At 70.7% G+C, this 56509-nt stretch carries 51 protein-coding genes and 5 pseudogenes (2 of these 56 only partly in view); 36 read left to right on the top strand and 20 right to left on the bottom strand.

What is annotated here, in order from left to right:
- On the top strand, positions 1-563 hold the 3' portion of the coding sequence (locus tag AB0E24_RS11730) for an ABC transporter (protein WP_250853886.1). Its footprint begins 106 nt before the window's first position; the window shows 563 of its 669 coding nt (coding positions 107-669); its start codon lies beyond the left edge, outside the window; its stop codon occupies positions 561-563.
- A 10-nt stretch (positions 564-573) separates the two neighbouring features.
- Positions 574-726 (top strand): hypothetical protein, encoded by a 153-nt coding sequence (locus tag AB0E24_RS11725; protein WP_167459947.1) that lies wholly within the window; start codon positions 574-576, stop codon positions 724-726.
- Positions 727-833: 107 nt separating this feature from the next.
- Here the strand turns inward: AB0E24_RS11725 and AB0E24_RS11720 are convergent, their stop codons facing one another.
- Complete coding sequence (locus AB0E24_RS11720) at positions 834-2237, bottom strand: alkaline phosphatase PhoX (RefSeq protein WP_069867161.1); 1404 nt, start codon at positions 2235-2237, stop codon at positions 834-836.
- A 103-nt stretch (positions 2238-2340) separates the two neighbouring features.
- Positions 2341-3462 carry a cell division protein ZapE gene (gene zapE / locus AB0E24_RS11715; protein WP_359151024.1) on the bottom strand — a complete coding sequence of 374 codons (1122 nt, stop codon included), beginning with the start codon at positions 3460-3462 and terminating at the stop codon, positions 2341-2343.
- A 106-nt stretch (positions 3463-3568) separates the two neighbouring features.
- Between zapE and AB0E24_RS11710 the strand changes: the two genes are divergently transcribed.
- The 4 genes from AB0E24_RS11710 to msrB all read left to right on the top strand — a co-directional run bounded on the left by AB0E24_RS11710 (position 3569) and on the right by msrB (position 7044).
- Positions 3569-4390 carry a pyrimidine reductase family protein gene (locus tag AB0E24_RS11710; protein WP_232637345.1) on the top strand — a complete coding sequence of 274 codons (822 nt, stop codon included), beginning with the start codon at positions 3569-3571 and terminating at the stop codon, positions 4388-4390.
- Between the two features lie 75 nt (positions 4391-4465).
- Entirely contained in the window at positions 4466-4942 is a 477-nt protein-coding gene (locus AB0E24_RS11705) for an indole-3-glycerol phosphate synthase (RefSeq protein WP_069867159.1), read from the top strand.
- Between the two features lie 258 nt (positions 4943-5200).
- Complete coding sequence (gene murC, locus AB0E24_RS11700) at positions 5201-6622, top strand: UDP-N-acetylmuramate--L-alanine ligase (RefSeq protein ID WP_347234105.1); 1422 nt, start codon at positions 5201-5203, stop codon at positions 6620-6622.
- A 14-nt stretch (positions 6623-6636) separates the two neighbouring features.
- A complete protein-coding gene (gene msrB / locus AB0E24_RS11695; RefSeq protein WP_069867157.1) occupies positions 6637-7044 on the top strand; it encodes a peptide-methionine (R)-S-oxide reductase MsrB in 408 nt (135 codons plus the stop codon).
- A gap of 65 nt (positions 7045-7109) precedes the next feature.
- Here the strand turns inward: msrB and treZ are convergent, their stop codons facing one another.
- The 5 genes from treZ to glgX all read right to left on the bottom strand — a co-directional run bounded on the left by treZ (position 7110) and on the right by glgX (position 16697).
- Positions 7110-8870, bottom strand: a complete 1761-nt coding sequence (gene treZ / locus AB0E24_RS11690; RefSeq protein WP_099015244.1) for a malto-oligosyltrehalose trehalohydrolase — start codon at positions 8868-8870, stop codon at positions 7110-7112.
- An 83-nt stretch (positions 8871-8953) separates the two neighbouring features.
- Positions 8954-9862, bottom strand: coding sequence for a GNAT family N-acetyltransferase (locus tag AB0E24_RS11685; protein ID WP_069867155.1), 909 nt, complete (start codon positions 9860-9862; stop codon positions 8954-8956).
- Between the two features lie 306 nt (positions 9863-10168).
- Positions 10169-11284 carry a lytic polysaccharide monooxygenase auxiliary activity family 9 protein gene (locus AB0E24_RS11680; RefSeq protein WP_102937047.1) on the bottom strand — a complete coding sequence of 372 codons (1116 nt, stop codon included), beginning with the start codon at positions 11282-11284 and terminating at the stop codon, positions 10169-10171.
- 191 nt (positions 11285-11475) lie between these two features.
- Positions 11476-14247, bottom strand: a complete 2772-nt coding sequence (gene treY / locus AB0E24_RS11675; protein ID WP_359376294.1) for a malto-oligosyltrehalose synthase — start codon at positions 14245-14247, stop codon at positions 11476-11478.
- Positions 14248-14549: 302 nt separating this feature from the next.
- Entirely contained in the window at positions 14550-16697 is a 2148-nt protein-coding gene (gene glgX, locus AB0E24_RS11670; RefSeq protein WP_069867152.1) for a glycogen debranching protein GlgX, read from the bottom strand.
- A gap of 242 nt (positions 16698-16939) precedes the next feature.
- Between glgX and AB0E24_RS11665 the strand changes: the two genes are divergently transcribed.
- The 3 genes from AB0E24_RS11665 to AB0E24_RS11655 all read left to right on the top strand — a co-directional run bounded on the left by AB0E24_RS11665 (position 16940) and on the right by AB0E24_RS11655 (position 20459).
- Positions 16940-17743 carry a Tat pathway signal sequence domain protein gene (locus AB0E24_RS11665; RefSeq protein WP_232637390.1) on the top strand — a complete coding sequence of 268 codons (804 nt, stop codon included), beginning with the start codon at positions 16940-16942 and terminating at the stop codon, positions 17741-17743.
- A 56-nt stretch (positions 17744-17799) separates the two neighbouring features.
- Positions 17800-19128 carry a copper amine oxidase gene (locus AB0E24_RS11660; protein ID WP_359376292.1) on the top strand — a complete coding sequence of 443 codons (1329 nt, stop codon included), beginning with the start codon at positions 17800-17802 and terminating at the stop codon, positions 19126-19128.
- A gap of 89 nt (positions 19129-19217) precedes the next feature.
- Positions 19218-20459 (top strand): DUF5919 domain-containing protein, encoded by a 1242-nt coding sequence (locus tag AB0E24_RS11655; RefSeq protein ID WP_069867149.1) that lies wholly within the window; start codon positions 19218-19220, stop codon positions 20457-20459.
- A gap of 81 nt (positions 20460-20540) precedes the next feature.
- Here the strand turns inward: AB0E24_RS11655 and AB0E24_RS11650 are convergent.
- Positions 20541-20843 (bottom strand): annotated as a pseudogene (locus AB0E24_RS11650) (Scr1 family TA system antitoxin-like transcriptional regulator); the annotation flags it as partial.
- Between AB0E24_RS11650 and AB0E24_RS11645 the strand changes: the two are divergent.
- The 5 genes and pseudogenes from AB0E24_RS11645 to AB0E24_RS11625 all read left to right on the top strand — a co-directional run.
- Positions 20823-21363 (top strand): annotated as a pseudogene (locus AB0E24_RS11645) (transposase); the annotation flags it as partial. The pseudogenes AB0E24_RS11650 and AB0E24_RS11645 sit on opposite strands and share 21 nt — an antisense overlap.
- A gap of 136 nt (positions 21364-21499) precedes the next feature.
- Complete coding sequence (locus AB0E24_RS11640; protein WP_232637391.1) at positions 21500-22870, top strand: MFS transporter; 1371 nt, start codon at positions 21500-21502, stop codon at positions 22868-22870.
- Positions 22871-23765: 895 nt separating this feature from the next.
- Positions 23766-24839, top strand: coding sequence for a MerR family transcriptional regulator (locus AB0E24_RS11635; protein WP_359376366.1), 1074 nt, complete (start codon positions 23766-23768; stop codon positions 24837-24839).
- A gap of 20 nt (positions 24840-24859) precedes the next feature.
- Complete coding sequence (locus tag AB0E24_RS11630; RefSeq protein WP_359376290.1) at positions 24860-25369, top strand: hypothetical protein; 510 nt, start codon at positions 24860-24862, stop codon at positions 25367-25369.
- Positions 25366-26363, top strand: a pseudogene (locus AB0E24_RS11625) (IS481 family transposase). Before AB0E24_RS11630 ends, AB0E24_RS11625 begins: the two are co-directional and overlap by 4 nt.
- Before the next feature lie 8 nt (positions 26364-26371).
- Here the strand turns inward: AB0E24_RS11625 and AB0E24_RS11620 are convergent.
- A complete protein-coding gene (locus AB0E24_RS11620; protein ID WP_309145696.1) occupies positions 26372-26725 on the bottom strand; it encodes a hypothetical protein in 354 nt (117 codons plus the stop codon).
- Positions 26726-26948: 223 nt separating this feature from the next.
- A pseudogene (locus AB0E24_RS11615) lies at positions 26949-27515 on the bottom strand (DUF5753 domain-containing protein); the annotation flags it as partial.
- Positions 27516-27689: 174 nt separating this feature from the next.
- Between AB0E24_RS11615 and AB0E24_RS11610 the strand changes: the two are divergent.
- The 12 genes from AB0E24_RS11610 (at position 27690) to AB0E24_RS11555 (ending at position 34463) form a co-directional block, all read left to right on the top strand.
- On the top strand, positions 27690-27950 hold the full coding sequence (locus tag AB0E24_RS11610; protein WP_093706166.1) for a hypothetical protein: 261 nt from the start codon (positions 27690-27692) through the stop codon (positions 27948-27950).
- Positions 27934-28431: a DUF6879 family protein gene (locus AB0E24_RS11605; protein WP_359376287.1), complete on the top strand. Its 498-nt coding sequence runs from the start codon at positions 27934-27936 to the stop codon at positions 28429-28431. The genes AB0E24_RS11610 and AB0E24_RS11605 overlap by 17 nt, the downstream gene beginning before the upstream one ends.
- Before the next feature lie 11 nt (positions 28432-28442).
- Positions 28443-29294 carry a helix-turn-helix domain-containing protein gene (locus AB0E24_RS11600; RefSeq protein ID WP_099015251.1) on the top strand — a complete coding sequence of 284 codons (852 nt, stop codon included), beginning with the start codon at positions 28443-28445 and terminating at the stop codon, positions 29292-29294.
- Between the two features lie 123 nt (positions 29295-29417).
- Entirely contained in the window at positions 29418-30023 is a 606-nt protein-coding gene (locus AB0E24_RS11595) for a hypothetical protein (RefSeq protein WP_359376284.1), read from the top strand.
- Positions 30020-30211: a hypothetical protein gene (locus tag AB0E24_RS11590; protein WP_100805880.1), complete on the top strand. Its 192-nt coding sequence runs from the start codon at positions 30020-30022 to the stop codon at positions 30209-30211. The genes AB0E24_RS11595 and AB0E24_RS11590 overlap by 4 nt, the downstream gene beginning before the upstream one ends.
- Positions 30208-30351, top strand: coding sequence for a hypothetical protein (locus tag AB0E24_RS11585; protein ID WP_359376281.1), 144 nt, complete (start codon positions 30208-30210; stop codon positions 30349-30351). Before AB0E24_RS11590 ends, AB0E24_RS11585 begins: the two co-directional genes overlap by 4 nt.
- Before the next feature lie 268 nt (positions 30352-30619).
- Positions 30620-30748 (top strand): hypothetical protein, encoded by a 129-nt coding sequence (locus AB0E24_RS11580; RefSeq protein WP_257635540.1) that lies wholly within the window; start codon positions 30620-30622, stop codon positions 30746-30748.
- A 158-nt stretch (positions 30749-30906) separates the two neighbouring features.
- Positions 30907-31326 (top strand): hypothetical protein, encoded by a 420-nt coding sequence (locus tag AB0E24_RS11575; protein WP_250850913.1) that lies wholly within the window; start codon positions 30907-30909, stop codon positions 31324-31326.
- A gap of 198 nt (positions 31327-31524) precedes the next feature.
- Positions 31525-32736, top strand: a complete 1212-nt coding sequence (locus tag AB0E24_RS11570) for a helix-turn-helix domain-containing protein (RefSeq protein ID WP_147966580.1) — start codon at positions 31525-31527, stop codon at positions 32734-32736.
- Between the two features lie 113 nt (positions 32737-32849).
- Entirely contained in the window at positions 32850-33347 is a 498-nt protein-coding gene (locus tag AB0E24_RS11565) for a hypothetical protein (protein WP_359376277.1), read from the top strand.
- On the top strand, positions 33344-33772 hold the full coding sequence (locus AB0E24_RS11560; protein ID WP_206333543.1) for an ATP-binding protein: 429 nt from the start codon (positions 33344-33346) through the stop codon (positions 33770-33772). The genes AB0E24_RS11565 and AB0E24_RS11560 overlap by 4 nt, the downstream gene beginning before the upstream one ends.
- Before the next feature lie 157 nt (positions 33773-33929).
- Positions 33930-34463, top strand: a complete 534-nt coding sequence (locus AB0E24_RS11555; protein WP_359376273.1) for a hypothetical protein — start codon at positions 33930-33932, stop codon at positions 34461-34463.
- 13 nt (positions 34464-34476) lie between these two features.
- Here AB0E24_RS11555 and AB0E24_RS11550 read toward each other — a convergent pair whose 3' ends face one another.
- On the bottom strand, positions 34477-35301 hold the full coding sequence (locus AB0E24_RS11550; protein WP_147966578.1) for an ATP-binding cassette domain-containing protein: 825 nt from the start codon (positions 35299-35301) through the stop codon (positions 34477-34479).
- Between the two features lie 227 nt (positions 35302-35528).
- On the opposite strand from AB0E24_RS11550, the gene AB0E24_RS11545 reads away from it, so the two are divergent.
- Together AB0E24_RS11545 and AB0E24_RS11540 are read left to right on the top strand one after the other, a co-directional pair.
- A complete protein-coding gene (locus AB0E24_RS11545; RefSeq protein ID WP_099015258.1) occupies positions 35529-36251 on the top strand; it encodes a 3'-5' exonuclease in 723 nt (240 codons plus the stop codon).
- A gap of 407 nt (positions 36252-36658) precedes the next feature.
- Entirely contained in the window at positions 36659-37261 is a 603-nt protein-coding gene (locus AB0E24_RS11540) for a TIGR03086 family metal-binding protein (RefSeq protein ID WP_359376269.1), read from the top strand.
- A 111-nt stretch (positions 37262-37372) separates the two neighbouring features.
- Here AB0E24_RS11540 and AB0E24_RS11535 read toward each other — a convergent pair whose 3' ends face one another.
- A complete protein-coding gene (locus AB0E24_RS11535; protein WP_359376363.1) occupies positions 37373-38272 on the bottom strand; it encodes a phosphotransferase enzyme family protein in 900 nt (299 codons plus the stop codon).
- A 264-nt stretch (positions 38273-38536) separates the two neighbouring features.
- On the opposite strand from AB0E24_RS11535, the gene AB0E24_RS11530 reads away from it, so the two are divergent.
- The 4 genes from AB0E24_RS11530 to AB0E24_RS11515 all read left to right on the top strand — a co-directional run bounded on the left by AB0E24_RS11530 (position 38537) and on the right by AB0E24_RS11515 (position 42917).
- On the top strand, positions 38537-39484 hold the full coding sequence (locus AB0E24_RS11530; protein ID WP_100805872.1) for a carbohydrate ABC transporter permease: 948 nt from the start codon (positions 38537-38539) through the stop codon (positions 39482-39484).
- Entirely contained in the window at positions 39481-40365 is an 885-nt protein-coding gene (locus tag AB0E24_RS11525) for a carbohydrate ABC transporter permease (RefSeq protein ID WP_359376266.1), read from the top strand. Before AB0E24_RS11530 ends, AB0E24_RS11525 begins: the two co-directional genes overlap by 4 nt.
- Positions 40366-40391: 26 nt before the next feature.
- On the top strand, positions 40392-41678 hold the full coding sequence (locus AB0E24_RS11520; RefSeq protein ID WP_359376264.1) for an ABC transporter substrate-binding protein: 1287 nt from the start codon (positions 40392-40394) through the stop codon (positions 41676-41678).
- 171 nt (positions 41679-41849) lie between these two features.
- On the top strand, positions 41850-42917 hold the full coding sequence (locus AB0E24_RS11515) for a CDP-alcohol phosphatidyltransferase family protein (RefSeq protein ID WP_359376262.1): 1068 nt from the start codon (positions 41850-41852) through the stop codon (positions 42915-42917).
- Here the strand turns inward: AB0E24_RS11515 and erm are convergent.
- On the bottom strand, positions 42821-43819 hold the full coding sequence (erm, locus tag AB0E24_RS11510; RefSeq protein ID WP_359376261.1) for an ErmE/ErmH/ErmO/ErmR family 23S rRNA (adenine(2058)-N(6))-methyltransferase: 999 nt from the start codon (positions 43817-43819) through the stop codon (positions 42821-42823). The two genes, AB0E24_RS11515 and erm, sit on opposite strands and share 97 nt — an antisense overlap.
- A gap of 599 nt (positions 43820-44418) precedes the next feature.
- On the bottom strand, positions 44419-46698 hold the full coding sequence (locus AB0E24_RS11505; RefSeq protein ID WP_359376259.1) for an MMPL family transporter: 2280 nt from the start codon (positions 46696-46698) through the stop codon (positions 44419-44421).
- Positions 46699-47070: 372 nt separating this feature from the next.
- On the opposite strand from AB0E24_RS11505, the gene AB0E24_RS11500 reads away from it, so the two are divergent.
- Positions 47071-48291: a S8 family peptidase gene (locus AB0E24_RS11500; RefSeq protein ID WP_079259333.1), complete on the top strand. Its 1221-nt coding sequence runs from the start codon at positions 47071-47073 to the stop codon at positions 48289-48291.
- Between the two features lie 120 nt (positions 48292-48411).
- Here the strand turns inward: AB0E24_RS11500 and AB0E24_RS11495 are convergent, their stop codons facing one another.
- The 3 genes and pseudogenes from AB0E24_RS11495 to AB0E24_RS11485 form a co-directional block, all read right to left on the bottom strand.
- Entirely contained in the window at positions 48412-48999 is a 588-nt protein-coding gene (locus AB0E24_RS11495) for a Uma2 family endonuclease (protein WP_359376257.1), read from the bottom strand.
- Between the two features lie 167 nt (positions 49000-49166).
- A complete protein-coding gene (locus tag AB0E24_RS11490) occupies positions 49167-50720 on the bottom strand; it encodes a phosphodiester glycosidase family protein (protein WP_359376255.1) in 1554 nt (517 codons plus the stop codon).
- A 322-nt stretch (positions 50721-51042) separates the two neighbouring features.
- A pseudogene (locus AB0E24_RS11485) lies at positions 51043-51501 on the bottom strand (DUF5753 domain-containing protein); the annotation flags it as partial.
- A 260-nt stretch (positions 51502-51761) separates the two neighbouring features.
- On the opposite strand from AB0E24_RS11485, the gene AB0E24_RS11480 reads away from it, so the two are divergent.
- Both AB0E24_RS11480 and AB0E24_RS11475 read left to right on the top strand, forming a co-directional pair.
- Positions 51762-53123, top strand: coding sequence for an AAA family ATPase (locus AB0E24_RS11480; protein ID WP_099015267.1), 1362 nt, complete (start codon positions 51762-51764; stop codon positions 53121-53123).
- 182 nt (positions 53124-53305) lie between these two features.
- Positions 53306-53923 carry an HNH endonuclease family protein gene (locus tag AB0E24_RS11475; RefSeq protein WP_359376252.1) on the top strand — a complete coding sequence of 206 codons (618 nt, stop codon included), beginning with the start codon at positions 53306-53308 and terminating at the stop codon, positions 53921-53923.
- 150 nt (positions 53924-54073) lie between these two features.
- Here AB0E24_RS11475 and AB0E24_RS11470 read toward each other — a convergent pair whose 3' ends face one another.
- The gene (locus AB0E24_RS11470) at positions 54074-54499 is read right to left on the bottom strand and encodes an SbtR family transcriptional regulator (protein ID WP_359376249.1); all 426 of its coding nucleotides are present in this window, start codon (positions 54497-54499) and stop codon (positions 54074-54076) included.
- Here AB0E24_RS11470 and AB0E24_RS11465 point away from each other — a divergent pair.
- Positions 54488-54895, top strand: a complete 408-nt coding sequence (locus AB0E24_RS11465; RefSeq protein WP_347234084.1) for a nuclear transport factor 2 family protein — start codon at positions 54488-54490, stop codon at positions 54893-54895. The two genes, AB0E24_RS11470 and AB0E24_RS11465, sit on opposite strands and share 12 nt — an antisense overlap.
- 40 nt (positions 54896-54935) lie before the next feature.
- Here the strand turns inward: AB0E24_RS11465 and AB0E24_RS11460 are convergent, their stop codons facing one another.
- Complete coding sequence (locus tag AB0E24_RS11460; protein ID WP_093700192.1) at positions 54936-55688, bottom strand: sirohydrochlorin chelatase; 753 nt, start codon at positions 55686-55688, stop codon at positions 54936-54938.
- Between the two features lie 155 nt (positions 55689-55843).
- On the bottom strand, positions 55844-56509 hold the 3' portion of the coding sequence (locus tag AB0E24_RS11455) for an ABC transporter permease (RefSeq protein ID WP_202543365.1). The gene runs 303 nt beyond the window's last position; 666 of the gene's 969 nt are visible here — the last part of the coding sequence; the start codon falls outside the window, past its right edge — the gene reads right to left on this strand; the stop codon is at positions 55844-55846.

The raw sequence follows: 56509 nt of genomic DNA, 5'->3' as shown, positions 1-56509 counted from the left end.
GGCAGCCGATCCTCGACTCGCTCGGCTATGCCGCCGCCGCGCTGCTGCCCGTCGCCGCCTGGCTGGTGCGGGTGGGCGTCACCCAGGAGCCCGCCGCGGCCCGCGACTGCGCCGCCGCGGCGGTGGGGCCCGGCCGGGTGCACCTCGCCTCCGTACTGACCGGGCTGGGCGCGGCGCTGGTGCTCGGCACCGCCGGGACGCTGTTCGTCGCGGCGGTCAGCGATCCGCACACCGCGGACCACCGGCAGGAGGTCCCGGTGCCGGAGGCGACCGTCGCCGGGCTGCTCGCCGCCGTCGCGTGCGCCCTGCTCGGCACGGCCGTCGGCGCCCTGTGCAACCGGCCGCTGCTGCGGCGCCCCGGCTGGGCGATCCCGTCCACCATGCTTGCCGCGCTGCTGGTGTCGGTGGCCGGTGCCTCGCCCGCGAACGCCGCCGTGTCCGGGCTGGTCGACGGCTCGCACAGCGGCGCCGTGCCGATGCCCCTGCTGCCCCTGGCCCTGACCGGCGCGGCCGCCGCCGGGGCGACCGCGCTGGCCTGCGTGCTCAGCTCCCGCCGGTCGTAGGGTTCGGGGCATGGACGACCGTACGGAACTTCCCGAGGGCCCGCCGCACGCCGACTGCGTGCTGTGCGGCGAGCCCACCGAGTACCCCGCCTCGCGCCCCGGGGCCACGCTGTGCCCCGTCTGCGAATGGCAGGAGGGCCAGCGCACCGCCTGCTCGGGCTGACGCTCCGCTGGAGTGCCCTGACCTGCGGAAGTGCCCCGATCTGCCGTCGATCGTCCGCGGCGCCTTCGTGGCTGGTCGCGCAGTTCCCCGCGCCCCTTCGGGAGCCCTCAGTGGCGCCAGGGACCCGTCACGGCGAATGTCGTGCCCGGGGTGTAGCAGTTGACATACATCGTGCGGCGGTCCGGTGCGAAGGTGACGCCCGCGAACTCACCCCACTCCGGCTCCTCCGGGGTACCGAGGTTTTGCTGTCCCCGGGCCATCGCATAGACCTCGCCGCGCCGGGTGACCCCGAAGACGTGCTGCGCGCCGTTGCCGTCCTCGCAGACCATCAGGCCGCCGCTGGGCGCGAGCGTGATGTTGTCGGGGGACTCCCCGGGCAGTTGGACATCCGTCTCGGGCCCGAAGACGATCACCAGCGTGAGGCGCCGCCGATCGGGGTCGTAGCGCCAGATCTGGCCGTAGTGGTCGGCCGCCGAGCCGTCCGCGCTCTTGGCGAAGCTGGAGACGAAGTAGACCGACGAACCGCCCCAGTAGCACCCCTCCAGCTTCTGGGCGTGGGTGATGCCTCCGGGGCCGAAGTCCTGGAAGCGGATGGGGGTTTGGCGGGCGAGCGGGTCGGGGACGTCCACCCACTCGACGCGGTCGAAGGTGGTGCCCGGCTCCTGGATGGTGGACAGATCGGGCACCCCCGGCACCCGCAGCGCCTGGAGCTCCCCACCGGCCCGCAGTGAGCCGATGCCGCCGAGGGGTTTCTTCGGCCGGAATCGGTAGAAGAGCCCGAAGGGCTTGTCGAAGGCGTCCTCGGTCTCGTAGACGACGCCGTTGCGCGGGTCGACCGCGATGGCCTCGTGCTGGAAGCGGCCCATGGCGGTGAGCGGCACGGCGCCGGTGCGGCGCGGATCGTAGGGGTCGACCTCGAAGATGAAGCCGTGGTCCTTGGTGTAGCCGTTCGTACCGGCCTGGTCCTCGGTCTCCTCGCAGGTGAGCCAGGTGTGCCAGGGGGTGGGGCCGCCCGCGCAGTTGACCGCGGTGCCCGCGATGGCCACCCGCTCGGACCGTACGCGGTTGCCGGAGTCGAGCTCCAGGGCGGTGCAGCCGCCCATGCCCGTCGGGTCGTAGGTGAGACCGGCCACGGCGGGGACGCGGATCGCCGCGTCCGGGCGGTTCTCATGGTTGCGGACCAGGTGTCTGGCGCCGTGGCGGCCGCCGGAGCGGCCCGGGAAGGCGGCCATGCCGTCGCAGTGGCTGGGGACCTTGCCCTCACCGGAGCGGAGCTCATCGCCTTCGCGCGAGAGCACCCGGTAGCGGAACCCCTCGGGGAGGTCCAGCAGTCCATCGGGGTCGGGGACCAGGGGGCCGTAGCCGCCCCGGCCGAGCGGCTGGGTATCGGGTTCGGCGGCCGCGGCCGTTCCGGCGAAGAGCTCGGAGACGGCGCCGGTGAAGGCGATCGAGGCGATGGAGGCCCCCAGCGCACCGGTGCGGCCGAGAAGTTGACGTCGTGTCGCTGACATGCGGTAACTCCCTGCTGGCGGACAGAGAAGATGACCGCATGTGTGTATCACGGGTGCGGGTGCTCGGGAACCGTTCGATCAGCGATGCGCGGGAACCATCCGGTCAACGGCTGTACGACGCCTCGGCCAGCCCCTTGGCGTCCCGGGCGAGGGCGGTGAGCCGGGATATCGCCCGGAAGTACTTCTTCCGGTAGCCGCCGCTCAGCATCTCCTCGCTGAAGAGCCGGTCGAACGGCACCCCGGAGGCCAGCACCGGCACCTCGCGGTCGTAGAGCCGGTCGGCCAGCACCACCAGCCGCAGCGCGGTCGACTGGTCGGGCACGGGGGCGACCCCGGTCAGACAGACGGCCTGGACGCCGTCGCACATCGCGCCGTAGCGGCTCGGATGCACCCGGGACAGATGGTCCAGCAGGGCGGGGAAGTCGTCCAGCGAGGCGCCGGGGGTCCGGTGCGCCGCCTGGACGACTATCTCGTCGGCGTACGGGGGCGGGGCCGCGGGCAGCCCGCGGTGGCGGTAGTCCTGGCCGTCGATGCGCAGCGCGCGGAAGTGGGCGGACAGCCCCTGGATCTCGCGCAGGAAGTCGGCCGCGGCGAACCGGCCCTCGCCCAGCTTGCCGGGCAGCGTGTTGGAGGTGGCGGCGAGGGCCACGCCCGCCTCGACCAGCTTGCCCAGCAGCGTGGAGACCAGGACCGTGTCGCCCGGGTCGTCCAGCTCGAACTCGTCGATGCACAGCAGCCGATGGCCGCTCAGGGTCTTCACGGTCTGCTGGAAGCCGAGCGCGCCGACCAGGTTCGTCAGCTCCACGAAGGTGCCGAACGCCTTCAGCTCGGGGGCCGCGGGGGTGGTGTGCCACAGGGAGGCCAGCAGATGGGTCTTGCCGACGCCGTAGCCACCGTCGAGATATATGCCGCGCGGTCCGCCGTCCACGGCGGGCCTGGCCACCCGGCGGAACCAGTGCCTGCGGCGTCCGCCCTTCGCGTCCGCCCCGCCGCCGAGCCGTCCGGCGAACCCTCTCAGCGCCTCGACCGCCTCTGCCTGGCTGGGCTGGCCGGGGTCGGTGATGTAGTTGTCGAAGCTCACGGTCGCGAAGCGGGGCGGGGGCACCATCTCGGCGACCAGACGCTCCGCCGGAACCTGCGGCGCACGGGTGGTGAGGGCGGAGGGAGCGGACGGGGCGGAGGGAGTGGACGGAGCGGACGAAACTGAAGGGGCTTCGGCGGCTATGCGGCCTGCCGAGCCGGATGCGGTGGTTGGTGCAGACACGAATGTCCAGGGTAGTCGCTCTTCACCGGAGCACTGTCCGAGAGGGAGGCATGTCACACTGCGGCCTATGCGACGCCTGTTCCCCGTGCCTGCCGAAACGTCTGCCGAAGCATCCGCCGCGGCGTCCGCCCGAGCATTCGCCGAAGATCGCGAATGGGGCCTTGGCGAACTGGCCGACGCCTATGCGTACCCGGAGCCGCCGCACGGCCCCTCCGGCGCCTGGCTGCGGGCGAACATGGTGTCCTCGCTGGACGGGGCGGCCCATCACGACGGCCGGTCGAAGGCCCTGTCCTCCGACGCGGACATGCGGATCTTCGGGGTGCTGCGCGGGCTCGCCGACGCCGTGGTGGTGGGCGCGGAGACCGTACGCCGCGAGGGCTACCGCCCGGCGCGTGCCCGTGAGGCGTTCGCCGAGCGGCGGGCGGCGCTCGGCCAGCCGCCCGCGCCCGCGATCGCCGTGGTGAGCGCGAGCCTGGACCTGGACTTCTCCCGGCCGCTGTTCACCGAGCCGCTGGTCCCGACGATCGTGATCACCGGCGCGACGGCCGCGGAGGAGCGGGTCGGGCTGGCCCGCGCGGCGGGGGCCGAAGTGGTGTTCGCCGGGTCGGGGCCGTCCGGGCGGGTGGACGCGGCGGCGGTCGTGACGGCGCTCGCGGAGCTCGGCCACACCCGGCTGTTGACCGAGGGCGGCCCCACGCTGCTGGCGGAGTTCGCGGCGGCCGGGGTGCTGGACGAGCTGTGTCTGGCGGTGGCTCCCCTGGCCACCGCGGGGGACGCGAAGCGAATTATGAACGGACCCGAGTTGAGGGAACCGGAACGGTTCGCTCTCGCTTCTGTTCTGGAGGAAGCCGGGTTTCTTTTCACCCGCTACCGTCGGATTTACCAATAACTCATAAAAACGTCTGCAAACCCGCGAAAAGGATCGCGAAGGAGAAGGGCATCCGCCGTGTTCACGAGCGTATTGATGATCGAGAAGCCCCTGACCCCCGCCGACGTGGAATTCGTCACCACTCTGCACGGCGATGACCCGATCTCCTTCGTCGTCCTGATGCAGCCCCGGGGCAGCAAGGACCGGCTGCTGCGCGCGATCGACGACATCGCCCTCGGCGAGCTGGAGCAGGCCGCCCAGGAGGGGGAGGAGCCGGAGGGCCGGGAGGCGCTGGAGCCCGCCGAGCGGGCGCTTGCCCACTCCGTGGCGGCGCTGGAGGCGGCCGGGAGCCGGGCCCGGGGCCATGTCGTCCAACGGCATCCGCTGGAGGTGCTGCGCGGTGTCGTGGAGGAGACCCGGGCCGATGAGGTGATCGTGCTCACCGCCCCGCATTTCGTGGAGGAGTTCTTCCACCGGGACTGGGCCTCGCGGGCGCGTCACAAGGTGGGCGTCCCGGTGCTGAAGCTGTTCTCGCACGCGGTGGACGAGGACCAGCCCACGTCCGGCGGCTGAGCCCCGGCCCCGGTCTCGACGCGGCTCAGGTCCCGGCTTCAGTCCCGGCGCGGCCGAGCTCCCGGCCCTGGCCAGGCCCAGCCCGGTCCCGGACCAGGCCCCGGCCCCGGCGGCCCTCGGCCGAGCCGCACCCCCGGGTCCCGGTTCCGCGCCCCCGGTTCCGCGGGCATCGGCGGGGGTGGGCCGCCGGGGGTGCGAGAATCGGGCCGGCAGCACACACCGAGCACCAACCCACCGAGCACCAGGGGAGACCCGTACATGGCACCGGCCGGCACCGCCTCCGACCCGCTGGATCGACCGCACTTCATCGGCATCGGCGGCGCCGGGATGTCGGGTGTGGCGAAGGTCCTCGCCATGCGCGGCGCACGGGTCTCGGGCAGCGACACCAAGGACTCGCCGATCGTCGGGGCGCTGCGGGAGTTCGGCGCCACGGTGTATATCGGCCACTCCGCCGGGAACATCGCAGCCGACACCACCGGCGTCGTCATCTCCAGCGCCATCCGCCCCGACAACCTCGAACTGGTCACGGCGCGGGAGCGCGGTATCCCGGTGGTGCACCGCTCCGACGCGCTCGCCGCGCTGATGGACGGCTCCCGGCCGATCGCGGTCGCGGGCACCCACGGCAAGACGACCACGACCTCGATGCTGGCCGTCTCGCTGCGCACCCTCGGTCTGGACCCGTCGTACGTCATCGGCGGCGATCTGGACGCCCCCGGCTCCAGCGCCGTCCACGGCGATGGCGAGATCTTCGTCGCCGAGGCCGACGAGAGCGACCGCAGCTTCCACAAGTACGCGCCCGAGGTGGCGATCATCCTCAATGTGGAGCTCGACCACCACGCCAACTACGCCTCGATGGACGAGATCCATGAATCGTTCGAGACGTTCGTCGGCCGGATCCGGCCCGGCGGCGCGCTGGTGATCTCCGCCGACCACCCCGGCGCCCGTGAGCTGACCGCCCGGGTCACCGGGCGCGAGGGGCTCCGGGTGCTCACCTACGGCGCGGACGAGGGCGCGGACGTGCGGGTCCTGGCCATCGAGCCGCACGGGCTGACCAGCGAGGTCACCGTCCGGCTCGCGGAGTCCCTGGGCGGTGCGGAGCTCACCTTCACCGTCTCCGTCCCCGGCCGCCACTACGCGCTCAACGCCGTGGCCGCCCTCACCGCGGGCGCCGCCCTCGGCGTGCCGCCCCGCGAGCTGGCCCCCGCCCTCGCCTCGTACACGGGCGTCAAGCGGCGGCTCCAGCTCAAGGGCGCCGCGGCCGGGGTGCAGGTGATCGACTCCTACGCACACCACCCCACCGAGATCGCCGCCGATCTCGAGGCGATCCGCGGCGGCGCCGGGGAGGGCCGGGTCCTGGTGGTCTTCCAGCCGCATCTGTTCAGCCGCACCCAGGAGCTCGGCGCCGAGATGGGCGAGGCGCTCACGCTCGCCGACGCCTCCGTGGTCCTCGACATCTACCCCGCCCGCGAGGACCCGGTCCCCGGTGTCACCAGCGCCATGGTCATCGACGCCGCGGCCCGCCGCGGGGCCGATGTGACCGCCGAGCACGACCGGGGAGCGGTGCCGGAGCTGATCGCCGGAATGGCGAAGCCGGGTGACCTTGTTCTCACCATGGGCGCGGGTGATGTGACCGACCTCGGTCCGGAGATTCTCGCCCGTCTGCAAAGCCCGGAGAACTGAGGAGGTCCGTCCCCATGGCTTACGAGATCGACAAACCGGAGGAGCAGTGGCGCGCGGAACTGACGCCGCAGGAGTACCACGTGCTGCGGGAGTCCGGTACCGAGCGAGCCTTCACCGGTGAGTACACCGATACCAAGACGGTCGGCGTCTACTCCTGCCGGGCGTGCGGAGCGGAGCTCTTCCGCTCGGATACGAAGTTCGAGAGCCACTGCGGCTGGCCGTCGTTCTACGACCCGGCGGACAGCTCGGCCGTCGAGCTGATCGAGGACCGTTCGCACGGCATGGTCCGTACCGAGGTGCGGTGCACCCGCTGCGGTTCGCATCTGGGCCATGTCTTCTCGGGGGAGGGCTACCCCACCCCGACCGACCAGCGGTACTGCATCAACTCCATTTCTCTGCGGCTCGACCCGGAGCAGGGCTGACCCTGAGCGGGGCTGACCCTGAGCGGGACTGACCCCGAGCAGGCTGACCCCGAGCGGGATCGGGCTCAGGAGCCCCGGCCCACGCGCAGCACGGCGGCGGTCTCGGGCGGCAGCCTCAGCGTGCCGTCCGGGCCCGGGGGCTCGATCCGCCGCCAGGCGGCGACCACCTCGGTGATCTCGCCGGTCCGGGGCCCCAGCCAGGTCCTGACCGGCCGGTCGCCCGGGTTGAGAAGGACCCGCAGCGGGCCGCGCTGAAAGCTGAAGCAGCCGTCCGAACCGGTGGACAGACCCGTGTACGACCAGGTGGGGTCGGTCAGGGCCGGTTCGGCACGGCGCAGCGCGATCAGCTTCCGGTACCAGTCGAGCAGCGCCCGGTGCGGCTCCCGCTCCGGCTCCCGCCAGTCCAGACAGGACCGCAGCCGGGTGGCCGGGTCCTGGGGGTCGGGCACATCGCGCTCCGCCCAGCCGTGGGCGGCGAACTCCCGGCGGCGGCCGGACCGCACCGCCTCGGCCAGCTCCGGATCCTGGTGGTCGGTGAAGTACTGCCAGGGCGTGCGGGCGCCCCACTCCTCGCCCATGAAGAGCATCGGGGTGAAGGGCGCGCACAGCACCACGGCCGCCGCGCAGGCCAGCAGCCCGGGGGAGAGCCGGGCGGAGAGCCGGTCGCCGACCGCCCGGTTGCCGACCTGGTCATGTGTCTGGGCGTAGCCGAGCAGCCGGTGCGCGGGGGTGGTGTGGGGGTTCAGCGGACTGCCGTGGCGGCGGCCCCGGAACGTCGAATGGGTGCCGTCGTGGAAGAAGCCGCCCATCAGTGTCTTGACCAGGGCCCCGGGCCCCTCGGCTGCGAAGTCCGCGTAGTAGCCCTGCCGCTCACCGGTGAGGAAGGTGTGCAGGGCGTGGTGGAAGTCGTCGTTCCACTGTGCGTGCAGACCGTGGCCGCCCGCCTCGCGCGGGGTGGTGGTGCGCGGATCGTTGAGGTCCGACTCGCCGATGAGGAACAGCGGACGGCCGGTGCGGGCGGCCATCGCGTCCACGGCGGCCGACAGCTCGGCCAGGAAGTGCCGGGCCCCGGTGTCGCGCAGCGCGTGCACCGCGTCCAGCCGCAGCCCGTCGAGGCGGAAGTCGCGCAGCCAGGCGAGCGCGCTGCCGATGAAGTACGCGCGCACCTCGTCGGAGCCGGGCGCGTCGAGGTTGACCGCCGCGCCCCAGGGGGTGTGGTGGGTGTCGGTGAAGTACGGGCCGAAGGCCGGGAGGTGGTTCCCGGAGGGGCCCAGATGGTTGTGGACCACGTCGAGGACCACGCCCAGGCCGTGCCGGTGCGCGGCGGCCACGAACCGCACCAGCCCCTCCGGCCCGCCGTACGGCTCGTGCACCGCCCAGGGCGCCACACCGTCGTAGCCCCAGCCATGGGTCCCGGGGAACGGGCAGACGGGCATCAGCTGCACATGTGTGACGCCCAGTTCGGCGAGGTGCGGCAGCCGTTCGGCCGCCGCGTCGAAGGTGCCCTCATGGCTGAAGGTGCCGATGTGCAGCTCGTAGAGGACCGCGCCGGGCAGCGGCCGCCCGAACCACTCCCGCTCCCAGCGGAAGCGGGAGTGGTCGACCACCGCGCTCAGCCCCTCCGGGCCGTCCGGCTGGCGGCGGGAGCGCGGATCGGGCAGTGGCGGGCCGCCGTCGAGCGCGAAGCCGTAGCGCGTCCCGTGTCCGGCCCCGGCCTCGGCCCGCCACCACCCCGCGCGGTCCGGGTCGGGCTCCATGGGGCGGTCGCGCCCGTCCACATGGAGCCCGACCCGCCCGGCGTGCGGCGCCCACACCTCGAACAGCACTGGCGTCTCCCTACGTCGACCCGTCGGCGGTCCCCGACCATGCTGCGGGACGCGGCACCGGCGGCGCAGCAGGGCGACACCGGTCAGACGAGGTCGATGCGCTCCTGGGTGATCGGGTAGCCCGCCCTGGCGAAGTGCGCGGCCATGGGGAGGTTGGGCTGGTCCGTGGCCGCCGCGATCTTCGTGGCCCCCCGTTCCACCAGGTCGTGTGTGCACTCCACGAGCAGGTCGTACGCATAGCCATGGCCGCGCTGTTCGGCGACGACCCCTATGAAGCCCACACACGGACCCGACGGGTTGTGCGCGGGCACCTGGATGCCGACCAGCTCACCCTCGGGGGTCCAGGCCAGCCGCCACCACTCGCGCGGCGAGGGGCACCAGGCGAAGAAGTCCATGAGCTCGCGCACCGCGGCCTCGACACCTCCCCGGGCGATGGCGCGCCGGTCATGGGCGTCGAGCGTGTCCGGCATGATGCGCCGCAGCACGTCCTCGATCGCCGCGTCATCGGGCTCCGGCCGGAACTCCAGCCGCCCCGGGCGCTCGGGCAGTCCGCACTCCGGCGTCCACTCATAGCGGTAGCGCTCGACCAGCGGCTCGAGCCCGCCCGCCACGGCGGCGTCGATACGCGCCCGGGCGGCGGCCCGTGCCTCGGGCTCATCGCGCCAGCCGGGCGGGGCCAGCAGGCTGTACTCGGCGCGCAGCGGTGCGGTGCGCAGCAGTTCGGCGGCGGCGTCGGCCTCGCCCTCGGCGAAGTCGAACCAGTCCAGGGCGATGGGCGCGGAGTCCTCGGGCCCGGACCACCATGCGGCGCGGGCCACGACCCGCCCCTCGCGCAGCGCCACCCAGGTCCACTCGGGGCGGTATTCGCCGCCCTGGCCGACGGTGGCGTAGGTGTGGCCGAAGCGGCCCCGGCCGACGAGCGCGGGGACCCGCAGGGTGTGGAACAGATGGGCGTCGCCCTCGGTGAGGGCGCGGATGACCAGATCGGTCATGGGGTTCCTTCCAGGAGAGTGGTGCGCTCCCGGTCGGATGCGTGATCAGACGCGGATACGCCCGGCGGACAGGGGGCGGGAGCGCGGAAACGTCGTGATGTCCATTGCTCTCGCCTCCTTCCTCGATCAAGGGCGTGCCCGCACTCTATGGGTGGCCGTCTCCCGGTGTCCACGCGGTTTTCCCGGGCGAGGCCGGTCTGCCGCCCACGAGGGGGAAGGAGCGGCAGACCGGCGCGGGATGAGGTGCACCTGACAGATCAATGAGCGGGTCGGAGCACCTGCGTGGACCGGTGTGTGACAGGCAGACTAGTGCACCATGCAGATCGGCGCGGCCACGGTGTCCGGAGACCCGCCGCCGGCCGCATAGCCGAAGGTCGTGGACGCGCCGGTGGCCAGTGAACCGTTCCAGTCGGCATTGGTGACCGACGCCGATGAACCGGTGGTGGTCAGCTTGCCGTTCCAGACGCTGTCGATGCGCTGCCCGGACGGCACCGTCCAGTCGACCATCCACGAGGAGATGGGCGTGGCACCGGAGTTGGTGACCGTCACCTCGGCCTGGTAGCCGCCGTTCCAGGTGCTGGTCACCTTCTGGGTGGCGGAGCAGGAGGCCGTCGGGGGGTTGCCCGGCGGGTCCGTGGGGTTGTCGCCACCGCCGCCGCTGGTGGCGCCCGGGACCGTCACCTCACCGTTGCCGCCGTCGAAGACCACGTCGGAGCAGCTGTAGAAGGTCTCCTGGCTGTCCGAGCGCGTCCACACGGTGTAGATGATGTGGCGCCCGCTCTTGCCGGAGGGCAGATTGGCCGTCCAGGTGTACTTGCCGTCGACCGTGCCGACCTGGCCGGACAGCGGCGGGTCCGTCACCGTGTTGAACGGCTGGTCCTCCAGGTCGTTCCAGGTGAGCGGCTTGGTCGGGTCGATCGGCGCCTTGGTGACATAACTGCGGAACGACCCCGGGTGCGCGGCCCAGGCGTTGTACGAGAACTGCATCGACTTCCCGGCCGTCAGATGGGTCACCGGCCAGTCGTTGCTGCCCAGGTCGAAACCGGAGAAGTCATAGACGGTGGCCGCGCCGCTGCACAGCTTGCCGTCCGGGATGAACCCCTTGGTGCGGCCCCCGCCGTCCGAGCGGAGCACCGCGAACCAGTTGTAGAAGGGCGTCGCCCCGCTCTTGTCGAACGCGGCCTTGCACGCCGGGTTGGTCGGCTTGACCTCACCGGTCGAGGACATGCTGTATTTCCAGCAGAGATAGGTGCGGCTGCCCGGCGCCATCGGGGCGCCGTGTGCCGAAGCGTTGCCTCCGGAGAAGAAGACAAGGCCCAGGGCGGGCAGCACCGAGAGCAGAACCAGCAGTACGGACCGGCGCGCGCTGAAACGGCCCGGTGGGCGTGTGGACATGGCGATGGTCAGTGATCGTCGAGGCATTGCGCGTGCTTTCCCTTCGACGTGAACGGGTCAGGAACCGTCGGCGTGGGAGCGCTCCCAATTTCTTGGTGAACGTAGCGCGCCCCCGCCCACCTGTAAATGCTTCAGGACGTGAAGACGGCGGACATTCTGGTGGGCCGTCAGGCCGGGAGGCGGACGCGCCGTTCAGCTGGGTCCGGTGGACCCACCCGTCAGATCCGGACCAGCAACGCCACCGGAAGCCGGGACAGCAACTCCTCCAGCGGCACGGCCCCCTCGGCCGTCCGCCCGGTCAGCAGATCCCGCCAGCGGCCCGGTGGCAGCGGCAGCCGGGTGGCGCCCCAGCCGCCCGCCTCCGCCAGCCGTCGCGACAGCCGGGTGACGACGGTGACCGCCCCGCGCTCGCCCCCGGCGGTCCCGGGGTCGTCCACGCTTGTGCGGACGGAAGCGCCCGTCCGCTCGGAGGCCCCTGTCTGTACGGGGGTCCCCGTCCGTTCGGAGGTCCCCGTCCGTACGAAGGCCGTACAGTGCGCCGCCGTCGGCCCCTCGGCGGTCAGCGGCGCATAGCCGCTTCCCGGGCCGAACCATCCCGGGTGCTCCCGGCGCAGCCGCAGCGCGGCCCTGGTCAGCAGCAGCTTCTCGGCGGAGGGGCCCTGCGCCGCCGGTTCGCCGCCGAGCTCGGGCGGGCGGCGGTTGTCCGGGTCGACCAGGGCCGTGTAGATGCGTTCGGTGCCCATGTAGAGGTCGGGGACGCCCGGCATGGTGAGCTGGAGCAGAGCGGCGCCGAGCGCGTTGGCCCGTGCCGGTCCGTCGAGTTCGGCGCCGATCGCGGTCCACACCGACGGGTCGGCCGCGCACGGCCCGGCCTCCAGGAAGGCGCTCACCTCGGCCTCATACGCCGCGTTCCGCTCCGTCCACGTCGTCCGCAGCCCCGCCTCGCGCACCGCCTTGAGCACGGCCGGGACCAGCCGTTCGGCGTCCCCGTGGCCCAGTGCGAGCGCGGTCTGCCAGGCCGTCCAGGCCAGATGGGGATCGGGGGCGGGAGCCGACCGGGTCAGCTCCGCCACCGTCCGCCCCCACCAGGTCGGGCATTCGGTGAGCGCCGCGAGCCGGGCCCGCGCGTCCGCGCTGCGCTTGGTGTCATGCGTGGACAGCACCGTGCCGGTGGCGGGCCAGTCCCGTGAGCGCCGGGCGGCGAACGTGTGGAACTCCTCGGGGGACACGGCCGGCCGCCCCGGATCGCCGCCCACCTCGGCGGCCGACAGCAGTGGGGCGTAGCGGTAGAAGGCGGTGTCCTCGACCGACTTGGCGCGCAGCGCGGCCGCCGTCTGGGCGAAACGGGCGCAGAAGTCGCGGTGGTCCGGACCGTCCCCGAGCCCGCCCAGCGCCGCGTCCCGCACGACATGCACCACCTGGGCCTCCTGCTCCACCGTGAACGCCTCCCGGGCGTCCGCCGCCGCCGAACGCAGCATCATCGCGTCGGCGCCGGTCGCGGACGGCCCGCCCACGGAGGTGGACGGCCCGCCCCTGGAGGCGTACGGTCCGCCCACCGAGGCGTACGGACGGTAGACCGGCAGCCGCACCAGCAGCTCGCGGATCGCCGTACGCAGCGCCCAGGGCGCGTGGTCGCGCAGCCGGGGGTCGGCCGCGCAGATCCGGGAGGCGGTGCGGGTCAGCCGTGCCACCTCGGCGGCCAGTTCATGCGTGACCACCTCATGGGCGGCGCGGCGGACCGTCGCGGCCCAGTCGCCGCCGAGGTCGGCCGGGGGAGCGGCGAAGGCGCGATAGAGGGCGGTCAGCTTCTCCAGACCGTCCGGATCGACGAAGAGCCCGTCGATGTGGTGCAGCGCGTCATAGCCGGTGGTCCCGGCGACCGGCCAGGTGTCGGGGAGCCGCTCGTCCCGGGCGAGGATCTTCTCGACCACCGTCCACCGCCCGCCGCCGCCTTCCGGCGTGATCCGTTGCCTGCCGCCTTCGGGGGTGGTCCACCGGCCGCTGCCGCCTTCCGACGCGGCCCCATGGTCGTCCCCGTCTTCCGGTGCGATTTCCCAGCCGCCGCTGCTTTCTGGCGCGGTCCCGCCACCGCCTTCCGGCGTGATCCGTTGCCTGCCGCCTTCGGGGGCGGTCCACCGGCCGCTGCCGCCTTCCGACGCGGCCCCTCGGCCGCTCCCGCCTGCTCCCGCCTGCCCCGTCGCCGCCCGTACCGCACGGTCCAGCCGTCGCAGATAGCCCTCGGGGTCGGCGAGGCCGTCCGGGTGGTCGATCCGCAGCCCGTCCACGACCCCGTCCCGCATCAGCCTCAGCAGCGTGGCGTGTGTGGCGTCGAAGACCTCCGGATCCTCCACCCGCACCGCGATCAGCTCGGAGATGGTGAAGAAGCGCCGGTAGTTGAGTTCGGTGCGGGCCAGCCGCCACCAGCAGAGCCGGTACCACTGGGCGTCCAGCAGCCTGGCGAGCGGCAGCCCCTCGGTGCCGGGCCGCAGCGGGAAGGCATGGTCGTAGTAGCGCAGCGTCCCGTCCTCGACCCGCAGCCGCTCCCACTCCTCGCCCAGCGGGCCGCCGAGCACCGGCAGCAGCACCTTGCCGCCCTGCGCCTGCCAGTCGATGTCGAACCACCGCGCGTACGGCGACTCCGGGCCCTCCCGCAGCACCTCCCACAGCGGGGCGTTGAGCCGTTCGGGGGCGGGCGCGGCCATATGGTTCGGCACGATGTCGACGATCAGCCCGAGGCCGTGCGCCCGCGCCGTACGGGCGAGGGAGCGCAGCCCCTGCTCACCGCCCAGTTCGGCCCGGACGGCGCGGTGGTCCACCACGTCATAGCCGTGGGTGGAGCCGGGCACCGCCTCCAGCACGGGGGACAGATGCAGATGGGAGACGCCGAGCGAGGCCAGATACGGCACCGCTCGCTCCGCCGCCGCGAAGGGGAAGGCGGGCTGGAGCTGGAGGCGGTAGGTGGCGGTGGGCGTGCCGGGGTCAGCCGTCATATGAACGTACGTACCCACCCGGCGCGCCCCACCAGAGCCCCACCCACCCGAACGGATGGCGACGCGCGCGTGTTGTCCGGCGGATCGGGCCGCCTGCGACGGGCTGGTCCGGGGGCGGTCGGGGCGGTCGGCGCGGTCGGCGTCCTGGCCGGTGAGCTGATCGCGGCGACGGTCGGCTCACCGGTCCCGGGTTCCAGGGGGCGGAACCTCTGCCACGCGGAACCCCTGCCACGCGTAACCCCGCCACGCGGCAGTTACGACGGAGCCGCAGGCCGAAGCAACCGGTACTCCCGGCGCAGCGCTCAGGCCGGTCGCTGCAACACCATCAGGCTGCGGTCCACCAGGGTCAGCCGGTCGCCCGCCGCGACCTTCGCGCCGCTGCCCGGCGGCACGCCCTCCTCCGGGACCGCCGTGTCCACGATGACCTGCCACTGCTTGCCGTGGTCGATGGGCACGACGAAGTCCAGCGGTTCATGGTGCGCGTTGAACAGCAGCAGAAACGAGTCATCGCTGATCCGCTCACCGCGCACCCCCGGTTCGGAGATCGCGCTGCCGTTGAGGAAGACCGCGAGGGACTTGGCGTGCGCCGCCTGCCAGTCGCGCGGGATCATCTCCTCTCCCTCATGGGTGAACCAGGCGATGTCCGACAGCTCGTCATGGGTGCCCTCCACCGGCCGCCCGTGGAAGAAGCGGCGGCGCCGGAAGACCGGATGGTCGCGGCGCAGCCACACCAGGGAGCGGGTGAAGCGCAGCAGCTCCAGCGCCGAGCGGTCCTCCCGCTCGCCGTCCTGCCCCTTGGCGTGGTCCGGCCAGCGCACCCAGGACACCTCGCTGTCCTGGCAGTACGCGTTGTTGTTGCCGCCCTGGGTGCGCCCGAACTCATCGCCGTGGCTGAGCATCGGCACGCCCTGGGAGAGCATCAGGGTCGCGATGAAGTTGCGCATCTGGCGCTCGCGCAGCGCCCGTACCGCCGGATCGTCGGTCTCGCCCTCGACCCCGCAGTTCCAGGACCGGTTATAGCTCTCGCCGTCCTGGTTGGACTCGCCGTTGGCCTCGTTGTGCTTCTCGTCGTAGCTCACCAGGTCGCGCAGGGTGAAACCGTCGTGGCAGGTGACGAAGTTGACCGAGGCCAGCGGACGGCGGCCGTCGCCCTGATAGAGGTCGGATGAGCCGGTCAGCCGGGAGGCGAATTCGGCCAGCGTCCTCGGCTCCCCGCGCCACAGATCCCGCACGGTGTCCCGGAACTTGCCGTTCCATTCGGTCCACAGGGGCGGGAAGTTGCCGACCTGGTAGCCGCCCTCGCCGACGTCCCAGGGCTCGGCGATCAGCTTCACCTGGCTCACCACCGGATCCTGCTGGACCAGGTCGAAGAACGAGGACAGCCGGTCCACCTCGTGGAACTGCCGGGCCAGCGTCGCCGCCAGATCGAAGCGGAAGCCGTCCACATGCATCTCGGTCACCCAGTAGCGCAGCGAGTCCATGATCAGCTGGAGCACGTGCGGGGAGCGCATCAGCAGGGAGTTCCCGGTGCCGGTGGTGTCCATGTAGTACCGGCGGTCCTCGGTCAGCCGGTAGTACGAGGCGTTGTCCAGGCCCCGGAAGGAGAGCGTGGGGCCCAGGTGGTTGCCCTCGGCCGTGTGGTTGTAGACCACGTCCAGGATGACCTCGATACCCGCCTGGTGCAGCGCCCGGACGGCCGATTTGAACTCCAGCACCTGCTGGCCCCGGTCGCCCCAGGAGGCGTAGGCGTTGTGCGGGGCGAAGAAGCCGATGGTGTTGTAGCCCCAGTAGTTGGCCAGCCCCGCGTCGGCCAGCCGGTGGTCGTGGACGAACTGATGGACGGGCATCAGCTCCAGCGTGGTGACGCCCAGCTCCGTCAGATGTTCGATGATCGCCGGGTGGGCGAGCGCCGCGTACGTCCCGCGCAGCTCCTCAGGCAGCCGGGGATGGCGCATGGTCAGCCCCTTGACATGCGCCTCGTAGATGACCGTGCGGTGGTAGTCGGTGCGCGGCGGGCGGTCGTCGCCCCAGTCGAAGTACGGATTGACCACGACGGACGCCATGGTGTGCGGGGCGGAGTCGAGGTCATTGCGCTTGTCGGGGCGCCCGAAGTGGTAGCCGTAGACCTCTTCGCCCCAGTCGATCCGCCCGCTGATCGCCTTGGCGTAGGGATCCAGCAACAGCTTGGCGGAATTGCAGCGGTGGCCGAGCTCCGGTTCGTACGGGCCATGGGCCCGGAAGCCGTAGCGCTGCCCCGGCATGACCCCCGGCAGATAGGCGTGGCGTACGAACGCGTCGGACTCCCGCAGCTCGACCGCCGTCTCCGAGCCGTCGTCGTGCAGGAGGCACAGCTCGATGCGGACGGCGGCCTCGGAGAACACCGCGAAGTTGGTTCCGGCACCGTCGTAGGTGGCGCCAAGGGGGTAAGCCTGTCCCGGCCAGACCTGCATACGTCGACTCTTCCACTTCTTCTCCGGGGGCCGCGAGCACCCCGGGCACCGGACGGAACCTGACCGACCCTGCATCCTTTCCCAACTGACCGGAGCCATCCGCTCTTTCAATAGAACTTCCTCAAAAAGGAGGCAACCTACGGCCATATCGGTTCGTCCTACCGGGTGACCCGAGGCATACGCGTATCCCGCTATGCCATCCGATATGACGACAGGGGGGAATGGGGGAGGATGTGCGCAAGATGATGCACCACCGCCACCTGGGCAAGGTGGTGGCGGGCGCGGCCGTGGCGGCCACCGCGACGGCGGTCTTGATCGGGGTGACGCTCCCGGGGAGCGCGTCCGGTGAGGAGAGCTCGGGCGGGGGACCCCAGAGCTCATCGGCGGAGCAGGGCCAGGCGGCGGCCCGGCAGCTGCCCGGTGTGGTGGAGGACGCGCCCGAGCAGGGCCGGACCGGCACCGGCCGCGATCCGCTGACCGACGACGAGATCAAGCGCGCCCAGACGCTCGCGGCCGGCCGCGACTTCCGTGCGAGCAGTGAGGACGTCAAGGGCGCCAAGGGCCCCGAGCGGCTCTCCACCGACCTCGCGGAGCTGGGCCCCGACGAGGTGGGGGCCGCCGAGGCGCCGCGCCGCGCCGAGGTGACGTACTACGACTACAAGGACGACACCTACGTCACCAAGACGGTCGACCTCGGCAGCGGCAAGGTCACCGGCACCGACACCCAGCACGGGGTGCAGCCGCCGCCCAGCCATGACGAGGTGATGGAGGCCGCGCGGCTGCTGATGGCCGACAAGCTGGGCGAGGGGCTGAAGAAGGACTTCAAGGACGCCACCGGCAAGGCGCTGACCCGTCCGGACCAGCTGACCGTCACCGGCTTCGTCTACCGCGCGGGCGAGGGCAGCAACCCCGGTCCGGCCTCGGTCGGGGACTGCGGTGAGCACCGCTGCGTACGGCTGTTCACCCGGGTGGTCAACGGCCCCTGGATCGACACCCGCCAGATGGTGATCGACCTCAGCGCCCACAAGATCGCCAAGCTCGGCTGAAGCCCTGGCAACCGCGCTTCGCGCACCCCTCGACGCTTCACTACAGGAGTCTCCCCATGCCTGAGAACAGGCTCCGCCGCGCCCGTGCCCGGGTCGCGGCGGCCATCGGCGCCTCGGCGCTGCTCGGCACCGTGGCGATCGCCGCCGGGCCGGTCGGCAGCGCCCAGGCGGCCCCGCGGACCCCGGCCGCGGCGGATTGCAGCGCCCCGTACAGAATCGAGCAGAAGCTGGACGGCGGCACCACCTGGCGGATGTGCTGGCACTACGAGAGCAAGGCCGGCCTCGTGCTCGACGACGTCTCGTACCAGCCCAAGGGCGAAAGCGCCCCGATCAAGGTGCTGACCTCGGCCAAGCTGGGCCAGATCCATGTGCCGTACGACGACGGCAGCAATGAGTACGACGACCTCACCGGGCAGAACTTCGCCCAGGGGCTTCAGCAGCTGGACCCGGCCGAATGCCCGGGCGGCACCATCAAGACCGTGCGGGTGCCCGACGCCTGGGACCCCGACCACCCGAATGTGAAGGGGCTGTGCGCCACCACCCGGGCCCGCGGCCACGCCTACCGCATGGGCGAGGGGGGCTTCGGCGGCTCGGACAGCAAGGTCTACCAGTTGCAGGGCAAGGACCTGCTGCTCTACACCGTCAACCAGGTCGGCTGGTACGAGTACATCACCGAGTGGCGGTTCTCCGGAGACGGCACCATGACCATGCAGGTCGGCGCCACCGGCACGCTCTCCCCGATGGACTACGACGCGGGCGACGGGCGCGGCTGGCCGATCGGCAAGGGCGCCAAGGACTACGCCACCAGCCACGCCCACAACGTCTTCTGGCGGCTGAACTTCGGGCTCGACGGCTCGCCCAAGAGCAAGGTCGAGCAGTACGACTCCAAGACCACCGCGACCGCGGGGCGGATCCCCAAGACCAAGACCACCCGCGCCCAGGTCACCAAGGAGCTGGCGGGCGACGCGGCGGCGGCGCGGTGGTGGCGCGTGGTCAGCACGGCGGGCAAGAACAAGGACGGCCATCCGCGCAGCTACGAGATCGTCCCCGGCCACACCACCAAGTACCAGGGACGTAGTTTCACTAAGCGCGACGTCTATTTCACCGAGTACAACAAGTGCGAGCAGTTCGCCAGCAACAACCTCCGGAACTGCGGCGCGGGGGCCGGGAAGAGCGTCGACAAGTGGGTCAATGGCCAGACCCTCAAGCACCCGATCGTGTGGGTCAATATCGGGTTCCACCACATCGCCCGGGATGAGGACCAGGAGCCCATGCCGGTGCACTGGCAGGGCTTCCAGCTGTCCCCGCGCGACGTCACCGCTATGAATCCCCTCACGCCTCCTGCACTGTCCGGACACAACGGCCATACAGAAGAGGCAGGTTGATTCGATAGGCAGGACCTGAGTGTCGCACCGCCCCCGCCAGCGCAGTAGTCTGCGGTGATCGTTGAACGGGGGCGGAAGGCGGTGCACAGGTGAGCTCGGGCGGGCTGGAGCTGCCCCCTGGGGACGGTGGTCCCGGGGGTGACGGCTCCACCGACGCACCTCCCGGCGCGGTGTCCCTGGTGCGGCCGATGGAGATCGGAGCGGAACTGGACTGGGGCGCCGACGCCTGGAGCGAGGTGCGCACACGCGCACGCCGGGCCGGGAGGGCCTATATCTGGCTCAATCTCGTGGAACAGCGGCTGCGCGCGGTCGTCAGCGCCGTGCTGCGGCCCATCTATGAACCCGTCCACGGCGAGGACTGGGTCATCGCCGCCGCCGGACCCGCCGGGCAGGAGTGGGTGCAGCGGGCGGTCGCGGTACGGGAGGTGAGCCGCCGCAAGGGCTATCTGCTCGACCCGGCCGACGACAACGTCATCAGCTTTCTGACCCTGCCGCAGCTGCGGGAACTCCTCGTCCAGCACTGGCCGTGCTTCGAGCCGTACCTCGACGACCGCCGCGAGGTGGAGCTGGCCCTGGACGAGCTGGAGGTCGCCCGCAATGTGGTCTCCCGCAACCGTGCCCTGTCCCAGACGGTCCTCGCCCAGGCCGAGCGCGCCTCCGCCCGGCTGCTGGAGATCCTCGGCAGCGGCACCGGCTCCCCCTCCGCCGACCGGCTGCCCATCGACGCCGTCGAGGACCTCGTCGGCGACCGCTACGCCGATGTCGTGGGCGTCCATCCCGACCGGGTGCGGCTACAGCGCCAGCTGCCCGCCGAGGACCTCTTCGGCAACGCCCGCCGCCTCGACGCCGTCGGCATCGGGCTCAACCTCCTGGTCCAGAACTACTCCGGCCGCCGGCTGGTCCGGCTGGCCGAATCCGGCTGCCGGGCCCGGCTGCTCTTCCTCAACCCCGCGAGCAGCGCGGTGCGGCGCCGGGAGCGCGAACTGGGCCTGAAGAAGGGCGAGATGAGCCGCTCGGTGGAGATGAACATCCTCCATATGCGGCGGGTGCGCGCCCGGCTGCGGGACCCGGACGCCTTCGAGATCCACGTCTTCGACGAAACCCCCCGTTTCACCGCCTACCTGGTCAACGGCGACGGCGCGGACGGCCTCGCGGTCGTCCAGCCGTATCTGCGCAAGGCCCGGGGCATGGAGGCCCCGGTCCTGGTGCTGCGCGGCGGCGGGCGGGGCAGCGAGGTCGTCCGGGAGGGCGGACCCGAGGAGGGCGGCCTTTTCGGCACCTACCGCGAGGAGTTCGAAAGCGTCTGGGCGGACTCCCGGCCGGTGTCCTGAGGCGTCGGCGGGACCCGCTACGGACGCCCGCCCCGCAAGAAGTCGCCGCGCTGGAGCGTGCGACTTTTGTCGTGCCCGGAGTCAGTGCAGGGCCTCGATGGCCTTCAGGATCAACACCCGCGCCTCGGCCCCGTACACGGCCATGCCGCGCAACTGCTCGAACGCCTTCAGATACAGCGCGATCTCCGAGGGTTGGGTGACGTTCACCTCGGCGGAGAGCAGCTCGACGGACACCAGGGTGTCGTCATGCACGTCGAACGTCTCCTGCGGCCATAGAACCCGCTGGCACGTCCCGGCCGGGATGATGCCGAACGACACCTGCGGCAGGGCACCGGCCGTCAGCAGGTAGCCCAACTGGGCGGCCATGGCGTCCGCGTTGCCAAGCTCCGCAGCGCCAACGCCCTGGACTTCTCCCGGGCAGCGGTCGACGGTTCCCACATCCGTGCGTTGAAGGGGGAGCCAAGACCGGACGAAGCCCTGTCGACCGGGGCAGAACAGGCAGCAAGCACCACCTGATCACCGACGCCACCGGCATCCCGCTCGCCGTCACCCTGACCGGCGGCAACCGCAACGACGTCACTCAGCTGATCCCGCTCCTGCAGGCGGTACCGTCGGTGCGAGGCAAGCGCGGGCGGCCCCGCCGCCGACCAGAGGCGGTGCTGGCCGACCGTGGCTACGACCACGACAAGTACCGCTGCCTGGTCTGGGACCTCGGCGTGAAGCCACTGATCGCCCGCCGCGGCACCGAACACGGCTCTGGGCTCGGCGCGCGTTCGCCCACCTGCACTGGTTCCGCCGCCTGCGGACCCGCTGGGAGATCCGCGACGACATCCACGAGGCTTTCCTCACCCTCGGGTGCGCACTCATCTGCTGGCGACGTCTGCAAGCGAGCCTGCACGCATAAAAGCAATGGATCGGCACACCGGGGCCAACGTAACTTGCTGTCAGTGACCCGTAGCTGCGCACCTCAGTCGTCTGCACCCCCAACTGGACTGTTCTCCGGACCGCATCGTGCTGTCACGGCCAGCTTCGCCGCAGTGATGTTCCTGACGGGGTTTGCCGCTCTTTCGGTGATGCCACTGCTGCCCCTGGCCGCGAAAGACCTCGACGGGGTTGCCTTGTATCCGTTAGTGGCAGGAGCGTTTGTCGCGGCGAGCTTGCTCGGCGGGGTGCTCGGAGGAGGCTGGGCGGACCGGAAGGGCGCTCAGCGCCCACTGACGGCTGGGGTGGTCCTCACCGTCGTGACGCTTCTCATTTCCGCCACGAGCACCACTATCTGGCAACTGGCAGTTGGGCGGTTCACCGACGGTATCGCGGCGGGACTGGTCGCGGTGTCCATCAACGCAGCCATCGGCCAGTCCTACCCGGAGCACATACGTGCCCGCGCCCTGGCGTTGATGAGCGCATGCTGGATCGTACCCTCCCTCGCCGGTCCGCCTCTCGCCGGGCTAGTCGCCGCCTGGTGGTCCTGGCGGATGGTGTTCTTCGGGCTCGCAGCCCTCACCTTGATCCCGGCCGCGGTCGCGGTGCTCCTGCTACGCGGGCAAGGGACGCAGGACGAAGCTTCGCTGCAGCCCCAGAGCCACGAGGCACCACCACAGCGGCCTACGCTGCCCGTCGCCGTGGCCGTCAGTGGGGCAGCGGCGCTCGTCCAGTACGGCGTATCCGCCTGGGACGTGCAGCACCTCACGTGCACGACGGCCGGCCTGGCCCTGCTCGTCGTATTCGCCCCGCGCCTGCTGCCATCTCGGACCTTTCGGGCCGGGCACGGGCTGCCCGCCACCGTACTGCTACAGGCCCTGGCCTGCGGCGCGTACTTCACGCTTGAGGCGTTCGTGCCCCTGATGCTTACGACAGTGCGCCGGGTGCCGGGCGTGGTGACCGGAATGGCGTTTACTGGAGCTGCGCTTGCTTGGGCCAGCGCCTCCTGGCTGCAGGGGCGCCTGCACGAACGGGTGCCCCGGCATCGGCTCGTCGCTGCTGGGGCCGCAGTGATGGTCGGTGCTGTGGCACTGGCCGTGCTGTGCACCCTGCCCGCTGTACCCGCGGCCACGGCGGTGTCGGCCATGGTCCTGGCCGCAGTCGGAATGGGGCTGGCGGCGCCATCGCTGACCCTGCTTTCGCTCACACACGCCCCGGCCGGCGGTCAGGGGTATGCGAGCAGTGTGATGCAGACTTCGCAGAACCTTGGTCAGACGGGAGTCCTGGCTCTGGCCTCGGCGCTGTTCAGCGCTGTGTCGACCGCTGCTGACCAACGTGCCTCGTTCTCCTGGACGTTCGCATTGCTGGCGCTACCGGTCACTGCCTTGGTCTGTCTGGCCAGCAGGACCCGCAAGAGAACTCAGGACCGGCACCATGTTCCGGAGCGCAGCTTGACCACTGCCCGTGCACAACCAGGCGACCACGAATAGGCGCTGCGTCTCATTCAGTTAGGAGTTCTTAGTGTCGGCGGGTACGACGAACCCCGGCAAGGCGGTGGAGCCTCGCGGGGCGTCGGCCGCTGCCAGCTCCCCACGGATGAACCGGCCCCCGTCGCGATCGAGCACAGCGGCAGCGTCGCCGGAACGACCGTCTACGCCTGCCCTACCCACGCCGGGGATACCCGCGCGACACGGTGGCCCAGGCCGCCGCGAGGCGCCGCGCCCGCGAGTTCGGAAGGTCCCGATGACGGCCCCCGAGCAGACCGCCGAGGAGGCCAAGGGCCCGGCCACCGGCCAGGTATGACGTACGGCCATCGGGCACGCCGCAGGTTGCTCGGCCTGCCGAACGCCCGGCGCCGAGTGTGAGGCCGGGAGGCAACTGCTCAGCGCCTACGAGGCGGCCATACGGACGGCCCGCGCGGAGGAAATCGCATGAAGCGCCGATGCGCGCGCACCGCCGAGCGGGCGGCGCTCTTCGCCTTCTGCGCCGCCGGGCCTGCTGCTCGCCGCGGTCCCCGCGCTGCTGGTGCTCGTGGTCTGCCTCTGTCTCGTCAGCACTCCGACCCCATAAGCCGGGGTGGGTGGTTGGTGTTCTGGGCCCCCGTCCCGGGCTTGCCGACGCCGGCGGCCCACCCCTTCCAGACGCCCTGCGGTTGGTGCAGCCGAAGTGTGGCCACCGGCCGCAGGGCAGGCACTCCGGCCCCGACTTGGGGGTCGTGGGCCGGAGTCCCATTCACACCAGCGGTCAACCGACGAATTACCTGACCTGGAGCTTCGCCGACGGTCGGGTGTGCGGATCCGGCGCTTAGTTGTTGCTGGCCATGACGTTGGTGACACGCCACGTCGATGTTGACCTTCAAGTTGGTTGAAGCTCAATGATGGCGAGGTGCCAAATTCCGAGCTGATGCCTATCGGGGTCTTTGCCCAGCGCAGTGGCCTGACCTCCAGCGCGTTGCGGTTCTACGCCGACTCCGGGCTACTGCCCCCTGCCGACGTAGACCCGGTCACGGGCTACCGTTACTACGCCGCCGCCCAGCTGGAGCGGGCGACCACACTGTGCCAGCTCCGCGAGATCGCCATGCCCCTTGCTGCGGTCGAGGCGGTCCTTGCCGCCGGGGCCGACGAGGCGGCACGGCTGCTCGACGAGCATGTCGCCAAGATCGCAGAGGAGGCGGGGGCGGCACGGCAGAAGGCGGCGGTCATCAAGTCCGCGCTCGGCGGCAACGTGCCCGGTCTGCTGATTGCCACGCTGAAGGGTCCCGTGCTGGCGGATGCGGTCGAGCAGGTTCTGACTGCGACCGTGTACGAGCTGGGCATGGCGGTGCTCGCCGGCCTGCACATCGAGGCGAGTGACGAGGCAATCGCCCTGACGGCGACCGACCGGTACCGGCTCTCCACTCGGACCCTGGTGCCAGCGCGGCCGGCGGAGCAGACCTGGGCCGGCACGGTCGACGGCGACGACCTCCGGGCTGCGGTAGCCGATGTCCGGCGCAGTGCGTTGATCCGCATCGAAGTGGTGCCGCACGGGATCTGGCTGCGCATGCCCGAGCGGGAGGACCGGCACTGCCGGACGCTGCCTGAGGAGTTCCCCGACCACCGTCTGATGCTTGAGTCCCTGGACGAGGTCACCACCCGCGTGACGATCTCGAAGGACCTGCTGCTGCGGGTTTTGGAAGAGCACCCCGACGAACACGTCGTACTGCACATCACCGATCACAGCGTGAACGTCCGGTCCCCGAACGACGAGCACCCCGGAATCCCGCTCTCCGCCACGGTGACGGGCGAGGCGCTCCAGATCGGGTTCGAGATGACAACGCTCTATCCCGCCGTGAGCACGGCGATTGGCCCTGACGTGATGCTCGATCTGAGGAAACACGACCAGCCCGTCACGATCCGCTCCGCCGACCGCGGCGATCTCACCACTCTGGCCATGCCCATCAAGTTCAACCCCTCAGCCTGAGAACGACGACGAGGAACCTCATGACCACCACACCTGCCAGCCCTGATCCGACCATGGAAGCCATCGGCCAAGCCGTCGTCGAAGGTCGAACGGGCGACATCCTTTCCGCCCGCCACAAGCTCCTGAACCTGTGGTCGGAGATCGGCGTCACCGGGGACCCGTTGCACCGTTGCTCGCTCGCCCACTACCTGGCGGACCTCTACGAAGATCCCGCTCAGGCCCTCGCCTGGGACGTCCGGGCCCTGGACGCTGCTGACGCCGTGACCGAACAGCGTGCCCAGGAGCACCACGCCAGTCTCCACGTCGCCGGGTTCTACCCCTCCCTCCACCTCAACCTGGCCGACAACTACCGCCGTCTCGGGTCCTTCGACGCGGCTACCGAGCACATCAACGCAGCCCAGGAACACGCTCTCAACCTCCCCCAGGACTCATACGGTGCCTCCCTGCGCACCGCCCTCGACGAGGTGGCAGAGGCCATCTCCCGACGGGACATCACCAAGCGGCCCTCCGCACCTGGTCCCACTGCGTGACGCGTCGGAACGCGCCCCTCACCATCGAGAGGCGCCGTCGGCTGGTCGAGCGTTGCAGGACGAGGCCGATTGCGCATGTCGCGGCCGAGATGGGGATCTCCCGGACGTGTGCATCGAAGTGGGTCAATCGATATCGCAGCCTCGGCGATCTCGGGCTGGAGGACCGCTCTTCTACGCCGCACCACCAGCCGACCGTGACGCCGCCCGAGGCCCTCGTCCTCATCGAACAGCTGCGCCGGACCCACAAGTGGTCCGCGTCCCGGATCGCTTTCGAGCTGGCTCAGGCCGGAACGTCAATCAGCCGGCGGACCGTCAGTAGGCACCTTGCTGAGCTCGGCATCAACCGACGCCGATTCATCGACCCGAACGGTGAGGTCAACCGACAACCGCGGAAGATCCAAGCTCGACGGGCAGGGCACATGATCCACGTCGATGTGAAGAAGGTAGGCCGCATCCCCGACGGCGGCGGCTGGCGCGCACGCGGACGCGGCAGCGACCAGGCCAAAGCCGTCAACCGGAGAAAGAAGACCGGCCGCGGCAGCTACATCTATCTGCACTCGGCTATAGCCGGGTACAGCCGACTCGCCTACACCGAAACCTGCCAGACGAGAAGGCCACCACCGCGATCGCCTTTCTCCACCGTGCGCGTGCCTGGCTGGCCACACACGGGATCGCACGCATCGAACGGATCGTGACAGACAACGGTGCCTGCTACTGCGCCGAGAGCTTCACCCGGGCCCTCCTCGGCGCCAGGCACCAGCGCATCGCGCCCTACACCCCACGCCACAACGGCAAAGTCGAGTGATACAACCGCATCCTGGCGGAAGAGTTCCTCTACGCCCGGACGTGGACGTCAGAAGCCCAACGCGCCTACCTTCTGGGCCGCTGGATCATCCACTACAACTACCACCGACCGCACACCGCGCTCGGGAACCAGCCACCCGCAGCACGGCTACCGGACGGCGTCACCAACGTCATGACCTCCTACACTTAGTCGGCCTCTCACCCGCCAGAAGTAACTCGCCGTCCGCGGTAGCCACGAAAGCCCCGGCGCAGCGCAGGGGCGCACCATATGAACGCTGCCGTCAGTGCGGCTGCGGCGGAGGCGGCCAGCACCGGTGGCTCCGGCCGAAAGCCCAGTGAGAGCCGGGTGCCCATGAAAGTGAGTATGACTACGAGCGCATCCGGGCCGTGGAGCGGAACCCTGGCGGCGACAGCCCGCAGCGCGGCTGCCGCCGTCAGACCGGTCGCGGTCCAGGCCAGCAGATACGGCCGCACCTGCCCCGGAGCGGCGAGCGGCATCTCGAACTCATCGGGGCCGGAACGGAACGACGCGCCGGCCCAGCCCAGGTCCACCCCGTGGATGGTGACGCCCGCTGCCCACAAGGCATGGCGCCATAGCGGACCAGGGCGCAGGGACGCTTCGTCGCCGTCAGAGCTCGCGCAGTTGTCAGGGCCGGAGAGGTGGGCATGCGGCTACCGTACGGCGCGACACCGACATCGGCCGTGGGTCCTTGCGGGATCCGCTGCCTTCTGAAGGCTGGCGGGCTGGGCTAGGGGGCTTTTGTCGTGCCCGGAGTCAGTGCAGGGCCTCGATGGCCTTCAGGATCAACGCCTGAGCCTCAGTGCCGTATACGGCCATGCTGCGCAAGCGCTGGAATGCTTTCAGGTACAGGTCGATCTCGGAGGGCTGTGCCACGTTCACCTCGGCGGAGACCAGTTCGACTGACACGAACTTGTCGTCGTACACACTGAACGTCTCCTCCGGCCAGTGCCCCCGCTCTCGCGTCGCCATCGGGATGATGCCGAGCGACACTGTCGGTAGCGTGCCCGCACTGAGCAAATGGCCGAGTTGGCCATCCATCGCGTCCGTGTGAGCCATCTGGCAGTACAGGACGGATTCCTCTACGAGGATCATGAACCGGTGGCCCCGCTCGTGGATGACGCGGGAGCGCTCGACCCGGGCTCGTGCCGCTTCGAGACTGTCGTCGACGGGGAGTTCCCGGAAACTGGCGGACGTGCGTAGTACGGCGGCCGCGTAGCCCTCGGTCTGCAACAGGCCGGGGACCAGGGTGGACGAGTAGACCCGCAACAGCTCGGTGTTCCGGTAGATCTGCACCATGCTGTCTTGCAGCGGCTTCATGCCGCCGCAGAGCCGCTCGCTCCACTCGGTATGCGTGGTCATAGACATTCCCCTCCCAGTCGGCGTCGGAAGCCTTCAGCTCTGGCCACTCAGGGTCATACACCCTTGACCCAGCGTTCGCATCACAACGAAGGTGGCCATGCACCAACGTGCAACACCTTCGCGGAGGAGATCGCCATGCGTCTACAGTTCCTGGGTATCATCCCAAACACCCCGAACACGGACTCACCGACCATCTGGCTCGATGAGGAGACCGGAGACCTGCTCATCCAGTCCTACAAGGCCACAGCGGGAGAAGTGAAGGCGTGCCAGGAGGTCGGTTCGATCCCCGGGCACTCCACGGACGTCCCGGATCACGAGACGATCATCAGGCTCCCTAAGGTGATGCGGAAGTTCCTGCCCCGCGACGACGAGGACGACTGTGGCCAGCTTTCCTGAACGCCTGCGCACCACCCAACTGACGGCGTTCCACCTGGAGATGCGCGACAGCTACACCCCGGATGACCCGACCTATCTGAGCTGGAAACGCGGCGACCAGCTCGACGTAATGGAGGTCTACCGGCCGTGGGTCGACATGGTCCGCGAGGCCGTAGCGCGCGGCGTCGTCGTGCGCCGGGCCCGCATCGTGTCCGAGCCGGTCGCCGACTACATCCGGTTTGAGCATGCGGTGACCTCCATGAACATCGCCGCAGGAGAGGAGGTGCGCTGGCTGCCGCGCCGCCACGCCTCGAACATCGCGCTGCCCGGCAATGACTTCTGGGTCCTCGACGACACGCTGGTGCGCTTCGGGCACTTCTCCGGCGACGGGGAAATCCTCGGCGAGGAGTGGACAGAGGATCCCGCGGTCGCGCGCCTGTGCGTTTCCGCGTTCGACACTGTGTGGGAGCGAGCCATCCCGCACGAGAACTACAAGATCTGACCAAGCAGAACATGCCCGCGTCACCGTCATCCAGCGCCGAGGCCGCTCGGAAGGCCCTCGCTGCCCGCTTACGAGACCTGCGCCTGGACGCTGAGTTGACGGTGCGCGAGCTCGCCGACCGAGCCGGCTGGAGCCACTCCAAGGTGTCCCGGATCGAGAACGTCCGAACGGCTCCGTCCCCCGAGGACATCCGCGCATGGGCGCGCGCATGCGGGGCGGACGGCCAGGCCGAGGACCTCGTCGCCGCACTGCGCACCGTGGAAGGCATGTGGATCGAGTGGCGCCGTATGGAGCGCAGGGGCCTACGCAAGGCGCAGGAATCCGTGCGGCCGCTGTACGAGCGCACGCGTGCGTTCCGTGCATATGACTCGTGGCTGGTGCCGGGCCTGTTGCAGACCATGGGCTACACCACAGCGATCCTGCACGCCACCCGGAAGCGCCGTGGACTGGTCGATGACGTCGATGCCGCCGTAGCTGAGCGCATGGACCGCCAGCACGTGCTGTACGAGGGCCGCCACACGTTCGCTTTCCTCCTCGAGGAGGCCGTCCTGCGAGCAGGGATCGGCGGCCGGGAGGTGATGCGCGAGCAACTGCGACACCTGCTGACGGTCGGGTTCCTGCCCAACGTGAGCCTCGGCATCGTGCCGATGCAACCCTCGCGCGAGGCAATGCGCCCCGTGGAAGGCTTCTGGATCTTCGACAATGCACAAGTGGCCGTCGAGCTGGTCTCCGGCTACCTGACAATCAGCCAGCCACAGGAAATCGAGATGTACGCCCAGGTGTTCCGCGACCTGGGCAATCTCGCCGTGTACGGAGAGAAGGCCCGAACTCTCATCCACGAGGCCATCGCAGCCCTGGGATGAAACGCGTGCACCAAAGTGCACCACGCTGGAACCTTAAGTCGCCCTGTCCGTACGGTCCGTAACAGGACCCGGCGAGGCGGTGGAACCTCCCGGGGCGCGGCCAACGTCACCAGGAGCGTCAGCATGGCCACTTCTATCGCCCAAGCCTTCCCGTGGGCGCCGCCGAACGCCATGGACGTCGAGGCGTTGCCGGTGGGCGAATGGTGGGATGCCATCTCCGCGCCCACGTCTGTCGCGGACCGAGCCTTGGAGTTGCTCGGTGACCGGTCCGGAGCCGTCATCCAGGACGACACCTACGGCAAGACGTACTGGCTCATCGGCATTGACACCGCCCGTAGCTGGTGCGTGCGGCAAGTCCGCGTTCTTACCGCACTCGCCGACGAGGGCACTCTCCTGGGCGTACCGCCCGTTTCCTGGGGGCCCGAACACCGGACGCACTGGCGGATCCCGCTCGGCCCGGACCGGTATCTGACTGATACCAACCGCCTTGCCCGTGCCCTGCGCCGCGCCGTTGACGAGGTCCTCGGCCCGGCACCGGACGGCCGACAGCTGTGCTACCGCTGCCAGCTCCCCACGGATGAACCGGTCCCCGTCGCGATCCGGCACAGCGGCAGTGTCGCCAGAGCGACCGTCTATGCCTGCCCTACCCACGCCGGGGACTACTCGCGCGACACGGTGGCTCAGGCCGCCGCGAGGCGCCGCGCCCGCGAGTTCGGCAGGTCCCGATGACGGCCCCCGAGCAGATCGCCGAGGAGGCCAAGGGCTCGTTCACCGATCAGGCATGGCGTATGGCCATCGGGCACGCCGCTGGCTGCCTGGTGTGCCGAACGCCCGGCGTCGAGTGCGAGACCGGGAGGCAACTGCTCGGCGCCTACGAGGAGGCCATACGGGAGGCGCGAGCGGAGGAGATCGCGTGAAGCACCGATGCGAGGCCACCGGCGAACGGGCGGCGCTCTTCGTCTTCCGCGCCGCCGGGCGGGGCCTGCTGCTTGCCGCGGTCCCCGCGCCGCTGGTGCTCGTGGTCTGGCTCTGCCTCGTCAGCACCCCGACCCCGTAAGCCGGGCGGGCCGTTGGTGTTCTGGGCCCCCGTCCCGGACGTGCCGACGCCAGCGGCCCACCCCTTCCAGACACCCTGCGGTCGGTGCAGCCGAAGTGTGGCCACCGGCCGCAGGGCAGGCACTCCGGCCCCGACTTGGGGGTCGTGGGCCGGAGTCCCATTCAAGAAGGCTCGCCCTTCGCCTCCCGCTTGCAGGCCAGTGGCTGGGGACGAGCACCGCGCCATCGCGCGGGGACGCCCCTGCGCGCGTGAACTCATCGGAGGCCCCATGCGATTACAGCACGTCGTCGTCCGCCAGGACCCGGACGACGGCGACACCATGCCGGACACCGACACCCCATCCCCGAGCGGTCGGACACCCGGCGACTCCGACGACGGCCGCCAGTACGCGAAGTAGTCGGCGTCCGACGTCAAAGCGGCGGCCCGCCCCGGCTGGATCCCACCCGGCCGGGGCGGGCCGCTCCCACTACGTAGGAGGTACCTGGGATGACCGCTCCGCCCCCGCCCATGCCGGCTCACTGGCACTGCTACCGGTGGACGGGAGAGCGCCGCACCTTGGATGACGAGTCCGCCCGGCGGCCTCCGCACATGGTGGTGCGGGACATCTCGGCCCAGGAGTGGAAGCAGATCGCGGCGGCCAGCCCCGCGTTCATGGCGAGCGAGGTGCCGCCGTTGGAAGTGCCGCACTGGCTGCTCCGCCCGGCCAGAATGATCAAGGCAACATTCGAGGCCCCGGACAGAGCCTCTGCCTGGTACAAACGCCAGGTCAGCGAGGTGAGCCCGGCATTCGCTGCCCACCATGACAAAGATTCGTGTCGGCAGGCCGAGTGGTTCGCGAACGCGGACGGTCGGCTCCGGTGGGGTGGCGATGTCGTCGGCGGCTGGTATCTGAGGGGGACTGGATTCGTGTCGGTCCAGGTGGTCGCGTGTAGCCCGAACCGCATTCGCCCGACGATCCCGTGCCCGATGCACTGACGCGTTCCTGCGGCTGGTCCGGCCATGCGTTCAGTTCGCTGATGCAGCTACTCGGACAGGAAGTCCTCCGGACCCCGGAGGGCTTTCGTCATGTCAAGGAAGCGTGACGGCCCCCACCGAAATGGGGGCCGATCAGCCGTACCAGCGGAGCCGACCGCGGGTACCGTTCTGAGTGTCGAAGTCAGAACGGAGTTCAGCATGCCATACGGCAACGACGGACACACCGGCGGAATTGGGCAGCGCATTGCCGAACTGCGCGCCGTCCGTGGCTACTCACTACGACAGCTCGGCCAACGCTCGCACGTCTCCGCGTCCATGCTTTCGATGATCGAGAAGGGGGACCGGAACGCCAGCGAGGAAATCGTGGCCGCAGTCGCGCGCGCTCTTGACGTTGGCGTCTCCAACCTGCGCGGACAGCCCTACCGCGAGCAGCTGCAACAGGACCGCATCGACCGCATGATCGAGCCGCTCGGCGGGGCCCTCGATAACTGGGACCTCGACCCTGACCCGGCTGCACCTCCACCGCGCCCGCTCGGTGAGCTACGCGCCGCCGTGGCGGAGACAGTCCAGATGCGGGCCGCCGCAAACTTGGGCGGGCTCGCCGAAAAGCTGCCCTCCCTCATCGCCGAAATCCTCCACGCCATCCACCTCCAGGACCGTCCCGGCCACGCTCGGGAGGAGTTGCATGGCCTCCAGGCCGAGGCCGCCCGCGGCGTATGGCGGGTGGCATACCGAGTCGGGGAGATGCATCTCGCCCGGCTGGCGCTATCCCGGATGGCGCAGGCCGCAGCAGAGTCCGGCGACCCGCGGCAGGTGGCGGTCGAGCGGTGGATGCGCGCGCAGACCAGCGTCGAGAGCGGTCGGCCGGGCGTCGACACCGGGCTTCGTCTGGTGAACCACGCGCTCAAGGAGCTGGACGACGACGGCTCCCCGGGTACCCGCGCGGTGCGCGGGGCGCTGTACCTGAAGGGTTCCATCCTTGCCTCCCGCCGAGGAGACAAGGACGGCTCCGACACGTGGCTGGACGAAGCGCGCGGGATGGCGCAGGAAACCGGCGAGACGCGCGTGTACGAGCTGACGTTCGGGCCGACGAACGTGGAACTGCACGCGGTTGCCGCGGCGGCGGACAGGGACAAGCACGGGCTGGCACTGAAGCGTGCGGCCAAAGTGGAGATCCCGGAGGACTACCCGCCAGGCCGGGCCGGGCACTTCTACATCGACCTGGCGAGGGCCCAAGTGTGGACCGCCCGCCACGATGAGGCGTTCGCCTCGCTGCTCAAGGCGCGGGAGACCGCACCGCAGATGACGCGGCACCACCCGCAGGTACACGAGACGGCAGCAGCGTTGCGGAGGGCGCGGGCGCGGGTGCCCGATCCGTTGCGCGACTTCTCGCTGTGGTGCGGCGTGTAGCGCGCCGGTCACCCTAAGTCAAGGACCCTGGCGTTCACAGTCTGTGGACGCCAGGGCCTTGCTGCGTCGGCACGATGTGACGGTCAACACACAGACCGTGCACGGAGCCGACCATGACGACCAGAATCCTGCCGTGGACACCGCCACCCGCCGTGGACGTTGAGGCGTTACTCGTCGGTAAACGGTGGGACGCGGTGTCCACCGCGGTCTCCATTGGAGACCGCGCCCTACAACTGCTCGGCAGCGCATCCGGCGCCGTCATCCAGGACGACACCCACGGCAAGCTGTACTGGCTTATCAGGGTCGATACGGCCCGTAGCTGGTGCCTCCGCCACGTCCGCGTCCTCACCGCACTCGCGGACGAGACCGTCCTCCTCGGCGTACCCCCTACCACCTGGACCGATGGTCATGACCCGTACTGGCGCGTGCCCCTCGGCCCCGGCCGGTACCTGACCGACACGCGGCGACTGCACGAGGCCCTGGCCCAGGCGACGATCGAGATCTGCGACTCGGCGCCGCAGGGTTCCTCTTTCGTTTCGCGGGACGAGGGCCATCTCCCCTTCAACTCGGTGGAGCCGAAGGCCCATCTTGAGCTGGGCGGAGTGTCGTGACCGCCACTGCCCGACCCTCCGCCGTCGGGGTGCCGGCCTACTCGCAAGTCCTCCTGCGTGAGCCGGGGGCCGCCGCGCACGCCCGGCGGATGGTGCGGACCGTGCTGGCCACTTGGCACCTGCCGCATCTCGCCGACGAGGCGGCACAGGTCACATCTGAGCTGGTCACCAACGTCGTGGACCACGCACGCGGCGGCAGCATGCGCCTCAGCCTGACCCGCGTCAGCGAATACCGCGTGCGTCTCGCGGTCACCGACAAGAGCCGCAACGAACCGGTGCGCAAGAGCCCCTCTCCGGGTGAGGAGCGCGGTCGCGGCCTGGCCGTCGTCGACGCCTACTCCGCTGCTTGGGGCGTTGACCTGCTGCCATGGGGGAAGCGGGTCTGGTGCGAGCTGGAGGCCGGCGCGGGGGAGGACCAGCGGTGACTGGTCGGACTCCTCCCTGTCGGCCCCGGTCAAGCCTGCTGCCGACCACACCTTGGCAAGGTCGTCCTGGGGGCCGACCGTGGCCACGTCTTCGCCTCGGCTCACACGGTTTCGTCGGGCGGACACCACTCACGCACCATCTGAGGAAGGACATCCCATGAGCCGGGTCGCGCTCGCCACCCTCCTGCCTGAGCAGCCGATCGGGTTGAGGCGCGCTGACGAGCATTGGAACGCCGTCGCGGTACCAACCACCTGGAGCCGTCTCGTCCTTGCCAACCTGGCCGGTCGTAACGGGGCTGTCTTCGAGGACGCGAGGTTCCGGCACCTGGTGTGGGTCATCCCGTCAGGTGGGGCCGACGACTGGCCCGAGGCCCATGGGATGGGTGTGATCGTGTACCGCACCGGGGAGCAGCTGGCCGTCCCCGGACTGGGCGGTTTTCATGGTTCCCACTGGTTGCGCACGCCATCAGGACAGCTCCTCTTCACCGATCCGGACGAGCTGCGCACGGCCGTGGAGAAGGTCGCCGGACCGCTGGCCGACGCCGAGCAGCTGGGGCCCATGGTGGTGTGCTGCTACTGCAACACCCCGACACGGGACTCCAAGATCATCAATACCTGGACATCCCCCTGCGACGGCAGCGTTCACAACGACTATGCCTGCCGCGGGTGTGACTCCGCCCGGGGCCGGTGACGGTCGGCACGGGTCATACCCGCTTCCCGGGGTCCGTACGGATCCTACGGATCGTACGGGCGGTCCAGCGGCCGTCGGTGCGGGTGATGTGGACCGGGTGGTCGAAGCACTTGGTGATGTGGTCGGTGGTCACCACCTCGTCCACCGCGCCCGAGGCCAGGCACTCCCCGGTGCGCAGCAGCATCGCGTGGGTGGTGCTGGCGGGCAGCTCCTCCAGGTGGTGGGTGACCAGGACCGTGGCCAGCTCGGGGTGGTCGCGGCGCAGGGTGTCCAGGCTCTCCAGCAGCTGCTCACGGGCGGCGAGGTCCAGCCCGGTGGCCGGTTCGTCGAGCAGCAGCAGCCGGGGGCGGGGCATCAGCGCGCGGGCGATCAGCACCCGGCCGCGCTGGCCCTGCGACAGGGTCGGCCAGCGCGCGTCCAGCTTCCCGCCCATGCCGAGCGTGGTCAGCAGTCGGTCGGCCCTGTCCCGCTCTTCGGCGGTGGGCCGGCGGCGGGGGACCGGCTCCACGGTGTTGGTCAGCCCGGTGAGCACCACGTCCCGCACCCGCAGCGGGGAGCGCAGCGGATGCCGGGGGTCCACATGGCCCACGAACGACCGCAGCTCGCGCAGGTCCACTCGGCCCAGGGTGCGGCCGAGGACCTCCACCGTGCCGTGCGTCGGGTGCACCAGCGCGCCCGCGAGGCTGAGCAGGGTGGACTTGCCCGCGCCGTTGGAGCCGAGCAGCGCCCAGTGCTCCCCCTGGTGGACGGTGAGCGAGATCGAGCGCAGCAGCGGGGTGCCGTCGCGCACCACATCCACATCGCTCAACTTCAGTACGGGAATGGCCGGGGCGGTCACTGGGCCGCCACCTCCTTGTTCTGTCCTTGTCCTGGGCGACTGTCTCGACCGGTGCCGCGTACGGCACGGGTACGGCACGGGTACGACGGAGGCTATCCCGGGCCGGGCGGGCGGAGGGTTGCCGTCCGGTTGTTGAGAGGGCGTGGGGCCGCTCGTGGCGGGCGTTGTCAGTGGTGCATGGGAAGGTGGGCACACATGGGGGAAGTACGACAAAGGGAGGGGCGGCCATGGGCTGGCACCGGGGGCTGCTGATCGGATTCGATCTGGAGACGACGGGCACCGATCCGCGGACGGCGAGGATCGTCACGGCGGCCGTGGTCGAGGCGAGGGGCGGGGAGCCGATCGGTCGGCGCGAGTGGCTGGCCGACCCCCAAGTGCCCATACCGGACGACGCGGTGGCGGTGCACGGGATCACCAATGAGCGGGCGGCGGCGGAGGGTCGGCCCGCGCGTGAGGTGGTAGAGGAGGTCGCCGAGGTGCTGGTGGCCCACTGGCGCTCCGGCGCCCCGGTGGTGGCGTACAACGCGGCGTTCGACCTCAGCCTGCTCGCCGCCGAGTTGGGGCGGCACGGGCTGCGCCCGCTGAGCGAGCGGCTGGAAGGGGCGGAGACCGGCCCCGTCGTGGATCCGTACACGATAGACCGCGCCGTCGACCGCTATCGCAAGGGCAAGCGCACGCTGGAGGCGGTGTGCGGGGAGTACGGCGTGGTGCACGACCGCGCCCATGACGCCGGTGCGGACGCGCTGGCGGCGGTTCGGGTCGCCTGCGCGCTCGCCGAGCGCCACCGCGAGGTCGCCGGGCTCGAGCTGTGGGACCTCCACCGCAAGCAGGTGGGGTGGTACGCCCACTGGGCGGCCGACTTCCAGTCCTGGCTGCGCCGCAAGGGCACGCCGGACGCGGTGGTGGACGGCGGCTGGCCCCTGCGGGAGGCGGAGGCGGCGGTGGGGTAACCGCCTCTCGCTCCGCTGGGGATGCCCTGGCCTGTCGTCGATCGTCTGCGGCGCCGCCGTGGGCCGACCGCACCCACGCGGCGGAGCCGCACATCGACACGGCCCCGTGCCCCTTGGGGGCGCCTCTCGTTCGGGGTGCCTCTCCGATACCGAGGCCGACTGCCGCCGTTCCGCTCAGCGGCCCACCCAAGGCGGACATCGGAGCGTGCCGACCCCGCGGACATCATCGCGGCCCGCTTCGCGGACATCGGCGCGGGCCCCGTACATCCGCGCGAGCCGCCCTGCCGTACATCCGCGCGGCGCGCCTCCTCCCTACACCGGAGCGCGCCGCACCGATGAGTTTCCGGCTGCCGTGCGGTCCATACGCGTGAGGGGGAACACGCACTCGATCGAGGAGAAGAACCACCGTGACCGACGACCAGACCGTCATGATCGACTTCGGACCCGCCGCCCAACGGGTGACGGCGCTGCTCAGCGGAGTCTCGGATGAGCAGCTCACCGCGCCCACCCCGTGTGGCACCTATTCCGTGGCCGATCTGCTCGACCACTTCATGGGGCTCGCCATCGGTATGCGCCATGCCGCCGAGAAGACCACGGCCGTGGCGGGTCCGGACGCCCCCGCACCCGGCCAGGGGGCGGCGGAGCGGCTGGACCCCGACTGGCGGCAGGAGCTGCCGCGCCGGCTCGACGCGCTGACCGCCGCCTGGCGTGAGCCGTCCGCCTGGCAGGGCACCACGGAGGCCGGGGGCGTCACCATGCCCGCTCAGATGATGGGCATCGTGGCGCTGGACGAGGTGGTGATCCACGGCTGGGATCTCGCCCGCGCCACCGGCCAGCCCTACGACTGCGATCCCCACTGCGCCGAGGCCATCATCGGGTGGCTCTCGGTGTTCCCGGACGAGCAGCGCCCCGAGGGGGCTTTCGGCCCCATCGTCTCCGTGGCCGACGACGCCCCGCCGCTGGCCCGCGCGGTCGCCCTCAGCGGCCGCGACCCGGAGTGGCGAGCCTGAGCGAAGCCGTTCGTTCGGACTCCTTCGTTCGGGCCCGTTCGTTCGGACCCGTTCGTTAGGGTCCCTCGTTCGGGTCCGTTCCCTCGGACCCCTTCGCTCAGACCCGTTCGTTCAGAACGTGTGCCAGCGCACCGCCGTGTCGCCCTCCCGCAGGGAGGCGATGCGGCGGGCGAACTCGGTGCGCGCCGCCGGGTTGCCCGGGGCGTGCTGGGACACCCATGCGCAGCTGGCGGTCTCCCGCGCGCCCCGCAGCACCGCGCAACCGGGCCATTCGCGCACGTCCCAGCCGTACTCCGCCACGAACGCGTCGTACTCCGCCGCGCCGAGCCCATAGCGGTCCCGGGACAGGGCCATCACCACCAGATCGTGCTCGCGCAGATCGTGCGAGAAGGTCTCCAGGTCCACCAGCACCGGGCCGTCGGGGCCGATGTGCACATTGCGCGGCAGCGCGTCGCCGTGGATCGGACCGGGGGCGAGCCGTGGGGTCAGCTCCTCGACGGCGGTCGCGAAGTCGTCCCGGCGGGCGCGCAGATACGCCGCGTCCGCCGGGTCGATCGCGTCCCCCGCCAGCCGCAGCCAGCGCTCGACCCCGCCCAGCAGATCGCGGCGCGGCAGTGTGAGCGGCGCCGGATCGGCGGGCGGGTCGGGCAGGGCGTGCACCATCCGCAGCAGCTCCGCGAGGTCGCGCGGCCCGGCGGGGCGTACCGGATCGGGGAGCCGCTGCCAGTAGGTGACGAGGTGGTTGGCGAACGGCAACGGCTGCTCGGGGCCGAAGCGCCGGTCGGGGCGTACCGCGGGCAGTCCCTCCCGGGCGAGCCAGTCGGCGATCCGCAACTCGCGGGCGGCCCGGTCCCACACCTCAAGATCGCGGCTGATCCGGACCACCAGGGAGAGGCTGTCGACGGCGAAGACGGCGTTCTCGCCGAGGGCCAGCAGCCGGGCCTCCGCGGTACCGGCCCGGTAGGGCGGCAGCGCGGCCGAGAGCACCGCCCGCGCCCGCTCCTCCGTCAAGGCGACATCCGCCACCGCCACACCCCTCACTCCTCGTGTCCGTGCCGCCCAAGTCTCGCATCGGGTCCCGCGGCCAGTGTCACGTCGGGTCCTACGCCGAATGCCGCACCGGGCGCCGCACCGGGCGCCGCGCCGAATGCCGCGCCGGGCGCCGCGCCGGCTGCCTCAGATGAACCGCTTGACTGCGCCGTCCGCCCTCCGCACGATGACGTGGGCTCTCCCACCCGGGCCGCCCTCCCACCGTGTCCGAAGGAGGCCCCGCCGTTGGTACCCGTGACCGCCGCCTCCGCGCGCTCGGGCGAGGGCTCCGCCGAACACCCGTCAGCCGCTCCCGGCAAGCGGCCGGGCAGCCGCGTCGCGGCGCACCGCCACGGGACGTGGTTCCTGGTCCTCCCCGCGCTGATCCCGATCCTTTTGCTCAGCGTCGGCCCGCTGCTCTACGGCATCGCGCTCGCCTTCACCGACTCCCAGGCGGGCCGCACCGAGCCCACCCAGTGGATCGGGCTGCTCAACTTCCAGGATCTGCTGCGCGACACCCTCTTCTGGGAGTCCTTCCGGATCGGCCTGGTGTGGGCGGTGGCCGTCTCCGTACCGCAGTTCCTGCTCGCGCTCGGCCTCGCGCTGCTGCTCAACCAGAATCTGCGGTTCCGCTGGCTGGCGCGGGCGCTCGCGATCGTGCCCTGGGCGATGCCGGAGGTCGTGGTGGGCATTATGTGGCGGCTGGTGTACCACCCCGACGCGGGGCTGCTCAATGAGACGCTGGGCATCCACCGCGACTGGCTCGGCAGTCTGTCCACCGCCCTGCCCGCCGTCGTCGTGGTCGGCATCTGGGCGAGCCTTCCGCAGGTCACGGTCACCCTGCTGGCCGGGCTCTCGCATGTGCCGCGCGAACTGCACGAGGCCGCGGCCATGGACGGCGCCGGCGCCTGGCGCCGCTTCCGCGCCGTCACCTGGCCCGCCATCAGGCCCATCGCGCTCGCCATCAGCGCGCTCAGCTTCATCTGGAACGTCAACTCCTTCGCGCTGGTCTACGTCCTGACGGGCGGTGGACCCGGTGGCCGTACCCGGCTGCCGATGCTCTTCGCCTATGAAGAAGCGTTTCGCTATGGCCAGTTCGGCTATGCCGCGGCGATGGGGTGTGTGCTGGTGGCGGTGGTCTCGATCCTGCTGGCCGTCCATCTCGTCGCCCGGCTGAAGGGGGACGACGCATGAGCCCCCGCGCCACCGCCGCCGGGCGCCGGGCGGCCCGCACCACCGCCGCCGGGCGCCACGCGGCTCGCACCGGCCAGTACCTCGCGCTCCTCGGCTATATGGTCTTCCTCGCCTTCCCGCTGCTGTGGCTGGTCTCCACCGCCTTCAAACCGCCGCGCGAGCTGGCGAGCCTCCACCCCGGCTGGATCCCCGACCATCCCACCCTCGACAACTTCCGCCAGGCGTTCGAGGAGCAGCCGCTGCTGCGGTCCGCGGGCAACAGCCTGATCGCCTCCCTCGCGGCCGCGGCCATCACCGTCGTCATCGCCACCCCGATGGCCTATGTGATGGACCGGCACCACCGCTCCCGGCTGTCCCGGGCGGCCACCGGCTGGATCGTGGTCAGCCAGGCGTTCCCCTTCGTTCTGGTGATCATCCCGCTGTTCCTGGTGCTCAAGGAGGTCCGGCTGATCGACTCCCTCACCGGGCTGATCATGGTGTATGTGGTGTGGTCGCTGCCGTTCGCGCTGTGGATGCTGGCCGGGTACGCACGGGCCGTACCGCGCGAGTTGGAGGAGGCCGCGGCGGTGGACGGCGCGGGCAGGCTGCGGACGCTGATATCGGTCACCGTCCCGCTGCTGGCCCCCGGCATCGTGGCCACCGCCCTCTTCGCCTTCCTCACCGCATGGAACGAGTTCTTCTTCGCACTCGTCCTGCTCAAATCCCCGCGCAAACAGACGATGCCGGTCATCCTCACTCACTTCATCGGAACCGAGGGCGTGGCCGACCTCGGCCCGCTCGCCGCCGCCTCACTGCTGGCGACGCTGCCCTCGCTCGTGCTGTTCGCGGTCATCCAGCGCCGGATCACCAGCGGCACCCTGGCCGGGGCGGTGAAGCACTGATGCGGAGCCGGGGTGGTGAAGCACTGATGCGCCGTCGCACACTGCTGGCCGCGTCCGCCACCGGAACACTGCTGTCCGCTTGCGCGCCCGAGCGGCGGCGGGCCACCGGCGGCCGGATCACCCTCCGCTTCCAGTCCCTGGCCTGGCAGAAGGAGTCCGTGGCGGCCAACAAACAGCTCGTGGGGGAGTGGAACGCGGCCCACCCCGACATCCGGGTCGAATACGTACAGGGCAGCTGGGACGCCGTCCACGACCAGTTGCTCACCTCCTTCGAGGGCGGTGAGGCGCCCGACATCATCCATGACGCCACCGACGACCTCGCCGACTTCGCCTACGGCGGCTATCTCGCCGATCTCACCGATCTGCTGCCCCGGCGGCTCAAGGCCGAGATCCCGGCCCGGACCTGGCAGACCGCCACCTTCGGCGGCGGTGTCCACGGTGTGCCGTTCCTCCAGGAGCCCCGCGTGCTCATCGCCAACCGCGCCCTGCTGGAGCGGGCCCGGGTGCGGATCCCCACGCCTCAACGGCCGTGGAGCTGGGCCGAGTTCGAGGACGCCGCCGGGGAGCTGACGCGGGACGGGACATACGGTGTGGCCTGGCCGCTCAAGGAGCCCGTCTCCGCGACCCTCAACCTCTCCCTCTCCACCGGCGGCAAGGTCTTCCACCGGGGTGCGGACGGCAAGGTCACCGTCCGGTTCGACGCCGCCGACCAGCAGGTGCCCCGTGTCATCCACGACCAGTTGGGCGGCGACCGCAGCGCCGCGCGGACCACCCTCGGCATGGGCGGCTCCGACACCCTCCCCGGCTTCTTCGGCGGGAAGTACGCGATGGTGCCGCTCGGCTTCTCCTACCGTCAGCAGATCGTGCAGCAGGCGCCCGAGGGTTTCGCCTGGACCGTACTGCCCTCCCCGGCCGGGCCCGGCGGCGACCAGCGGCAGGGGGTGAGTCCGCAGACGCTGTCCATCGCCGCCGACAGCCCGTACCGGCGCGAGGCGGTCCGCTTCATCGACTTCTTCCTGCGCCCACCACATATGGTGCGGCTGGCCAGGGGCGACTGGATGCTCCCCACGGGCATGACCGCGCTACGGGACCCCGCCCTGCGCACCCGCCGCCACGGCTGGGCCACCGGCGCCGCCCTGGCCGGACAACTGCGCCCGGCTCCCGCCCAGTCGGTGCGCGGCTATCCGGAGTGGAAGGACAAGGTGGCCACCCCGGCGCTCCAGGAGTACTACAGCGGGGCGATCGGCATGGCGGAGCTGCGGAAACGGCTGGTCGAGGACGGAAATCTGGTGCTGGCCCGCTACCAGCGGTAGATCCCGGTACGTGCGCCTGGCCCCGGTACGCGCGCCTGGCCGTGCCATGGACCCGGTCCTCCAAGCAGACCTATACCCCTTGGCAAAGGTTGCCCTTGCCCGATCTTGTCCTTTCTCTTAACAACTTCTTAGCTTCAGGTGAACTCCTTTCGAACGCCAGGAAGATTGACCATGCCCCGAGACATTCCACCGCTCGCCGAGGTCCGCCGGATCACCGAGAAGAAGCGAGACGCGTGGTGGACCGTCATGCTCGTGGACCCGGTGGCCACACCGCTGGTCCGTTGGACCGCCAGGTACACCCGGGCCACCCCCAACCAGCTCACCTGGGGTGCGTTCCTGGTGGGCCTCGGCTCCGCCGCCTGCTTCGCCCAGGGCGACTGGAGATGGCTGCTGCTCGGGGCCGTGCTCTACCACGTGAGCTTCATCTTCGACTGCATGGACGGCAAGCTGGCCCGGCTGACCGGCACCGGCTCGGTCTTCGGCGCCTGGCTGGACTTCGTCTTCGACCGGATCCGGGTGCTGGTCTGCTCGATCGCCCTGATGGGCGGCCAGTACGCGCGCACGGACGACGTCCTCTATCTGTGGCTGGCGCTGGCAGTCGCCTCCCTGGACGCGCTGCGCTATATCGACTCGCTGGAGATCTTCAAGATCCGGCACGGGATGCGCAAGCAGATCAAGGCCCGGATGCGGGCCGCCCGCAAGGCCGAGAACCAGGCCGAACTGGCCTTCATGGAGGACCTGCTGCGGGAGAACCCCGAGGCCGATCTGGAGACGGACCGCGACACGGTGGCTCCCCTGGAGCCGGTGGCCGCCGTGGAGGCCACGGCGGCCCCGGGCACCCCGGCCGCGACCGGGACCGACGCCCCGGCCGGGACCGACGCCGGAGCCGGCGCCGAGGCCCCGGTCCAGGTACCGACCCCGCGCCGCCCCGCCGTCGTCGATCTGCACCAGGAGTTCCGGCGCCGGTTCCCGTGGTGGGTCCGGTGCCGGAACTTCCTCCAGCGCCACCGCATCCGCGCTCATCTCATCAGCGGTATCGAGTTCCAGATGGGCGTGTTCATCATCGGCCCGGCCCTGGACGCCGTGGTGGCGACGACCGTCGTATCGGGTGCGCTGCTGCTCGTCTTCGAGCTGGCCATCATCTACAAGTTGCTGTTGTCCACCCGGGACTTCACCCGCACCATCAACTCCTTCGAAACGGCCGATCGCTTCCCGGCCACCACCTCGGTCAACTCCTGAGCGAGGACCAGCCACTGCTCCGGCGCCACATACGCCACCACCACCTCCCGCCCCAGCCCGGCCGCCCGGAACGCCCGGTCGACCGCTCGGGTGGGGCAGACCCGGCGCAGTGACGCGTGGAGCGAGCCACCGACCCCGGTGAAGCCCAGCTCGACCAGGTCCGCGTAGGCGGACCGGGCCGCCGGGTCGGTGAGCAGCGATTGCGGCCGCCGGGTCAGCCGCAGGATCCCGCCGTCCACGGCGGGCACCGGCCGGAAGGCGGTACGGTCCACCAGCCCGCACAGCCGCCACTCGACCTCCGGCCAGGACCGCACGGTCAGCAGGGACCAACGGCCGTAGTCCCCGGTGCGTTTGCGGGCGTACTCCGCCTGCGTGAGCAGTGTCGCCGAGGTCAGCCTGGGCACCGCCCGCAGCGCCCAGGCCACGATCTCGGCGGTCCGGGCGTAGGGCACATTGCCGACCAGGGCGAACGGCTCGCGCGGCGGTGCCGCGGTCAGGAAGTCCCGGTGTACGACGCGGACCCGCGGATGGCGGGCGAGCCGCTCCCGCAGCCCCGGGATCAGATGGCGGTCGATCTCATAGCTGATCAGCTCACGGCAGCGCGGAGCCAGCGCCTCGGTGAGCGCCCCCTTGCCCGCGCCGACCTCCACCAGGAGGTCGCCGGGGCCTGGGCGGGCGGCGCGTACGACGCGGGCGGCGGCGCCCGGGTCGGCGAGGAAGTTCTGCCCGTACGTGCGCCTCGCGCGGTCGCGTTCGGTACGGCGCGGTTCGGTACGGCGGGCTTCGGTATGGCGCGGTTCGGTACGGCGGGCTTCGGTACGGCGGGCTTCGGTACGGGGCGGTTCAGCACGGCGCGGTTCGCCCCCGCGCGGGGCATGGGGATGGTGTCGATTGCGGGCCACGGCCACGGTCCTTTCGGAGCCGGGCGGGCGGCAGCAGCGCGGAACGGGCCCTGCCGCCCGTCCCGGAACGAGTGATTCCTGGACTGGCGGGGGCCCTGGCCGAGGGCGCGTGGAGGTACGGGATCAGCTCACGGTGAGAGACCGATGGAAAGTCCGGCGAGTCAGCCGCTCGGGCCGAGGCCGAGGAAATCCCTCGGGCACCTCGAACACCTCGACGGCGAACGGCTCACAGACTCGGAGAGACACCGGGCGCGTCCGGGCCGGCCAGGGCACCGGGGCCGCGCCGCGGGCGGCGGGCAGGCGAAGGAGAAGAGGCGCACGCACACGCCACCCCGGCACAGCCGCGGGTGATGCGGGTGAACACGCCGATGCCGGGACTTCCGCCCATCGGTGTACTCCTCCCGTGCGCGCGTACGCGAATGACGCGTATGCGGATCTCCGCCGTATCCCCCGCACCGTACGGATCGCCGCGGACATCCCGCAACGGCTTTTCGCGGCCCACCCCGCCGCACCCCGCCTCCCCACCCCGAAACACCGAACCGGTCACACGGCCCGAAGGCGATGTGACCGGTCGAGGGCTGGTCGTCAGGGCGTGGCCGTCAGACCCTCGCGTGCCGGGGCTGTTCGTCCGCGTCCGGCCTCGGGGCGGCGCCCACCGGAGTGGTGGGCCGCTGGACCGGGGCGGGCTCGTCGTGGGCGAGGTCCGGGAGCCACCGCAGCCACTTCGGCAGGTACCAGTTGCGCTCGTCCAGCAGCGACATCGTGGCCGGCAGCAGCACTCCGCGGATGACGGTGGCGTCGATGAGGACCGCGGCCGCCAGGCCCACGCCCATCTGCTTCATGGACTGCATCGACAGCGTTCCGAAGATGGAGAACACCGCGACCATGATGACGGCGGCGCTGGTGACCACGCCCGCCGTGGTCACCACGCCGTGCACCACCGCGTCCTTGGTGGTGCGGCCGGCCAGGCGCGCCTCGCGGATCCGGGAGACCACGAAGACGTGGTAGTCCATGCTCAGCCCGAACAGGATCACGAAGAGGAACAGCGGCAGCCAGGACACGATCGCGCCCACGCCCTCCGCGCCGACCAGCCCCGCGCCCCAGCCGTGCTGGAAGACCGCGGTGAGGATGCCGTACGCGGCGCCCACCGACAGCAGGTTGAGCACGATGGAGGTCACGGCGATGGTGAGGGACCGGAAGGACATCAGCATCAGCAGGAAGGCGAAGACCACCACGAAGGCGAAGACCGGGGCGACGGCCGAGCCGAGCTTGTCGTTGAAGTCCTTGGAGGAGGCGGTCGAACCGCCGATGGGGGCGTCCACCCCGTCCACCGCGCCGAGTGTCGCCGGGCGCACCTCGTTCCGCAGCACGTCCAGGCTCTTCTCGGCCTTGCCCTCGTCCGAGCCGCCGATCAGCGGGACCTCCACCACGGCCAGGTTCTGCCCGCGGTGGACGGTCACCTCGACCGGGCCCTTGGAGGCGCCCTTCGCCACGGCCTCGGTGCGGAAGCGGGCGATGGCGTCGCGCACCGGCGGCGCGTCGATGTCGTCCGCCTTCACCACGACCCTGGCCGGGTCGGATCCGCCCGGGAACGCCTCGTCGATGTGGTTGTACGCGTTCACGACCGGCAGCCGGTCGCCGAACTCCTGGTCCAGCGTGAGGTTCGCGGTGTTCATCCCCACGGCGGGGACGGCCAGCGCGATCAGCGCGCCACCGGCGAGCGCCAGCGACAGCTTGGGGCGGCGCAGCACCGGACGGAGGACGGCACGCCAGATCCGGCTCTCGGTGCCGCCGCGCCGCTTGGCGCGGGTCAGGAACGGCAGCCGGCCCTTCTCCACTCGCTCACCGAGCAGCGAGAGCAGCGCGGGCAGCACCGTCACCGAGCCGACCATCGCCACCGCCACCACCATCAAGGTGGCGAGCCCCATCGCCTTGAACTCCGCGATGCCGGTGAAGAGCATGCCCGCCATCGCCACGATCACCGTGACACCCGAGACCAGGATGGCGCGGCCGGAGGTGGCCGCCGCGACCCGCAGCGCGGTCTGCGCGTCCCGTCCCGCGGCCCGCTCCTCGCGCTCCCGGCGCAGGTAGAACAGGCAGTAGTCGACGCCGACGGCCAGCCCCACCAGCAGCATCACGGAGTTGGCGGTGTCGCTCATATGCACCCAGTGGCTGACCACCGCCACCAGACCGGTGGTGGCCAGGAACGCGGTCATCGCGAGCAGCACCGGCAGCAGCGCGGCCACCAGCGCACCGAAGACGATCAGCAAAATGCCCAGGGCCACCGGCAGTGCGGAGAACTCGGCCTGGGCGAAGTCGTCGCCGAACGCGTCGTCGAACGCCTTCTGGCCGCTGGCGTCGCCGAACTCCTCGATCCGCAGGTCCTGGTGGCGGTCCTGCGCCTTGTCCACCGCGTCCAGGACCGGCTGGATGTGCTCCGACGCCTTCTCCGGGTCGCCGCGCATCTCGAACTGCACCAGCGCGGAGCGCCGGTCGGCGGAGATGGTCTTCGTCTCGTAGGGGGAGCGGGGAGTGGTCACCTTGCCGGTGTCGCGCACTCCGGCGATCACCGCGTCGACCGCCTCGCGGAAGGCCGGGTCGTTCGCGGTGAGCCCGCCGCCCTTCGCCTGGATCAGTACGGTTTCTCCGGCCGCTTCGTCAATGCCCGCCTCGTCGAGAATCATCGAGACGCGCCCGGACTCGCCGGGAACCTGCTCGCTGTCCGACACATCCACCCGGCCCGTCATCGAGCCGACGGCCAGGGCGAGAATGACCAGCAGCACCCAGCCCCCGACCGCCGCCCACCGGTGCCGGGCACTCCAACTGCCCGCTCGCGCGGCTATCCCGCGCGGCCTCTCCAAGCGGCCTGTGTCCGCCACGACATCCCCTTATGCCCTGGTGGCGGACCGTCCCCGCCACTCGCCGACGACGCTAGGCGGTGGCGGCGGGCCGACCCATCCTGCTGACCGGTGAACCCTCCGGTGGTTCCCTCCAACCCCAGAAGGGGGGACAGCCCTACCATCCCCGATCGAGGCCCCTTACAAGCAAAGGGCGTTGACCTTGGTCTCCGCGCGGAGAACGTTGCCTATGTCACACATCTGTGGGGATCTTGAATTGACCCGTACTCATCAGTCAGGGTTTTGTCAGAACCGGAGTGGCCCCAACACACTCCGGATCTTTCGCACTTGAGGGATCGGACGCGATCCGGGTGCGGATTACCCCCCACAACCGCACGAGGAGGAACCCTCGTCATGGCAGTTCACAAGCAACGCAACGCGCGTCGACTCGGCCTGGCCGTGGCCGCCGCGACCGCCGTCACCGCCGGTGTCTTCGTGGCCGTTCCGGCCGGGGCCGCCACCACCGCCCCCGCCGAGGGCACCGTCTACGGCACCCAGGCGGAGAACGCCGTCGACGGCAGCTACATCGTCATGCTCAAGGGCGGCAAGAGCGTCAAGGCCGCCTCGGAGGGCAAGGACCTCGCCGAGCAGTACGGCGGGAAGCTGCGCCGCACCTACGACTCCGCCATCAACGGCTTCTCGGCCAGTGGTCTGACCGACACCGAGGCCAAGCGGCTCGCCGCCGACCCGTCGGTCGCCAAGGTGGTCCAGAACCACCGGTACACCATCAAGGGCACCCAGGAGGACCCGCCGTCGTGGGGCCTGGACCGGATCGACCAGGAAGACACCGAGGGCGACAAGGCGTACAACTACCCCGACAGCGCGGGTGAGGGCGTCACCGCCTACGTCATCGACACCGGTGTCCGCACCAGCCACAAGGACTTCGAGGACCGCGCCACGTCCGGCTTCGACGCCGTCGACAACGACGACGACGCGGACGACGGCAACGGCCACGGCACCCACGTGGCCGGCACCATCGCCGGTGCCGAGCACGGCGTCGCCAAGAAGGCCAAGATCGTCGCGGTGCGGGTCCTGGACGACCAGGGCTCGGGCACGACCGAGCAGGTCGTCGCGGGCATCGACTGGGTCACCGAGAACCACGAGGGCCCGTCCGTCGCCAACATGAGCCTCGGCGGCACCCCCGACGAGGCCCTCGACGCGGCCGTGCAGAAGGCCATCGACTCCGGTGTCACCTTCGGCGTGGCGGCGGGCAACGAGTCGGCCGACGCCAGCGGCAGCTCTCCCGCACGGGTGGAGGACGCGATCACGGTCGCCTCCAGCACCGACCAGGACGAGCAGTCCGACTTCTCCAACTACGGCTCGGTCGTGGACATCTACGCCCCCGGCTCGGACATCACCTCCGACTGGAACACCGGCGACGACGCGACCAACACCATCTCCGGTACGTCGATGGCCACCCCGCACGTCGTGGGCGCCGCCGCCGTCTACCTGAGCGGCCACCAGGACGCCAAGCCGGCCGACGTGTCGAAGGCGCTGACGGACGGCGCGACCGCCGACAAGATCTCCAACCCGGGCGAGGACACGCCGAACAAGCTGCTGAAGGTCGTCGAGTAAGTCTCATACGACTGAGGTGAACGGTTCCCAGGGGCGCAGCCGGGCAGCGAGACCACCCGGCTGCGCCTCCGGACGGCCGGAGCCCCCTTCGTCTTCCACCCGGAGGGCCGGGGCTCGTCGTCAGCCCTCCAGCTCGCGGCGCACGACGTCGAGATCGAGGTCAACGGTGAACTCTCCGGCCACGTCGACGGACGCCCTGCCCGTGATGGTGGCAGCCTCGCGGTAGGTGCCTCCGTCCAACTCGTGCACCACCACGCACAGATCCGGTTCCATCTCGACCCGCCAATAGGCGGGCACCTTCGCTTGAGCGTAGAGCGCCGGTTTGAGGATGCGGTCGGCGGCCCGGCTCAACGGGGAGACGATCTCCCCCAGCAGCAGCATGGTCTCGAGCGGCGCAGCCAGCGTGTGGCGCGAGACGACAGCGCGGTCGACAACGGCAATGTCGGGGATGAACAGCCTTGAATCGTTTGCCACCATCACCGCCCCTGCGGTGAGAAAGCGCGCGCCGGAGCGAGTTGATCCGGCGTTGATCTGGCCGCGTAGCGCGGAAGACACGATTTGGTGGGCCAAGCCGGGGGCGGGGGATATGTAGAGAACACCATCCACAAGCTCGTAACGAGCCCGCGCTGGGTGTGCCGGAAGCGCAAGGACGTCCTCGACCGTCCAGGGGTCCACGTGATCGTCGATTCGCGTCCCGGTGACGCTCATGGCTGTGACTCCCGGTCCTTCTCGGCTCAGCGTGCCGTCCGGCACGGTCAATCCCCGAGACTTTCAGCCTGGACCGTGGGCTCGCGGTCGAAAGCATGAGCATCACCCACAGGAGTGAGCCGAGCACCGACCGGCGGCGGACGGTGCTCGGCGATGCCCCGGTCGCGCTACGGCAGTACCTGCACCGTGTCGCCCACCGCGCGTTCGCCCGTCGCGTCGGAGGTGACGTTGGCGAGGCGGCCGTTCACGGCCATGGCGGTGGAGCCGCCGCCGTCCAGGTTGAGGGCCTGGACGGCGCCCAGGGAGCGCATGAAGCGGGCGGCCTCCTCCAGAGTGAAGCCCTCGCTCACACCGGGCTGCCGGCCGTCCACCGTGGCCAGGATCAGCCGCCCCTTCGCGTCGAGTCCGGCCATCGTGCGGGGCTGCCGCACGTTCGACCAGGCGTAGCCGAAGGAGAGGTTCTTCGGGTCGAGGGTGCCCTCGGCGGCGGCGTCGATGGCGAGGCGGCCGTCCTTCACCAGGGTCGGGGCGGCGCTGACGATGCTGTCGTCGGAGTCGAGCCGTACGCGACGGCCGGCGGTGTCCCGGACGACCTCATTCAGCGCGATCCGCTCGCCCTGCCGGGCATGGGCCGTCAGCCAGTCGGACGCGGCGCCGATGCCCTGGAGCACGGAGCCCCCGGCCGGGACCGTACCGCCGCGCGCCCCGGTGGAGACCACCCGGCCGTCGGCGTCGAGTACGACCTGGGTCCCGGGGCCGGTGGGCAGCGCGGCGCGGAACCTCGGCGTGAACTTCACCAGGTCGTCGGCCTCGGCGCAGGTCACGTCCTGCCGGGGCGACTCGGTCGGAGTGGCCCCGGGGCGGCCGCAGTTGCGCACCTTGCCGGGCACCCGGTTGATGCCCTGCACCGCATATGTGGACGACCCCGCCCGCGCGGTGACCGTACTGGTCAGATCGGCGATACGGGCGTGCCGACCGCCGTCCGCGAGGATCAGCGCGGCCCGCGAACCGGCGGCCATCGACTCCAACTCCCCGTCGTACGCGCCGATTCCGGCCATCGTGCCCTGGATGCCGTCGGCGTCGGAGGTGATGAAGAAACCACCGTTGACGGCGAGCAGGGAGTGGCGCTTCGCGGCGACCGAGGAGGTCGTCTCGCGGTCCGCCACGCTGGTGTCATGCGTGGCCGCCACGGTGCCGGTGAAGCGGGCCGGATCGATCACCGCCACATGGACGCTCTCCCGGTCGGCGGGCTGCTGCGCGTCGTAGCCGGTCCACTCCGCCACCGCCGTGAACCCGGCCGCGGCCACCTTCTCGCGCGCGCCCTGCGCCTCACCGGAGGTGCCGTACGAGCCCAGCCGCACCCGCCACCCCATGGTGCCGTGCGGTGTGTCCGCGTAGGCGGCCCACACCACCCGCTCGACCCGCGGCTCGAACCCCGCACCGCGCAGCCGCCCCGCCGTGTCGTCCGCCCAGGCCCGGTCGCCCAGCGGCGCGGAACCCGGCCCCTGCACCGTGACCGTCCAGCTCGGCTTCGCGTCCGCGTCCCGAAGAACACCGGCCCGCACCTGCACCCCCGGGGCCACCGTCTCCGTCGTCCACGACCCGGCATCCGGCGCCGCCTGCGCCGGGGGATGCACGACCGCCAACACGACGGCGGCCCCCAGCACGGCCCCCATACGGACACCCAGACCCCGGCGGACACTGCTCTCTTCGTTGCGCATGCCCGGAAGTCCAGCGCCGCCCGGGTACGGCACCGACACGGAAGCGGGGCGAGACGCGGAACGTACGGTGAACGGGCGGGGGAATGCCGAGGGCCGCCCCGCCCCTCGTGACTACCGCCCGAGTCGGTCGAGCGTCCCCGCCTTGACGGCGCGTATGAATGTTCCGAGTCGGCCCGGTGTGGTGGTGAGGATGTCGGCCGAGATCTTTCAGCCGACAAGGAGAACGCCAGGGCCTTGTCGAGAAATACGCGATACCGTGCCAGCGCGACTCCGCATCCAGCAGGATAGGGCCGTGCGGCACATCGATGTGTACGGTGTCCAGCCTCGGCACCGAGCCGTATGCGTAGAGCACGGGCGTCCCGGCGCCGCCGAATCCTTCCGCGCCGAACGGGACAACCCGTACGGTGACCCCGGGGCGCTCGCTTTGTTCAAGCACGAAGGCGAGTTGTTGTCGTGCGACCTCCCGATCGGCGACAAGTGTCCGCAGAGCGGCTTCATGAACGACTGCTTCATACGCGGGAGGCGATTCCCCCTCGAGCACCTCTCGCCGTCGCATACGGAACGCGACCAGCGCGTCCAATTGGCGTGTTGACGGCTGGGGAACACCGTAGGCCATGAGCGCACGCGTGTAGTTCTCCACTTGGAGAAGCCCAGGGATGTAGACACCCTGGAAGGTGCGCAAACGGCGAGATGGATGCTCCAGTTCGGCGAGATCCAGGGCCGCGTGTGCGAGGGTCCCCCGGTACTCCTCCCACCACCCCTTGTCGCGTTCCGCGGCCATAGCGACCAACTCGTCGATCAGCGCGTAGTCGAGGCACGCGTAATACGTTGCCATTCCGCGCAGCCGTTCCTCGCTGACGCCGGTCCGTCCCGCCTCCACGTGGCTCATCTGGGCGGAGGTCGTGCCGACCCGCCGGCTGCTTCTCGGGCGGTCAAGCCCGCCGTTTCACGCATGAGGGCCCCGGTCATGGTCTATGGCCGGCGGCCCGGATCGATAGGCTGCGGAGAGTTACCCGCTCCGGTCCGTAGCAGGAGGCAAGCATGTACGTGGCGGACGTGGAGCTGTCCGGGGTTCGGGGGTTTCACGGTCATCGGGCGGCCCGGTTGCGATTCCCGCGGAGTGAGGATGGCAGTTACGCGGGCTGGACCGTGCTGGCCGGGCGGAACGGCTCGGGTAAGTCGACGGTGCTGCAAGCCCTCGCGTTGGTGCTGCAAGGCCCTGCCATCACCCATGCCTTGCTCAAGGACGCCGGCGACTGGGTGACGAGAGGAGCGCGGAAAGCGGTCGTCGAGGCGACGGTGGTCGGGCCGGAGCACGTGGACGCCCGGTGGGTCAGCGACGGCGATTCCCTCGGGGAGCTGTTCCCGGAGATGGGGAGTGTCCGGCTGGTCTGGGACCGGGTGACGAACCGTGGTGAGAGCAGTGTCCATCTGCGACGCCCGAGGACGACGAAGGCGTTCCTGCTCCAGCGCACGGCTGAATCCGGCCCCTGGCAGGAGACCCCGCAGGGATGGCTGTGTCTCGGGTACGGCCCGTACCGCAGACTCGATGGCGGAGCCTTCTCCGGCCGGTCCGCCGTCGCGTTCGAGCGTGCCGACCGGCTGGCAACGCTCTTCGACGAGAACGTCTGCCTGGCCGAGGGCGTCACCTGGCTGATCGACCAGCACCTGCGTGGCCTTGAGGGACGTCCCGGTGCACATGAGCTGGTAGACGCGGTGAAGCTGCTGCTCGGAGATGGACTGCTGCCCGATGATCACGAGGTGAGCGGAGTCGACTCCGAGGGCCTGTGGGTGAACACACCACGCGGTGTTCTGGCCCTGCGCGGTATGAGTGACGGCTACCGCTCCGTGACCGCGCTCGTCGTCGACCTGGTGCGACATCTGCACGGCGCCTATGGGGAACTCCGGGTCGAGGAGCGTGGCGGACATCCCGTCATCCCCATGCCGGGGGTCGTACTCATAGACGAAGTCGACGCTCATCTGCACGTCAGCTGGCAGAAGAGGATCGGCCAGTGGATGAAGCAGCACTTTCCCGCGATCCAGTTCATCGTCACGACCCACAGTCCGTATATCTGCCAGTCCGCCGATCCCGGCGGGTTGATCCGGCTGGCCGCCCCCACGGAGGAGCGGCCGCCCGAGGTGGCCGACGATGAGCTGTACCAGCGTGTGGTGTACGGCAGTGGGGATGACGCGATTCTCTCCGACCTCTTCGGAGTGGATTCGCCGTACTCCGATCGTGCGGACGAACTGCGGCGGCGGCTGGCGGCCATGGAATTCAGGGTGCTGGATGGTCAGGCGAGCGATGCGGAACTGGCCGAGTACCAACGGCTGAGCGCCCAGTTGAACAGCTCTCTGTCGGCGCGGGTAAGTGAAGTGGCCGCCCATCTGGGGCGTGAGGAATGATTCGATTAGAACGGCCACCACTCGACGATCAGACAGTGAAATTGCTTGTGCGAGCGCATGAGCGCCTACCGGATGTGGGCCTCACGGAAGCTGTCGCCCGGAAAGCCTGGAAAGCGGCCGGCGGCACCCGCGACCGCGTAGCCATGGCCCTCCGCGCGATGGCCAGCGGGATTGAGCGCTGTATGTATTGCTCGGAGAGTCTCGGCACAGCCATCGACCACTTCGAGCCTCTGCATCACGCCCCTCGCCGGGTGTTCGACTGGTACAACCACCTCCTCGGATGCTCATTCTGTAACTCGCACGCCAAGGGCGGCACCTTCCCCAAGGACACCGCCACCGGGGAACCGCTGCTCATCGACCCCACGGCGGACGAACCGGCACATCATCTCCGGCTGTCGCTCACCAGCGGTGAGTACCACTGCCTGACCCCGAGGGGCTGCGCCACCATCGATGTCTTTCAGCTCAACCGGGGGCCGTTGCGCAAAGGCCGACTGGACGCTGTCGGTCAGTGCCTCGACACCCTGGCGGGCTGCGCCGCCCTCCTGGCGGCGGACGACACGGCCGGTGCACGGAAGCGCATGCTGAGACTGCGACGGCAGCCCCTCGCGGATGTTCTGCAAGAGCTTCGGCGCATCGCGGACCGGCCCTCGGCGGCCGTGGTCCTCGGGGACGAGGCTGCCCTCGAGGCCCTGCGTGCCTTGTACGGACAGCCGGTGGCCAAGCCGGTGTTCATTCCTCAGCAGACTTCGCGGCACCAGCCGGACTGCCGGTCCTGGAAGTTCGCCTCGACGGAGGGCTAGCTAGTGCCGCAGCGGCACTTGGCGGAGTGGAAACCCGGAATCATCGATGATCAGCGCGCCCCGCGGATCCGTCGCACAGCAAACCAACACCGTTTCGGCAGGGGAGTGGCGTCGCGGGGCCAACCTTGTGATCCGTAGGACGCAGGGTGGTTACTCGGAACGCCGTGGTGACAGTCCGTCCAGCACCATGTCGATCGCCCTGGCTACGACCGCCCGGTCGCCCCGGGCGTTGGCCAGTGCCCTGATCAGTACGTAGACCTCGGCCACCGTCGCGTCCGCGCGTACTTCGCCGGCTTCCTGGCCCCGGGACAGCAACACCTCGACGGCGTCCCGCAGCGCGGAGGCCGCGGCCTCCACCTCATCAGTGGCACCCGCCGGATCGGCGGACTCCTCCATCAGCGCGACGAGAGCGAGCTTCGCGGGTGCGCCCGAGACCATTTCCCGGAACGTCATGCGGAAAGCCGCCCCGGCCTCGCCGCCCTCGCCTCGCGCCCGCGCCGTGTCGGTGAGCTGGGTGAGGTGCCGCACGATCGTGGCCTCGACCAGCAGTTGTTTGGTCGGGAAGTGCCGGAACACGGTGCCGATCCCGACGCCGGCCCGGCGCGCGGTCAGGCCGACAAGCTGGCCGAGTTCTACGCCGAGGAAACCGATGTGCGGCACCCGATGGCCCCGCTCGGCGACACCCCGCTGCTCAGCCGCGAAGCGCTCCGGCAGCACTTCGCCGCGGCGGGGCGGGCCGGCTTGGCGGGCTTCCGTGTCGAGGACGTACGCGTTCACCACACCGCCGACCCCGAGGTGGTCATCGGCGAGTTCACTTACCGCGGCGACGCGGGCTGGGCCGCGCCGGGCATCATCGTCTTCCGGATCCGCGACGGGCTGATCGTCGAGTCGCGGGACTACATCGACCACCTCGGGCTCGCTCGTGCCACCAACTCGGTCGACGCCCTCTGCGCGCAGCTGACAAACGCCTAGTCCGCCGCCTGGTCCGACGCGACCAAGTGCCGTCGCGGCCCTAGGCCGTCAGCAGGGCCGGGGCCGCCGCGCGGGCCTCGTCGTAGCGGTGGAGGAGGAGGCGGGCCAGTTCGGGGGCGGGGCCCAGGACGGGGGACAGCAGATCGGCGCCCGCCGCTTCGGCGCCGTGGGCGATGCGGTCGGGGAGGCGGCCCGGGGCGATGACATAGGGGGCCACGGCCACGCGGGGGACGCCGTCCGCGCGCAGGGCGCGGACGGCGTCCTCGGTGCGGGGAAGAGAGGCGGAGGCGAACGCGGGTCGCACGGCGCACCATCCGGTGTGCCGCCACTCCCGCGCGATTTCAGCGATCACCGCGATCGCCTCCGGGTCGGTGGAGCCCGCCGAGGCCAGGACGACCCCGGTCGAGGAACGGTCGGCGGGGCGCAGCCCCGCCTCGTGCAGGCGGCGTTCCAGGGCGTCCATGAGCAGCGGGGACGGGCCCAGGACCGCGGCCTGGCGGACGGACAGCCGGGGGTGGCGGGCCGTGGCCTCGCGCAGAACCGCCGGGATGTCGGTCTTCGCGTGGAAGGCGCGGGTGAGCAGGAGCGGGAGGGCGATCACCTCGGTCGCGTCCGCGGCGGCGAGGCGGGCCAGTACCTGCGGTACGCGCGGTGCGTTGAACTCCAGGAACGCCGCCTCCACCCGCAGCTCCGGCCGCATCGACCGCACCCGTGCGCGCAGCGCGTCGACGGTCGCCGCATGGCGGGGGTCGCGGCTGCCGTGGGCGATGATCAGCAGGGTCGGGGCAGACATGGTGGGTTTCCGTTCCGTGGCTTTCTGTTCCGTGGCTTTCCGGTCGGTGGTTTCCGGTCGGTGGATTTTCGTACGGCGGGCTTCCGTTGTGTGGCTTGCTGCTCAGTGGCTTCGCTCAGTGGCTTCCGTTTAGTGGCTTCCGTTCAGTGCTCCGTTCAGCGCGCGCTCGCCAGCAGGCCGCGGCTGCGCAGGACCCGGCGCTCGATCGGGGCGAAGATCAGCAGCTCGATGGCGATGCCGACGACGAGGATCATGAGGATGCCGAGGAGCACCCCCGCCATATCGGAGTTGTTGCGCTGGTTCTCCAGGTACTGGCCGAGCCCCAGGCCCAGGTCCGGGGACTTGGCGATGATCTCGGCGGCCATCAGCGAGCGCCAGGAGAAGGCCCAGCCCTGCTTGAGCCCGGCGACGTAACCCGGCAGCGCGGCCGGCAGCAGGATATGCCGGGCGCTGACCAGGCCGCGGGCACCGAGGGTGCGTCCGGCCCGCAGGAAGAGCGGGGGCACCTGGTCGATGCCGGCCACCAGCCCGTTGGCGATGGAGGGGACCGCGCCCAGCAGGATGACGGTGTACATCATCTGGTCGTTCAGGCCCAGCCAGATCACCGCGGGCGGCACCCAGGCGACCGAGGGCAGCGACTGGAGCCCGGACAGGATCGGGCCGAGACCGGAGCGGATGAACTTCACCCGGGCGACGACCAGACCCAGCGGGGTCGCGATCGCCAGCGCGATGAGGAAGCCGAACAGACCGCGCGAGACGCTGGTCCAGACGATGTCGAGCAGCTCGCCCTCGACCCACAGCTGGTGCAGCGCGTCCCAGAC

Source organism: Streptomyces malaysiensis subsp. malaysiensis (assembly GCF_040653035.1).
Lineage (GTDB): Bacteria > Actinomycetota > Actinomycetes > Streptomycetales > Streptomycetaceae > Streptomyces > Streptomyces malaysiensis.
Note: the sequence above shows the minus strand (reverse complement) of the source record. Positions and strands in the feature narration are given on the sequence as shown.

What these genes read in the sequence shown, in the direction of transcription:
- AB0E24_RS11725 (WP_167459947.1), top strand. Translation starts at nt 574, where the DNA reads ATGGACGACCGTACGGAACTTCCCGAGGGCCCGCCGCACGCCGACTGC.
- AB0E24_RS11720 (WP_069867161.1), bottom strand. Translation starts at nt 2,237, where the DNA reads ATGTCAGCGACACGACGTCAACTTCTCGGCCGCACCGGTGCGCTGGGG.
- AB0E24_RS11710 (WP_232637345.1), top strand. Translation starts at nt 3,569, where the DNA reads ATGCGACGCCTGTTCCCCGTGCCTGCCGAAACGTCTGCCGAAGCATCC.
- AB0E24_RS11705 (WP_069867159.1), top strand. Translation starts at nt 4,466, where the DNA reads ATGATCGAGAAGCCCCTGACCCCCGCCGACGTGGAATTCGTCACCACT.
- murC (WP_347234105.1), top strand. Translation starts at nt 5,201, where the DNA reads ATGGCACCGGCCGGCACCGCCTCCGACCCGCTGGATCGACCGCACTTC.
- msrB (WP_069867157.1), top strand. Translation starts at nt 6,637, where the DNA reads ATGGCTTACGAGATCGACAAACCGGAGGAGCAGTGGCGCGCGGAACTG.
- AB0E24_RS11685 (WP_069867155.1), bottom strand. Translation starts at nt 9,862, where the DNA reads ATGACCGATCTGGTCATCCGCGCCCTCACCGAGGGCGACGCCCATCTG.
- AB0E24_RS11680 (WP_102937047.1), bottom strand. Translation starts at nt 11,284, where the DNA reads ATGCCTCGACGATCACTGACCATCGCCATGTCCACACGCCCACCGGGC.
- treY (WP_359376294.1), bottom strand. Translation starts at nt 14,247, where the DNA reads ATGACGGCTGACCCCGGCACGCCCACCGCCACCTACCGCCTCCAGCTC.
- glgX (WP_069867152.1), bottom strand. Translation starts at nt 16,697, where the DNA reads ATGCAGGTCTGGCCGGGACAGGCTTACCCCCTTGGCGCCACCTACGAC.
- AB0E24_RS11665 (WP_232637390.1), top strand. Translation starts at nt 16,940, where the DNA reads ATGATGCACCACCGCCACCTGGGCAAGGTGGTGGCGGGCGCGGCCGTG.
- AB0E24_RS11660 (WP_359376292.1), top strand. Translation starts at nt 17,800, where the DNA reads ATGCCTGAGAACAGGCTCCGCCGCGCCCGTGCCCGGGTCGCGGCGGCC.
- AB0E24_RS11640 (WP_232637391.1), top strand. Translation starts at nt 21,500, where the DNA reads ATGTTCCTGACGGGGTTTGCCGCTCTTTCGGTGATGCCACTGCTGCCC.
- AB0E24_RS11630 (WP_359376290.1), top strand. Translation starts at nt 24,860, where the DNA reads ATGACCACCACACCTGCCAGCCCTGATCCGACCATGGAAGCCATCGGC.
- AB0E24_RS11610 (WP_093706166.1), top strand. Translation starts at nt 27,690, where the DNA reads ATGCGTCTACAGTTCCTGGGTATCATCCCAAACACCCCGAACACGGAC.
- AB0E24_RS11600 (WP_099015251.1), top strand. Translation starts at nt 28,443, where the DNA reads ATGCCCGCGTCACCGTCATCCAGCGCCGAGGCCGCTCGGAAGGCCCTC.
- AB0E24_RS11595 (WP_359376284.1), top strand. Translation starts at nt 29,418, where the DNA reads ATGGCCACTTCTATCGCCCAAGCCTTCCCGTGGGCGCCGCCGAACGCC.
- AB0E24_RS11590 (WP_100805880.1), top strand. Translation starts at nt 30,020, where the DNA reads ATGACGGCCCCCGAGCAGATCGCCGAGGAGGCCAAGGGCTCGTTCACC.
- AB0E24_RS11580 (WP_257635540.1), top strand. Translation starts at nt 30,620, where the DNA reads ATGCGATTACAGCACGTCGTCGTCCGCCAGGACCCGGACGACGGCGAC.
- AB0E24_RS11570 (WP_147966580.1), top strand. Translation starts at nt 31,525, where the DNA reads ATGCCATACGGCAACGACGGACACACCGGCGGAATTGGGCAGCGCATT.
- AB0E24_RS11565 (WP_359376277.1), top strand. Translation starts at nt 32,850, where the DNA reads ATGACGACCAGAATCCTGCCGTGGACACCGCCACCCGCCGTGGACGTT.
- AB0E24_RS11555 (WP_359376273.1), top strand. Translation starts at nt 33,930, where the DNA reads ATGAGCCGGGTCGCGCTCGCCACCCTCCTGCCTGAGCAGCCGATCGGG.
- AB0E24_RS11545 (WP_099015258.1), top strand. Translation starts at nt 35,529, where the DNA reads ATGGGCTGGCACCGGGGGCTGCTGATCGGATTCGATCTGGAGACGACG.
- AB0E24_RS11525 (WP_359376266.1), top strand. Translation starts at nt 39,481, where the DNA reads ATGAGCCCCCGCGCCACCGCCGCCGGGCGCCGGGCGGCCCGCACCACC.
- AB0E24_RS11520 (WP_359376264.1), top strand. Translation starts at nt 40,392, where the DNA reads ATGCGCCGTCGCACACTGCTGGCCGCGTCCGCCACCGGAACACTGCTG.
- AB0E24_RS11515 (WP_359376262.1), top strand. Translation starts at nt 41,850, where the DNA reads ATGCCCCGAGACATTCCACCGCTCGCCGAGGTCCGCCGGATCACCGAG.
- AB0E24_RS11500 (WP_079259333.1), top strand. Translation starts at nt 47,071, where the DNA reads ATGGCAGTTCACAAGCAACGCAACGCGCGTCGACTCGGCCTGGCCGTG.
- AB0E24_RS11495 (WP_359376257.1), bottom strand. Translation starts at nt 48,999, where the DNA reads ATGAGCGTCACCGGGACGCGAATCGACGATCACGTGGACCCCTGGACG.
- AB0E24_RS11490 (WP_359376255.1), bottom strand. Translation starts at nt 50,720, where the DNA reads ATGCGCAACGAAGAGAGCAGTGTCCGCCGGGGTCTGGGTGTCCGTATG.
- AB0E24_RS11480 (WP_099015267.1), top strand. Translation starts at nt 51,762, where the DNA reads ATGTACGTGGCGGACGTGGAGCTGTCCGGGGTTCGGGGGTTTCACGGT.
- AB0E24_RS11475 (WP_359376252.1), top strand. Translation starts at nt 53,306, where the DNA reads ATGTATTGCTCGGAGAGTCTCGGCACAGCCATCGACCACTTCGAGCCT.
- AB0E24_RS11460 (WP_093700192.1), bottom strand. Translation starts at nt 55,688, where the DNA reads ATGTCTGCCCCGACCCTGCTGATCATCGCCCACGGCAGCCGCGACCCC.